Annotated in this window: 59 protein-coding genes and 4 pseudogenes; 20 read left to right on the forward strand and 43 right to left on the reverse strand. The window is 52.0% G+C overall.

The window, feature by feature from the left end; translation table 11 throughout:
• Nucleotides 1-61: 61 nt before the first annotated feature.
• Entirely contained in the window at nt 62-1090 is a 1029-nt protein-coding gene (locus RW092_RS02630; protein WP_316009434.1) for an FUSC family protein, read from the reverse strand.
• Nucleotides 1091-1231: 141 nt separating this feature from the next.
• Between RW092_RS02630 and RW092_RS02635 the strand changes: the two genes are divergently transcribed.
• The gene (locus RW092_RS02635) at nt 1232-1774 is read left to right on the forward strand and encodes a hypothetical protein (protein ID WP_316009435.1); all 543 of its coding nucleotides are present in this window, start codon (nt 1232-1234) and stop codon (nt 1772-1774) included.
• An 87-nt stretch (nt 1775-1861) separates the two neighbouring features.
• On the opposite strand, the gene RW092_RS02640 is transcribed toward RW092_RS02635, so the two are convergent.
• Nucleotides 1862-2938 (reverse strand): AI-2E family transporter, encoded by a 1077-nt coding sequence (locus RW092_RS02640; RefSeq protein WP_316009436.1) that lies wholly within the window; start codon nt 2936-2938, stop codon nt 1862-1864.
• Nucleotides 2939-3026: 88 nt separating this feature from the next.
• The gene (locus tag RW092_RS02645; protein WP_316009437.1) at nt 3027-4121 is read right to left on the reverse strand and encodes a lactonase family protein; all 1095 of its coding nucleotides are present in this window, start codon (nt 4119-4121) and stop codon (nt 3027-3029) included.
• 179 nt (nt 4122-4300) lie between these two features.
• Between RW092_RS02645 and RW092_RS02650 the strand changes: the two genes are divergently transcribed.
• Complete coding sequence (locus tag RW092_RS02650; protein WP_028537808.1) at nt 4301-4657, forward strand: LytTR family transcriptional regulator DNA-binding domain-containing protein; 357 nt, start codon at nt 4301-4303, stop codon at nt 4655-4657.
• 94 nt (nt 4658-4751) lie between these two features.
• Here the strand turns inward: RW092_RS02650 and RW092_RS02655 are convergent, their stop codons facing one another.
• Nucleotides 4752-5744: an aldose 1-epimerase gene (locus RW092_RS02655; protein WP_316009438.1), complete on the reverse strand. Its 993-nt coding sequence runs from the start codon at nt 5742-5744 to the stop codon at nt 4752-4754.
• A 122-nt stretch (nt 5745-5866) separates the two neighbouring features.
• On the reverse strand, nt 5867-7129 hold the full coding sequence (locus RW092_RS02660; RefSeq protein ID WP_016312500.1) for an MFS transporter: 1263 nt from the start codon (nt 7127-7129) through the stop codon (nt 5867-5869).
• Between the two features lie 272 nt (nt 7130-7401).
• On the opposite strand from RW092_RS02660, the gene RW092_RS02665 reads away from it, so the two are divergent.
• The 4 genes from RW092_RS02665 (at nt 7402) to RW092_RS02680 (ending at nt 12908) form a co-directional block, all read left to right on the forward strand.
• Nucleotides 7402-8121 (forward strand): C40 family peptidase, encoded by a 720-nt coding sequence (locus RW092_RS02665; RefSeq protein ID WP_316009439.1) that lies wholly within the window; start codon nt 7402-7404, stop codon nt 8119-8121.
• Between the two features lie 172 nt (nt 8122-8293).
• The gene (locus RW092_RS02670) at nt 8294-9211 is read left to right on the forward strand and encodes a type 2 periplasmic-binding domain-containing protein (protein ID WP_016312502.1); all 918 of its coding nucleotides are present in this window, start codon (nt 8294-8296) and stop codon (nt 9209-9211) included.
• A 100-nt stretch (nt 9212-9311) separates the two neighbouring features.
• Complete coding sequence (locus RW092_RS02675) at nt 9312-10364, forward strand: LacI family DNA-binding transcriptional regulator (RefSeq protein ID WP_016312503.1); 1053 nt, start codon at nt 9312-9314, stop codon at nt 10362-10364.
• 102 nt (nt 10365-10466) lie between these two features.
• Nucleotides 10467-12908: a glycoside hydrolase family 94 protein gene (locus RW092_RS02680; RefSeq protein ID WP_085169055.1), complete on the forward strand. Its 2442-nt coding sequence runs from the start codon at nt 10467-10469 to the stop codon at nt 12906-12908.
• Between the two features lie 63 nt (nt 12909-12971).
• Here the strand turns inward: RW092_RS02680 and RW092_RS02685 are convergent, their stop codons facing one another.
• Together RW092_RS02685 and RW092_RS02690 are read right to left on the reverse strand one after the other, a co-directional pair.
• Nucleotides 12972-14492: a DHA2 family efflux MFS transporter permease subunit gene (locus RW092_RS02685; RefSeq protein WP_016312505.1), complete on the reverse strand. Its 1521-nt coding sequence runs from the start codon at nt 14490-14492 to the stop codon at nt 12972-12974.
• Nucleotides 14482-14934: a MarR family winged helix-turn-helix transcriptional regulator gene (locus tag RW092_RS02690; RefSeq protein WP_016312506.1), complete on the reverse strand. Its 453-nt coding sequence runs from the start codon at nt 14932-14934 to the stop codon at nt 14482-14484. The genes RW092_RS02685 and RW092_RS02690 overlap by 11 nt, the downstream gene beginning before the upstream one ends.
• 248 nt (nt 14935-15182) lie before the next feature.
• On the opposite strand from RW092_RS02690, the gene RW092_RS02695 reads away from it, so the two are divergent.
• The 3 genes from RW092_RS02695 (at nt 15183) to RW092_RS02705 (ending at nt 17943) form a co-directional block, all read left to right on the forward strand.
• On the forward strand, nt 15183-16433 hold the full coding sequence (locus RW092_RS02695) for a methyl-accepting chemotaxis protein (protein WP_316009440.1): 1251 nt from the start codon (nt 15183-15185) through the stop codon (nt 16431-16433).
• Between the two features lie 106 nt (nt 16434-16539).
• On the forward strand, nt 16540-17439 hold the full coding sequence (locus RW092_RS02700; protein ID WP_316009441.1) for a sigma-70 family RNA polymerase sigma factor: 900 nt from the start codon (nt 16540-16542) through the stop codon (nt 17437-17439).
• A 57-nt stretch (nt 17440-17496) separates the two neighbouring features.
• Nucleotides 17497-17943 carry a carboxymuconolactone decarboxylase family protein gene (locus RW092_RS02705; protein WP_316009442.1) on the forward strand — a complete coding sequence of 149 codons (447 nt, stop codon included), beginning with the start codon at nt 17497-17499 and terminating at the stop codon, nt 17941-17943.
• 61 nt (nt 17944-18004) lie between these two features.
• Here the strand turns inward: RW092_RS02705 and RW092_RS02710 are convergent, their stop codons facing one another.
• Nucleotides 18005-20197, reverse strand: a complete 2193-nt coding sequence (locus RW092_RS02710; RefSeq protein ID WP_316009443.1) for an alpha-galactosidase — start codon at nt 20195-20197, stop codon at nt 18005-18007.
• A 121-nt stretch (nt 20198-20318) separates the two neighbouring features.
• Nucleotides 20319-21647, reverse strand: coding sequence for an MFS transporter (locus RW092_RS02715; RefSeq protein ID WP_316009444.1), 1329 nt, complete (start codon nt 21645-21647; stop codon nt 20319-20321).
• Between RW092_RS02715 and RW092_RS02720 the strand changes: the two genes are divergently transcribed.
• Both RW092_RS02720 and RW092_RS02725 read left to right on the forward strand, forming a co-directional pair.
• Nucleotides 21646-21783 carry a hypothetical protein gene (locus RW092_RS02720; protein ID WP_316009445.1) on the forward strand — a complete coding sequence of 46 codons (138 nt, stop codon included), beginning with the start codon at nt 21646-21648 and terminating at the stop codon, nt 21781-21783. The two genes, RW092_RS02715 and RW092_RS02720, sit on opposite strands and share 2 nt — an antisense overlap.
• Nucleotides 21784-21867: 84 nt before the next feature.
• A complete protein-coding gene (locus tag RW092_RS02725; RefSeq protein WP_085279051.1) occupies nt 21868-22764 on the forward strand; it encodes a LysR family transcriptional regulator in 897 nt (298 codons plus the stop codon).
• On the opposite strand, the gene RW092_RS02730 is transcribed toward RW092_RS02725, so the two are convergent.
• Together RW092_RS02730 and RW092_RS02735 are read right to left on the reverse strand one after the other, a co-directional pair.
• Entirely contained in the window at nt 22761-22967 is a 207-nt protein-coding gene (locus RW092_RS02730) for a DUF5957 family protein (protein ID WP_016312513.1), read from the reverse strand. The two genes, RW092_RS02725 and RW092_RS02730, sit on opposite strands and share 4 nt — an antisense overlap.
• A 40-nt stretch (nt 22968-23007) precedes the next feature.
• Nucleotides 23008-24294: a multicopper oxidase family protein gene (locus RW092_RS02735; RefSeq protein ID WP_316009446.1), complete on the reverse strand. Its 1287-nt coding sequence runs from the start codon at nt 24292-24294 to the stop codon at nt 23008-23010.
• Here RW092_RS02735 and RW092_RS02740 point away from each other — a divergent pair.
• A pseudogene (locus tag RW092_RS02740) lies at nt 24242-24751 on the forward strand (winged helix-turn-helix domain-containing protein); the annotation flags it as partial. The gene RW092_RS02735 and the pseudogene RW092_RS02740 sit on opposite strands and share 53 nt — an antisense overlap.
• Entirely contained in the window at nt 24748-26115 is a 1368-nt protein-coding gene (locus tag RW092_RS02745) for a sensor histidine kinase (RefSeq protein ID WP_316009447.1), read from the forward strand. The pseudogene RW092_RS02740 and the gene RW092_RS02745, both read left to right, overlap by 4 nt.
• Nucleotides 26116-26129: 14 nt before the next feature.
• Here the strand turns inward: RW092_RS02745 and RW092_RS02750 are convergent, their stop codons facing one another.
• From RW092_RS02750 to fabF, 3 genes are all read right to left on the reverse strand, one after another.
• Nucleotides 26130-27350 (reverse strand): VanZ family protein, encoded by a 1221-nt coding sequence (locus RW092_RS02750; RefSeq protein WP_016312517.1) that lies wholly within the window; start codon nt 27348-27350, stop codon nt 26130-26132.
• A 180-nt stretch (nt 27351-27530) separates the two neighbouring features.
• Nucleotides 27531-28646: a DUF4349 domain-containing protein gene (locus RW092_RS02755; protein WP_316009448.1), complete on the reverse strand. Its 1116-nt coding sequence runs from the start codon at nt 28644-28646 to the stop codon at nt 27531-27533.
• Between the two features lie 185 nt (nt 28647-28831).
• Nucleotides 28832-30070: a beta-ketoacyl-ACP synthase II gene (gene fabF, locus RW092_RS02760; protein WP_316009449.1), complete on the reverse strand. Its 1239-nt coding sequence runs from the start codon at nt 30068-30070 to the stop codon at nt 28832-28834.
• A gap of 145 nt (nt 30071-30215) precedes the next feature.
• Here fabF and RW092_RS02765 point away from each other — a divergent pair, with 145 nt between their 5' ends.
• The gene (locus RW092_RS02765) at nt 30216-31061 is read left to right on the forward strand and encodes a helix-turn-helix transcriptional regulator (protein ID WP_316009450.1); all 846 of its coding nucleotides are present in this window, start codon (nt 30216-30218) and stop codon (nt 31059-31061) included.
• A 93-nt stretch (nt 31062-31154) separates the two neighbouring features.
• On the forward strand, nt 31155-32138 hold the full coding sequence (locus RW092_RS02770) for an iron-hydroxamate ABC transporter substrate-binding protein (RefSeq protein ID WP_028537825.1): 984 nt from the start codon (nt 31155-31157) through the stop codon (nt 32136-32138).
• A 66-nt stretch (nt 32139-32204) separates the two neighbouring features.
• Here RW092_RS02770 and RW092_RS02775 read toward each other — a convergent pair whose 3' ends face one another.
• The 7 genes and pseudogenes from RW092_RS02775 to RW092_RS02795 all read right to left on the reverse strand — a co-directional run bounded on the left by RW092_RS02775 (nt 32205) and on the right by RW092_RS02795 (nt 37131).
• Nucleotides 32205-35003, reverse strand: coding sequence for a glycoside hydrolase family 3 protein (locus RW092_RS02775; RefSeq protein WP_085279044.1), 2799 nt, complete (start codon nt 35001-35003; stop codon nt 32205-32207).
• A gap of 124 nt (nt 35004-35127) precedes the next feature.
• On the reverse strand, nt 35128-35307 hold the full coding sequence (locus RW092_RS02780; protein ID WP_127575531.1) for a hypothetical protein: 180 nt from the start codon (nt 35305-35307) through the stop codon (nt 35128-35130).
• 170 nt (nt 35308-35477) lie between these two features.
• The gene (locus RW092_RS02785) at nt 35478-36104 is read right to left on the reverse strand and encodes an NUDIX hydrolase (protein ID WP_316009451.1); all 627 of its coding nucleotides are present in this window, start codon (nt 36102-36104) and stop codon (nt 35478-35480) included.
• 27 nt (nt 36105-36131) lie between these two features.
• Entirely contained in the window at nt 36132-36227 is a 96-nt protein-coding gene (locus RW092_RS23745; protein WP_127575530.1) for a DUF2837 family protein, read from the reverse strand.
• A gap of 17 nt (nt 36228-36244) precedes the next feature.
• A pseudogene (locus RW092_RS23750) lies at nt 36245-36349 on the reverse strand (DUF2837 domain-containing protein); the annotation flags it as partial.
• 27 nt (nt 36350-36376) lie between these two features.
• Nucleotides 36377-36604: a hypothetical protein gene (locus RW092_RS02790; protein ID WP_316009452.1), complete on the reverse strand. Its 228-nt coding sequence runs from the start codon at nt 36602-36604 to the stop codon at nt 36377-36379.
• Between the two features lie 20 nt (nt 36605-36624).
• On the reverse strand, nt 36625-37131 hold the full coding sequence (locus tag RW092_RS02795) for a GNAT family N-acetyltransferase (RefSeq protein WP_127575529.1): 507 nt from the start codon (nt 37129-37131) through the stop codon (nt 36625-36627).
• 396 nt (nt 37132-37527) lie between these two features.
• Here RW092_RS02795 and RW092_RS02800 point away from each other — a divergent pair, with 396 nt between their 5' ends.
• Nucleotides 37528-38232, forward strand: coding sequence for a hypothetical protein (locus RW092_RS02800; protein WP_316009484.1), 705 nt, complete (start codon nt 37528-37530; stop codon nt 38230-38232).
• Nucleotides 38233-38314: 82 nt separating this feature from the next.
• On the opposite strand, the gene RW092_RS02805 is transcribed toward RW092_RS02800, so the two are convergent.
• Nucleotides 38315-39790 carry an amino acid permease gene (locus RW092_RS02805; protein ID WP_316009453.1) on the reverse strand — a complete coding sequence of 492 codons (1476 nt, stop codon included), beginning with the start codon at nt 39788-39790 and terminating at the stop codon, nt 38315-38317.
• 87 nt (nt 39791-39877) lie between these two features.
• Nucleotides 39878-40132 carry a LysR substrate-binding domain-containing protein gene (locus RW092_RS02810; protein ID WP_232228279.1) on the reverse strand — a complete coding sequence of 85 codons (255 nt, stop codon included), beginning with the start codon at nt 40130-40132 and terminating at the stop codon, nt 39878-39880.
• Between the two features lie 14 nt (nt 40133-40146).
• Here RW092_RS02810 and RW092_RS02815 point away from each other — a divergent pair.
• A pseudogene (locus RW092_RS02815) lies at nt 40147-40458 on the forward strand (amino acid permease); the annotation flags it as partial.
• Nucleotides 40459-40520: 62 nt separating this feature from the next.
• On the opposite strand, the gene RW092_RS02820 reads toward RW092_RS02815, so the two are convergent.
• The 8 genes from RW092_RS02820 to RW092_RS02855 form a co-directional block, all read right to left on the reverse strand.
• Entirely contained in the window at nt 40521-40943 is a 423-nt protein-coding gene (locus RW092_RS02820) for an NUDIX hydrolase (RefSeq protein WP_016312531.1), read from the reverse strand.
• A gap of 3 nt (nt 40944-40946) precedes the next feature.
• A complete protein-coding gene (locus tag RW092_RS02825; RefSeq protein WP_016312532.1) occupies nt 40947-41342 on the reverse strand; it encodes a zinc ribbon domain-containing protein in 396 nt (131 codons plus the stop codon).
• A 20-nt stretch (nt 41343-41362) separates the two neighbouring features.
• The gene (locus RW092_RS02830) at nt 41363-41869 is read right to left on the reverse strand and encodes a GNAT family N-acetyltransferase (protein WP_316009454.1); all 507 of its coding nucleotides are present in this window, start codon (nt 41867-41869) and stop codon (nt 41363-41365) included.
• Nucleotides 41866-42396, reverse strand: coding sequence for a cupin domain-containing protein (locus RW092_RS02835; RefSeq protein ID WP_316009455.1), 531 nt, complete (start codon nt 42394-42396; stop codon nt 41866-41868). Before RW092_RS02835 ends, RW092_RS02830 begins: the two co-directional genes overlap by 4 nt.
• Before the next feature lie 116 nt (nt 42397-42512).
• Nucleotides 42513-43016 (reverse strand): GNAT family N-acetyltransferase, encoded by a 504-nt coding sequence (locus RW092_RS02840; RefSeq protein WP_016312535.1) that lies wholly within the window; start codon nt 43014-43016, stop codon nt 42513-42515.
• 226 nt (nt 43017-43242) lie between these two features.
• Nucleotides 43243-43968, reverse strand: a complete 726-nt coding sequence (locus RW092_RS02845) for a YjjG family noncanonical pyrimidine nucleotidase (RefSeq protein ID WP_016312537.1) — start codon at nt 43966-43968, stop codon at nt 43243-43245.
• Between the two features lie 76 nt (nt 43969-44044).
• Nucleotides 44045-44959 carry an AraC family transcriptional regulator gene (locus tag RW092_RS02850; RefSeq protein ID WP_016312538.1) on the reverse strand — a complete coding sequence of 305 codons (915 nt, stop codon included), beginning with the start codon at nt 44957-44959 and terminating at the stop codon, nt 44045-44047.
• Entirely contained in the window at nt 44956-45849 is an 894-nt protein-coding gene (locus RW092_RS02855; RefSeq protein ID WP_316009456.1) for a pentapeptide repeat-containing protein, read from the reverse strand. Before RW092_RS02855 ends, RW092_RS02850 begins: the two co-directional genes overlap by 4 nt.
• 179 nt (nt 45850-46028) lie before the next feature.
• Here RW092_RS02855 and pqqA point away from each other — a divergent pair.
• A pseudogene (gene pqqA / locus RW092_RS23755) lies at nt 46029-46073 on the forward strand (pyrroloquinoline quinone precursor peptide PqqA); the annotation flags it as partial.
• Nucleotides 46074-46193: 120 nt separating this feature from the next.
• On the opposite strand, the gene RW092_RS02860 reads toward pqqA, so the two are convergent.
• Complete coding sequence (locus RW092_RS02860; RefSeq protein ID WP_316009457.1) at nt 46194-46892, reverse strand: stalk domain-containing protein; 699 nt, start codon at nt 46890-46892, stop codon at nt 46194-46196.
• Between the two features lie 44 nt (nt 46893-46936).
• A complete protein-coding gene (locus tag RW092_RS02865) occupies nt 46937-48157 on the reverse strand; it encodes a TolB-like translocation protein (RefSeq protein WP_316009458.1) in 1221 nt (406 codons plus the stop codon).
• Nucleotides 48158-48503: 346 nt separating this feature from the next.
• Between RW092_RS02865 and RW092_RS02870 the strand changes: the two genes are divergently transcribed.
• Nucleotides 48504-48731 (forward strand): hypothetical protein, encoded by a 228-nt coding sequence (locus tag RW092_RS02870; protein WP_316009459.1) that lies wholly within the window; start codon nt 48504-48506, stop codon nt 48729-48731.
• On the opposite strand, the gene RW092_RS02875 is transcribed toward RW092_RS02870, so the two are convergent.
• The 10 genes from RW092_RS02875 to RW092_RS02920 all read right to left on the reverse strand — a co-directional run bounded on the left by RW092_RS02875 (nt 48708) and on the right by RW092_RS02920 (nt 55103).
• Nucleotides 48708-50222, reverse strand: coding sequence for a sensor histidine kinase (locus RW092_RS02875; RefSeq protein WP_316009460.1), 1515 nt, complete (start codon nt 50220-50222; stop codon nt 48708-48710). The two genes, RW092_RS02870 and RW092_RS02875, sit on opposite strands and share 24 nt — an antisense overlap.
• Nucleotides 50219-50914, reverse strand: a complete 696-nt coding sequence (locus tag RW092_RS02880; RefSeq protein WP_316009461.1) for a response regulator transcription factor — start codon at nt 50912-50914, stop codon at nt 50219-50221. The genes RW092_RS02875 and RW092_RS02880 overlap by 4 nt, the downstream gene beginning before the upstream one ends.
• 13 nt (nt 50915-50927) lie before the next feature.
• Entirely contained in the window at nt 50928-51392 is a 465-nt protein-coding gene (locus RW092_RS02885; protein WP_316009462.1) for a GNAT family N-acetyltransferase, read from the reverse strand.
• A gap of 143 nt (nt 51393-51535) precedes the next feature.
• Nucleotides 51536-51994, reverse strand: a complete 459-nt coding sequence (locus RW092_RS02890) for a putative immunity protein (protein WP_316009463.1) — start codon at nt 51992-51994, stop codon at nt 51536-51538.
• A 34-nt stretch (nt 51995-52028) separates the two neighbouring features.
• Nucleotides 52029-52283: a hypothetical protein gene (locus RW092_RS02895; RefSeq protein ID WP_085279581.1), complete on the reverse strand. Its 255-nt coding sequence runs from the start codon at nt 52281-52283 to the stop codon at nt 52029-52031.
• Nucleotides 52284-52387: 104 nt separating this feature from the next.
• Entirely contained in the window at nt 52388-53020 is a 633-nt protein-coding gene (locus RW092_RS02900) for an NUDIX hydrolase (RefSeq protein ID WP_316009464.1), read from the reverse strand.
• A gap of 35 nt (nt 53021-53055) precedes the next feature.
• Nucleotides 53056-53700, reverse strand: a complete 645-nt coding sequence (locus RW092_RS02905) for an alpha/beta hydrolase (protein ID WP_316009465.1) — start codon at nt 53698-53700, stop codon at nt 53056-53058.
• 143 nt (nt 53701-53843) lie between these two features.
• A complete protein-coding gene (locus RW092_RS02910; protein ID WP_316009466.1) occupies nt 53844-54413 on the reverse strand; it encodes a GNAT family N-acetyltransferase in 570 nt (189 codons plus the stop codon).
• A 6-nt stretch (nt 54414-54419) separates the two neighbouring features.
• Entirely contained in the window at nt 54420-54917 is a 498-nt protein-coding gene (locus RW092_RS02915; RefSeq protein ID WP_316009467.1) for an RDD family protein, read from the reverse strand.
• Nucleotides 54918-54941: 24 nt separating this feature from the next.
• Complete coding sequence (locus RW092_RS02920) at nt 54942-55103, reverse strand: hypothetical protein (protein WP_316009468.1); 162 nt, start codon at nt 55101-55103, stop codon at nt 54942-54944.
• Between the two features lie 210 nt (nt 55104-55313).
• Here RW092_RS02920 and RW092_RS02925 point away from each other — a divergent pair, with 210 nt between their 5' ends.
• Nucleotides 55314-56564 carry an RICIN domain-containing protein gene (locus RW092_RS02925; RefSeq protein WP_410055504.1) on the forward strand — a complete coding sequence of 417 codons (1251 nt, stop codon included), beginning with the start codon at nt 55314-55316 and terminating at the stop codon, nt 56562-56564.
• Nucleotides 56565-56619 lie beyond the last annotated feature (55 nt).

Genomic DNA, 56619 nt, shown 5'->3' on the forward strand with positions numbered 1-56619 from the left:
CAACAAGGGGTTATACCCCAAGAGCAAACCACCCGTTGGACGGGTGGTTATGATTTCTCCGCTACTCGTCGGTCGCTGCAGTGGAGTGATCTGCCAACCGGTTAAGCCGCTCCAATTGGTGACCGTATTCGTACATTTCAGCTGATACGATAGATAAACGCAACACACCGGTTCGCTCAGTCGCATATTGATCCAGCATCCGCCGCAGAAATTCGTCGTTTTCCGTTTCAAATTGCATCGATTCGCTATAGCTTGGCTTCAGCTTGTCATCAAACTTCAGCATAACATGTTCGTGGAACTTCGTAAGCTTCTCCAAATGCTCGTCGAATTCCTGATTTAATTCCGGCGTACGGGCGGCCTGGAAATAATGCTGCTCCACCGCATTCAGCACCTCAACTCCTTGACGAAGCGTGCGCAGCATTTGCTTATACACGACCAGCTGACGATGATCGCTAAATTTCGGTGCTTTGATTTTCTTCTGATCTTCTTCCATCAGCTTATACTTATCCGCTAATTGAGTGATCGTATCCTCAAGTTTACGCTTATCAGACCGGAATACTGCTTCTTTAATCTCATCGGAGATCGCCGTTCTTAGCAGCAACGACAGTTGATCAAACGTCTGCCGAACCTGTTGCTCGAACTGTACCTTCGGCTTAGGCGGGAACAAGACGATGTTAATGATAAACGCTGAAAAAATACCAATTAAGCTAAGCAAAAAACGGTTTAACGCAAATTCCCACTGGCCCGACGCTTCCATTACGGACACGACCGTAACCAGTGTAATACCGATCGTATCCCCCATTTTCAGCTGCAGACAGATCATGATCACTATAATGCAAACCAAACCTACGGCGATGGGTTCATTCGAGAAGACCATGCCGCCCAGCATCGCTAACACAGCCCCCAACGTATTCGTCTGCAGTTGATCGATCAAGTAACGCCAGGAACGATAAATGGTTGGTTGCATGGCAAAAATCGCAGCGATTGCCGCAATTACCGGCGAAGATAAGCCGAGTAAGGTACCGGCATATAAAGCCAGTGTTACCGCAACCCCCGTCTTTAGCATTCTCGCGCCAAATGTCACTTCCATTCCCCCTACGTCCCCCAGCACATTCCAATTATTTTAAGCAAAATTTTAACTAATATTAAGGTTCAACTCAGATATCCTGCCTGTTTTTGGTCAAAACTGATAAAGGCAAGGACCAAATAATTCTATACGAAGAGGTGAAAAATGTCCATGTTTATGGAGAACTTGAAACCGATAGCTGGCAAATTGACCCTTGCACTCCTGCTGGCTGCCAGTTCGGCTGCTTCGGCAGGAACCGCGTATGCGGAAGCCGGCGCTCCGGCGGATCAAACACCGCAGGTGAGCCCAAATCCGTCTCAGACGGAAAGCAAGCCGCTTAAGCATCATCCCCACGGCCATTTCCGCGGCGGGCACATCGTCAAAGATACCGCCGAAATGCTGGGAATGGATCCCAAGGCTCTGGTCGACCAACTGAAGCAAGGCAAAACATTGCTTCAGGTTGTGCAAGCCGAAAAAAGCTGGAGCGAAGAGGAGTATCTGAAGAAGCTGACCGAATCGGCGAACAAAAATATCGACAAAGCGCTGGCTGAAGGCAAAATCGATCAGGAAAAAGCGGACAAAATGAAGTCCAAGCTTCCGAACAAGCTGAAGAAAATCATCAACCGCAACTGGAAGGACCGGATCCCGGGACAGCCAGCAACAGATTACCAAAATAACAAGGTCAACTGGACCCATATGTATCATTGATGACGGACACCACGGATAAGACAACCGTGAAAAAACCGCTCGGCGGCCAAAAAGGCACGTTCAGCGGTTTTGCATTTATCGAATGAATTATTTCTCTTCCGACGCCCCTGTATCCACTGCAGCTTCCGTTGTTTGATGCGGAACCACCCCTACGGGAACCTCAACGATGTCCAGCAGGAAGATGAAGATCGGTACACCCACGATCAGTCCCCAGACCCCTAGGAAATGCTCAGAGACCAGCAGAATGAGGAAGGTGAAAAAGATCGGCAAGTGCGTTTTGTTGGACATAAATTTCGGGTTTAGGAAGTAGGTTTCAACGGCATGAACCAGTGCAATCATGATCAGGACATAAACGATTTTAATCAATCCGCCAATTTTAAAAGCAATCGCACACAATGGAATCAGCGAAATGATAACCCCCATGACCGGAACGAGCCCGAGCAAGAAGATCATTATCGCCAGAGCGATCAAATTCGGAAACCCTAGAATCCATAGGAAAATCGTCGATAACACTGCATTTACCGTTGCAATCAGAAATTGAACTTCAATCACTTTACCGAAGGACTGAACGAATTTACGTCCGAAGTACTCCAGTTCCTTGAACAATCCCCCGATTTTGCTTTCTCGAAACTGGACGGTAAAGTTCGTCACCTTCTCTTTCTCCAGCAGGAAGAACAAGCTGAGCACGATCGCGATGAACAGATTTAAGCTCCATTCGCCGATATCGGTTAACGTGCTGAGCAAGAAGGTAAACCCGTTGTTAATATATGCCGACAGATCGATATCCTTCAAATATTCCACGATGTAATTCAAGATCGGGTTATCCGGTAACATCGGTGGATTCGAATAGAACGAGATCACCTGGTTGACCAAGTCGGTCAGCTCGGTAAGCAGCACCGGCATATAATAGTAGACGGCCGAACCAAGCAAGGAAATGAGCAAGACGTAAATAAACAGCACGGTGATGGTTCGATTGATGCGAATCACCTTAGCTACGTTCCGGCTGATGAAGTTGTGCAGCCGATTGATTAAATACGTCAAAATAAACGTAATGAGCAGCATATTCAGCATACTGCGGGCGAAATACAAGACGAGGACGACAAACAGCAGGGCAAGCACCCTGCGGAATCCCGCCATTTGAAACAGTTCCTTAAAAAACGTCATGAGTCACAAACGGCCCCTTCACAGTTACTGGAGGATATTCCCCTGCGTTAATCTTAAGCGAGCCATTAAGACTTTGCAAATAAAATAGTTAGAACCATACCGGCTTAACGCAAACCGGTTTGGATACGGATGCGGTCTGGCCCGTAAACATTAAGCGACCGCTCTCGGAATCCACTGTAAAGACTGCCAACAAGTTGTTATCCCGGTTCGCCGCTATCAGATATTTACCGTCAGGAGTCAGCGCAAAATGACGTGGATGACCACCTTCACTAGAGACATGTTCAACCAAAGTGAGCCGTCCACTCTCAGGATCGATCGCATATTGTACGATGCTGTCATGACCGCGATTGGATCCGTATAGGTAACGGCCATTTGCCGAAATGGCGACCTCTGCGGTGGTGTTCTCTCCCGTGTAATCAGGCGGAAGCGTTGGGACGGTGTCCTGCAAGGCCAATTCACCCGTTGCTGCGTGATAAGTGAACAGAGAGAGCGAGGAGTTCACCTCATTGATGGAATAGAGCCACTGCCCGTTCGGATGGAAAGCAAGATGTCGCGGACCTGCTCCTGGCGGCGTAGACGCTTCACTCTGATATACCAACTTTCCGGACTCCGGTTCAAACGAGTATACGAAAATACGATCCAACCCCAAGTCGGCGACCAGCGCGTAACGGTTATCCGGGCTGAACGTAACGGAATGGGGATGCGGACGATCTTGGCGCACCGGATCAGCCCCGTGACCTTCATGCTGACGCTCGTCAACCAACTTGCCTGCTGTTCCGTCTGCCTGAAGCGCAACAAGGCCTACGTTCCCGCCGTGATACCCCGATACGGCGGCAAATTTGCCGCTGCGGTCCAGTTGAATGTGCGAGGAAGAAGGGCGAATCGTTACTCCCCGGTTTAATTCAGAAAGCTTGCCGCCTGAATCCACATCAAATGCAACAATCTCCCCGATCCGCTCCCCTTCCAGCGTCGTTTCGGAAATGGCGTACACCTTCCGGGAATCTTGCCGGATGCCTAGAAATGTAGGGTTCTTTAATCCCGACACTTGATCCAGCAAACGGAGCTCCCCTGTATCCAAATTCATTTCATATGTGTAAACTCCGGGATCGCTCGCTTCAGCATACGATCCCACAAAAATCAGCAATCGTTGTTGTGAGACTGACAAGTAAAATTCCTCCTTCATCGATGAAGCATGTTTAAATGATGTCCCCTATATTTTTCCGTAATTCATCTAAAAAGTCCAGTGTCTCACCCGGGATAAAATGAAATATTGAAACTCCAAATGAGGCCAGCTACCCAAAACAGTTAAAATATGATATACTGTAAGCGCTTCCGAAAGCATCTTCTAAAGGGGGATTTGGAATGATGAACGTCGGACTCGAAGAAAGAGGCGTTTATGAGGATTTTAATCCTTACGAGACGTATTTCTTCAAGATCGGAGCTCACGGACTGGTTTGCTTCCATGGACGGAATTACAGTATTAAACAGAGATTATCCGCCGAACAGACCTCGAAGTTGATCTCAGACCCTCGCTTTTTCCGCATCAGCACGAACTGCTATGTGAACCTGACCCAAGTCTCGGAAATTCGCGATAACGTTGTTTGGTTCCGGGATGAACGGCATGGGATTAAGACGATCTCGGTCCCCAGACGTAATCTGGAGCAATTGAAACGGCTTATCCCGTCTCAACGTGGCAAAGTCACTGCTGGAGTGAACTAACCCTCCGCTGACCTGCCCAGCCAACGGCAAAAAAGCAGCCTGACTCGCACCGTCGGAAGACGGCCGGGTCGGCTGCTTTTTCCGTTATTCCTGATTATTTCACGTAGAGACGGGCGCGTTCTTCCCAAATCTCACCGGGAAGCAAGCTAAACAGACCGATCTCCTCAGCCGGTAAATTCGACTTCGGTGCATTCACCAGATTGATCTGCGGCTCTGGACAGAAGAAGCCTTCCGTCGCCCCGTTATTCCAAATCATCCATTGCTTGTAGGAGGTCCCCACATCATACACAAGCGTCTTGCCCAGCTTCGTATCAGTCAGCTCCATCCGATTTCTGCCGTTTTGCGGCACCGCCGTATAATGGTTATCCATCGAAGCGAAGAACGGATAGACGCCCTCCCCTTTCATCTGCTCCTCTTCAGCCGTCAGCGGTTGGAAGGATCCGGTCGGGAGCATCCGCTCGCTCATTTGCCAACGCTGCCCGATCGTCAGTTTAACCTTGTAATCCTTCGCCGTACTTTCTGGTGCAAACGGTGCATTCACGGCAGTATGGAAGGCCAGTAAGCATGGCATCTCTTTGTCGCCTTCATTGCGAATGAACACTTGCTGAGCCAAGCCATCATCGCTCAACGAATATCTGAGTCGAATTGTAAATTTAAAAGGAAGGAACCGATACACCTCGTGGTTCTCGTCAACTGAGACTTTAACGGAAACATAGCTCTCCACCGGTGTCTGTCCGAAGTCCTCAACCTCCCAAGCCGTCGTATGTAGAAATCCGTGCAAATGGTTGTGGGTTGCAGCCTCGTTCACCGGGAATTGAAGAACTTCACCTTTCCAAGGGAATTGTCCGTCTTCATACCGGTTGGGCGGGAACAGCACCGGGATCCCGTGGACGCCGGGATTGCTCTTGAATGCGTCCATCTCCTGCTCGCCCGGCTCCCGCAAGAAACGGTAACCGCTTTCGACATCGCGGAAAGCGATCAAATTGCCGCCGATTTCCGGCAACAATACTGCCTCATAACGCCCGGATTTGAGCCAAACTGCCTTTTCTCCTTGATATGTTCCTTCATAAGCCGTTCTTTGTGCCATGGATGATAATCTCCCTTCATTGCTTAGCGCTCATCTTGTAATATACCTTAAAGCGCCTTCAAAAGTCACCCCTGTCCATCACACCATAGGCTGCAGATCATTCTGCCTCCATCTGCCATACATCATGCATCGCGCAAAATTTTGCGCCCGAAGCTTGCAGCCAAAACGATCATGGACGCTCCAACGATCAGTTGCATGCCAAAAATTTGCGTCCACAGCGGCCACGATTCAATCCATTCCAGCACCTGCCCGCCAATCAGTGGACCAAAGAATGAAGCTACCCCCGTGATCGCCGAATACATCGCCATATACATCGGACGCTCCGATTTGGGTGTGTCGCCAATCATAAAGTTAAAGGCCAGTTGGTTAAAGCCGCCGACACCAACCCCAAAGATCATATGAGCCAGGAAGAGCACGGGCAACACAGGCAGTATAGACAGTCCGCCCCAGCACAAAATCGCCAGTGCAATAATCGGCAGCGTCCAGAACAGCAAGCGACGATTGCTGTATCGCGCATTCAGATTTCCCCATACGTAAAAGCTTGCCATCATAAAGATCGTCTGCGTCACATTTAAGAGTGAAATGGTCTGATAATTAATGTTCAGCAGCTCCAGCATCACATACGAGTACAGCGGCACGACCAGGTTTTGCAGCAGCAGGAAGCCGGCCAGAAACAACGTAGCCTTCATAAAGGCTCCGTCCTGGAGCGGTTTGCGCAGCATCGGCATGAACTTGCTTTCCGCGGAACGCTCGAAAGCAGCATCGGGATAGAACATAAACACAATAATGTTGGCGATCGCACAAATCCAAATCACGATATACAAGTAGAAGAACCCTTGCGCCTCCGGATAATGGTCCAGCACCATCCCGCCCAAAAACATCACCAACGTGTTCAGCGCATTCAGAAACGTATTACGGATGCCAAAATATCTTCCCCGTACGCGCGCTGGCACGATATCGCTTATTAGCGAGTTCCACAACATCGCTCCAACCGTATTAAAAATAAACGCCGCGATATATAGAGCAATGAATCCGGTTACCCAATACTGATGCGGTAAAACAAACGGAACAAGGCCCGTTGCCCCCCACAGAATACGATGCAGACCAACGAACAGCACCAGAGCCCATTTGCGGCTGGTTAAACGCTGGATGAGATAAGCGACAGCGATCTGAGCAATATTCACGAACGTCGTGATCGCTAAAACAAAGCCAATTTGGGCTGAATTCGCCCCAAGGTACAGCAGGAATCCCGTCAGAAACTGACCGCCAAGCAACGTTTGGAAGATCGTGGAGGGAACACCCTCCCAGGTCGCGATCGCCAAGTTGCGGCGCTGGCGGGACGGCTTTCGCGATACCAACGATTTTTGCATGATACTGCTCTTCATGTTTGTTGGATACTCCTTTGGTTTCTCTCTCCGAATAGTTCTGTCTCTTTTTTTACATACTTCAAGTGATTCGTTAATCTGAAGGAATGGAGTGCTAATGAACGTATGCGGATACCCTTGAGGTTTGGGATGCTCCTTGTTAGTCTGACTCTGCCGCTGACCATGATCACTTCCTGCGGCCAGCAGGATCGAGTCCGAACAAATTCCGTCCCTCCGTCCGGCAATCCCCCGTAAAAACAGAAGCGATCACCGAATCCAACGGTACAACTTGGGTGCCGTTAAATCTGGTGGCTCAGAGCCTTGGCTTGCGACTGCAGGAGAACAGGGACAGCGCGAATCTCGGTTATAGCGATGTGATGTTTACCGTTCAGCCCAGCCAAAGGCATGCGATCTCCTTCGGACAGCCGATCGCACTGCCCCAAGCGCCGGTGCGTGAGAACGGCCAGCTCTATATGACGATGGATGCCGTATCCGCCTTGCTTCAAACGAAAGCAAAGATGGATACCCGCACAGGGAAGCTTAGCTTTGACCGCATCACCCCGGCGGGCAGCAACATGCCGCCGCAGACAGGAACGAGCCGATACGGAGTTCTAAGCGTCGCCGATCAACAGGATGAAATGGTCGCTTATGCCAAGCAATTTTTGGGCGTACCTTATGAATTTGGCGCCGCACCTTACGAACAGTCCAAAGCGTTCGATTGTTCGTCTTTCACTCGTCATGTCTTTAAGAAGTTTGGCCAAGATTTGCCGCGGCTGGCTCGAGATCAAGCCAAAGAAGGCGTACCGGTGACGCGGGATCAACTGCAAGTGGGAGATTTGATCTTCTTCACAGTCCCCGGTCGATTTCAATCCGACAAAATTCCAGGCCATGTCGGTATTTATATCGGCGACGGCAAGTTTATTCATACCTGGGGGGAACCCGGAGTTCAAATCAGCCCGCTGGACAGCGGGTACTGGAGCACGGTGATTCTTTCCATGCGCCGGGTTCGTTAATTCTGCCCCAGAGCCTAAAGCTAAGGTCGGGAAACCGTAAGGTTCACCCGGCTTTTTTCCTGCCAATCAGCGATTTCCCTTCGATACAAATACAAAGTATAATGAAAGTAGGCATCACTTTCCATATAATAATTTATACATTAAAACCTGATGGATTTAGAGGAGAAAGACGATGGACAACGACAATCTGAAACAGGCTTATGAGGTGCTTGGACTGCCCGAAAACGCTTCCCGCGAAGAACTGGAGAGAGAATTCGACATTTTGCTGCGCAGATCCCGTTCACGTAACCTCGATCCCGGCGAAGCCGAGGAAATTGAGCGTAAGATCCAGGCTTACAAGCAGATCGTGGAGACGGAGGAACAGCGCAAGCTCGCGGAGTTAACCCGCAGGCGTTATGAGAAGTGGGGCAAGTTTGCAGGGACCGCTGAGAAGGTTGACGATTTTTTCCGGCTTTATCGCAATTATGTGATTATTGGAATCATCGCTATCGCAGCAATTATTTGGGGGACTAACGCTTATCTTAATCATCTCGAGGAACAAAGACGGCTGGCCGCCCTGCCTCCGATCGATCTGTCGATCATCATGGCGGGCAATTATATGACCGATGACCAGAACGGCGGTGTCGACGCTCTAGAGCAAGCGATGACAGCACAAATCCCCGGATTCCAAAGGGTGGAAATTGAAATGCTGTACTTACCCATGCAAGGAGAAGCCCTGACGACTGCAGATATCGCTTATCAGCAAAAGGCGATGGCCGTGATCGCTTCTACAAGTCCGGATATTTATATTACCGATGAACCTACCTTTGAGTGGTTATCAAATGGCGGCGCCTTTCTCAGCCTTGACGATTTGGTTAATGGAGAACTAAAGGATTTTCTGACGGAGGACTCCCTTGTCAAGGATGTGTCCGATGAAGACAATACGGAGCATGTGTACGGCATTAAAGTTACCAACAGCCGTCTCGTCAAGGATCTGCCGTTAGGTTATACAGACTTAATTATTTCGCTCCGCGTTGACGCGAAGAACAAAGACAAAGCGATCACAATGATCAAGACTTACTTGGAAAATGTCCCGAAGGCGGCGGAATAGCCGCCTTTTTTTTCGTGCATTTTTCATAATTGATTAATTGCAGGGGATGCTATACAATAACCCTATAAACGCGCGTTTACGAAAGTGGGGACAAACCTTTATGCGCAGTGAAGACATCGCCAAACTGGCCGGGGTGTCCCGCAGCACCGTCTCACGGGTGATCAACAACTATCCGAACGTTCCGGAAGCAACGAGGGCTAAGGTGCTCCGCGTCATTGAGCAGCACCATTATGAACCGAACAGCTTTGCCCGGGCGCTCGCCGGCAAACGGACGGATACGATCGGCCTGTTCGCCATCAGCATGACAGAGAAAGAAGATACTAGCCGCATCTATCAGAACAGCTATTTTGCCCCAATCGTCGACATGGTCGTCGACACGGCCAATGCCCGCGGATTTTATGTACTGATTCATACCGTTTATTCGCCGGGCGACTTCCAAAAGGTGAAGCAAGCGTTCCTGCAGAAGCGGATTGATGGCGGAATTCTAGTCGGTACGCAGAAGGACATCGAGCTGGTTCGGGAAATGGTGGATCAGGAAGCGCCGTTAGTGCTCGTCGATTATGACATTGCAGAAATTATGACCGAACGCCTGAACAAAAATCATCTGGCAGTCATCAACTCCAATGATTACGAAGGTACGGTCCAAGCGATTGAATATTTGATCGAGCTCGGGCATCGTGACATCGGCATTTTGAAAGGCAGCATGAATACTTACTCGGGTCGTGAGCGATACTTAGCTTATGAGCACACGCTTAAGAAGCACGGATTGCCGCTGAATGAAGCGTATATCCTTGAAGGCGAATTTCTGAAGGATAGCGCCTACCGCGAGACTCATCGGCTGATCGAGCAAGGAAATTGGCCAACCGCCATATTCTGCGCTAACGACGATATGGCCATCGCAGCAATGGAAGCGTTTGCGGAAAAAGGGATCAGCGTTCCGGAGCATGTGTCGATCATCGGCTTTGACGATGTCGAAATCGCTTCCCGGGTAACGCCGAAGCTGACGACCATTCGGCTGCCCATCGATGAGATGGCCAAGGCTGCCGTTTTGAAAGTGATCGAGCTATGCGAAGCAGAGCAGCCCACCTTCAGCACCGTCAGCTTTCCAACTCGTCTGGTGATCCGGGATTCCTGTCAACCCCCGGCGAAATAACCAAACACCCTACCCTCCTCCCCGATCTTCAAGGGATCGCCGGAGGAACCTTTTCTCATGATAATAAACGCGCGTTCACAAACGAAGGGAGAGTTCCTGTTCATGAAATTTGGAGCATTTGACGATCAGCGTAAAGAGTATGTGATTCATACGCCGCAAACCCCTTACCCGTGGATTAACTACCTTGGAAATGAGCAATTTTTCGGTCTGATCTCCAATACGGCCGGCGGTTACACGTTCTATCGCGATGCCCGCCTGCGTCGTTTGACCCGCTATCGCTACAACAACATTCCGCTGGATACCGGTGGACGTTACTACTATCTCCGCGACCATGACAACGGCGATTTCTGGACACCGGGCTGGATGCCGGTCAAACGCGAGCTGGATTTCTACGAATGCCGACACGGTTTGGGCTATACGTCGATCACCGGAGAACGCGGCGGCATTTCGGTCACGCAATTGGCGTTTATTCCGCTGGGTTACAACGGTGAAGTACATCGTTTAACGGTGAAAAATACGAGTACCGAGACGAAGAAGGTCTCTCTCTTCTCTTTTGCCGAGTTCTGCCTGTGGAACGCTCAGGACGACATGACTAACTTCCAACGCAACCTGAGCACCGGCGAAGTCGAAGTGCTGGATTCCGTCATCTACCATAAAACGGAATACCGTGAGCGCCGGAATCACTATGCCTTCTATTCTGTGAACCGCGACATCGACGGCTTTGATACGGACCGCGAATCGTTTGTAGGACTGTATAATGGCTTGCACGAACCGCAGGTTGTTGTTGCCGGCAGAGCTTCCAACTCCATCGCCAGCGGCTGGTCCCCGATCGGCTCGCATGAAGTGACGCTGAAGCTTGCTCCAGGCGAAACGCAAAGCCTGATCTTTATTCTCGGTTACGTCGAAGTGCCGGAAGAAGAGAAATGGGAATCCCCTGGCGTCATCAACAAAAAACCAGCGCTCGAGATGATCGAGAAATTCGCAACAGACGCCGACGTTGACCGCGCTTTGGCTGATCTTGCTGCGTACTGGGACGGCTTGTTGTCCAAGTATCAAATCCAAAGCAGCGACGACAAACTGAACCGCATGGTCAACATTTGGAATCCGTATCAATGTATGGTGACGTTTAATATGTCCCGTTCGGCTTCCTATTTCGAATCCGGGATCGGCCGCGGGATGGGCTTCCGCGATTCCAACCAGGACTTGCTTGGCTTTGTGCATCAAATCCCGGAACGGGCTCGCGAGCGGATTCTCGACATCGCTGCTACGCAATTTGAGGACGGCAGCGCGTACCACCAATATCAACCGCTGACCAAGAAAGGAAATAACGAAATCGGCAGCGGCTTCAACGATGACCCATTGTGGCTCGTGCTGGGGACGGCGGCTTACATCAAGGAGACTGGCGACATCAGTATCCTGGATGAACAGGTACCGTTCGATAACAATCCAGACAATACCGCAACGCTGTTCGAGCATTTGAAACGTTCCTTCTACCATGTCGTACACAACCTGGGACCGCATGGCTTGCCGCTCATCGGCCGCGCAGACTGGAACGATTGCCTCAACCTGAACTGCTTCTCCAAGGAGCCGGGTGAGTCGTTCCAAACGACCGCGAACATCGAAGGCCGCGTAGCAGAGTCCGTATTTATCGCCGGCTTGTTCGTCTTCGTAGGCCCAGACTTCGCTGAAATCTGCCGGATCCGCGGGCTGGAATCCGAAGCGAAGGAAGCGCTGGATTGGACGGAGAAAATGCGTAAAACGACGTTGGAACACGGCTTTGACGGCGACTGGTTCCTGCGCGCTTACGATCATTACGGCGAGAAGGTCGGCAGCAAAGAAAACGCTGAAGGCCAAATCTTCATTGAGCCGCAAGGCATGTGCGTCATGGCAGGTATTGGCGTTGAAGAAGGCCTGGCCGCCAAAGCGCTTGCTTCGGTTGAGGAGCGCCTTGATACGAAATACGGGATCGTGCTGCAGCAGCCACCGTACTCGAAGTATTATCTGAACCTGGGCGAAATCTCCAGTTACCCGCCAGGATACAAAGAGAACGCCGGGATCTTCTGCCATAATAACCCGTGGATTATGATTGCGGAAACCGTATTGGGCCACGGTGATCGGGCGTTTGAAGTCTACAAAAAAATCGCCCCGGCCTACCTTGAGGACATCAGCGAAATCCACCGGATGGAGCCGTATGTATACTCGCAGATGATTGCCGGTAAAGACGCAGTACGTCACGGCGAAGCGAAGAACTCCTGGCTCACCGGGACGGCAGCCTGGAACTACGTAGCGATCACGCAAGCCATTCTTGGCGTGCAAGCGGACTTCAAGGGACTGAAAGTGGATCCTTGCATTCCATCGGCATGGGACGGATTCGAAATCACCCGCGTTTTCCGTGGAGACACGTACGTCATCCGCGTAAGCAATCCGAATCATGTGGAAAAAGGAGTGGCCAGCATTACGGTGGATGGCCAGCCAATTCAAGGCAACATCATTCCGCCGGCTGGCGATGGCGGCGTCCATCAAGTCGAAGTAGTACTTGGCTAAGTACAAAAATAAAAAAGGTACAACTGCTCTAATCGAGCGGTTGTACCTTTTCTCTTTATTGAGTTAAGCTTTAGCGGGCTTCATGCCGTTTTCCTCTTTCCCAGTACCCTGACCTTCTTTATTGACCTGCACTTTGCGGATAAAGAACGATAAGATGAGAGCCACCAGCGTAATTCCTGTCGCCACGACAAAGGCAAAATCAATCCCGTTGATAGTCGCATCCCGGGTGATCAATGCGACTTGTTGCGCATTAGCCGGGTCTTTCGGATTAATTCCAGCTGCGAGAATCATCTCAGCCACCTTATCCTTGGTACGCGAGGACATAATCGTTACGAGCAGTGCGGTTCCGAGCGCGCCGGAGATGGTCCGCAGCGTATTAGACATCGCGGTGCCATGGGCATTCAGCCGCGCTGGGAGTTGGTTGAGACCCGCCGTCTGAATCGGCATCATCAGCATGGACATCCCAAACATCCGGGCGGTGTACATCAAGATGAGATGAGTGTACGTCGTATCGACGGTCAAGTTGCTGAATTCCCAGGTTGTTACGGTGGTGATCGCCAAGCCGATGACCGCCAGCCAGCGGGCGCCTATCCGGTCAAAGATCATCCCGGTAATCGGCGACATAATCCCCATCAAGATCGCTCCCGGCATTAACAGCAGTCCGGATTCCACAGGGGAGAAGCCGCGAATGTTCTGCAGGTAAATCGGCACCAAGATCATCGCTGCATACAGCGCCATGGTGATCACCACATTGATGATCGTCGTCAGCGTAAACATATCGTAGCGGAAGACGCGGAACTCCAGCAACGGCTTATCGGATTTCAATTGACGCCACAGGAATAAGCCCAAGGCGATCACGCCGACAATTAGACTGACGACGACATCCGTCTCGCCCCAGCTGGTGCTGCCTGCTTCGCTAAACCCATACAGGATGCCGCCAAAGCCGAGCGTTGATAAGACAATCGACAGTACGTCCAGATTCGGACGACCCACCTGGGTTACGTTTTTCATAAAGAACACACCAAGAAGAATCGATAAAATCGCAAACGGGAAAATAATCCAGAATAATACGTTCCATGGATGATGCTCAATGATCCAACCAGAGAGCGTTGGCCCAACCGCAGGAGCGAAGATCATGGCGATCCCCATCATCCCCATCGCTTGACCGCGCTTCTCAATCGGGAAGATCGTTAAGAATACGACAGTCATCAGCGGCATCAGCACACCCGCGCCGGCTGCCTGCACCAATCTCCCGATTAGAACCATTTCAAAGCTAGAACCGATTGCGCAAATGAACGTCCCTGCGGAGAACAAGACCATCGCGGAAATAAACAGCATCCGTGTCGTAAATCGTTCCATCAAAAAGGCGCTGATCGGAATCAATACGCCGTTCACCAGCATAAATCCTGTCGTTAACCATTGGATGGTCGTCGGGCCAACCCCTAAGTCGTCCATCATTTTCGGCAAAGCAACGTTCATCAAGGTTTGGTTCAAGAGGGACACAAATGCCCCGATTAATAACGCCATGACAATCGGCCATCTTTTGAAATTTACAGCCGGTACAGCAGCAGTATTACTGTTCATAGGTTTCCTCTCTCACTTTCTCTAAGGATGCGATAATTTTCCGGTGGGTCTGCAGCATCTGGTCGATGTCTTCCCCCGCTGCCTCCAGAACCGTCGAAAACGCCCGGGTATATTCGAGGTCCGTCTTCCGATAAACCTCCATTCCCTTATCCGTGATTTGCAAAAATACGTTTCTCCGGTCATGGTCCACCCGTCCGCGCTCTACAAGCCCCGCTTTGACCAGACGATCAATCACGCCGCTGACCGTGCTGTTTCCCAATCGCATCTGTTCAGCAAGCTCCGTCACCCCGATATGCGGATGTTGATGAATTCGTTTCAAAGCCATGAACTGGATACCGGTGATGCCGAAAGGCTCAGCTTGTTTGGATAGCAATTGGTAAAAGGCTTTCTTCACTTCGCGAAAGGACTCCACGATCTCATGCATGCGTTGCTTCTGATCCAAACGGTGCTCATCCTTTAACTATTAGTTATACTCCTTAATATTTCGTATGCGAAATAATCCATTACTATATTTAACAAAGCATCAAGTTTATTGTCAATATGGAGATTTCAATGTCAGCGTTAGACAAAATCAGATCATTTTCAACCTTCGGATAGCTTTTCTCGGAAGATTTCATTCTATACCCCTGACGTATTGGATGATATAATCATGGTAGAATTCACCTATTACTTAAGGAGGATAAGAATCCCATGACATGGTTCAACCGACTTCCCTTATCAGGAAAGATCTCCGCCGCATGTTATCTTGTGGCCGCGCTCTTTGCCGTACCATCGCTGCTCGCCTTCATCCTGCTGGGACATATCATCATCGGTATCTTACTGATCGTCGTGTTGGCAGCGCTTACTTTCCCACTTTCGCGTTACCTTCAGAAAGCGCTTACGGATTCATTCGACGATATTACCAGCGCTTCGGCCAAAATCGCCAAAGGTGATTTTACCAGTCGAATTTCGGAATCCGGGGGCATGGACGATCTCAGCCGTTCCTTCAACAGTATGGTGGACAAGCTGCGCAAGATCCTCCAGGAGACTTCAGATATTACCCGCAAGGTAATGGACTCCAGCCGGAGGATTTCCGATCGCAACCAGGAACTGATTGAAGTCATGACCCAAGTCACCCACTCCTCCAACGAGCTGGCTCTGGGTGCCAACGCCATCTCCGAAGATGTCAGCGGCATGAAAGACGCGATTGGCGAGATTGAGCAGAAGGTCAGCAATTACACCGAAGCCTCCCGTGAGATGAATCAGCGTTCCGAAGAAATGATTCATCTGGTGGAGCGTGGACGTGAGTCCGTCTCGCGTCAAGCAAGCGGGATGCGGAAGAACATCGAAGCGACCGAGAAAGTAGCTGAGTCCATTGAGGCTTTGGCGAAGAACGCGCAGGGCATTACCAAAATTACAGCAACGATCTCTGAGATTGCCGAACAAACGAACCTGCTGTCGCTGAACGCTTCAATTGAAGCAGCGCGGGCGGGCGAGCACGGAGCAGGGTTTGCCGTCGTTGCCCACGAGGTTCGCAAGCTGGCGGAAGAATCCACCGCCTCAACCAAAGAGGTATTTAACCTGGTTCGCAGCATCGAACAAGACGTAAAACAAGCCGGACAGAACATTAAAATTAATGAAGAAGTGGTTCGGCAACAAAGCGAAATGATCCAAGAAGCAGAGCAAATCTTCCAAGAAATTGTACAGAGCGTGCAATATATTAGCGAAGAAATCGCCTCCTTCGCCAGAGAGAGCGAAGAGATGCTGGAAAGCGCACAGAACATTTCCTCTGCGATTCAGAACATTTCCGCGATTACCGAGGAATTGGCGGCGGGCACGGAACAGGTCTCGGCATCGATGAACGAGCAAATTACTTCGATTCGCGCGATGGCCGAAGAGGCCGAAGCGATGAAGAATGCCGTGTTCCAGTTGCAGAAGACGATACATATCTTCAAGTTTTAATCGATCTACCCTATCGCCCAGTCCCTTGTTTGCTAAGGGGCTGGGTTATTTTTTACTTTTTCGATAAGATAAGGAGAGTGAAATGAGAAAGGAGGGCTGGTTGCACATGCCCACAACCACCAATTTGACCCAGCTTTATCAGGAGTACCGACATGCGATGACCGCCCTCTCCTACCGGCTGATCGGCTCCTGGTCGGAAGCGGAGGATCTGGTGCAAGACGTGTTGGCCGAGCTCCAGCAGAACGAGCAACTGGACGACATTCGCCAACCCAAATCTTATTTAATGCGCGCGGTCGTGAATCGCAGTCTCAATGCGCTGAAATCGCCACGGCTGTCTCGGGAGACGTATACCGGGCCCTGGTTACCCGAGCCGGTCTTCGATCCGGGGCTGGAGACGCAACTTGACCGTGTGCTGCGGGAAGAACAGGTCTCTTATGCGTTTATGGTGTTGCTGGAGCGCCTGACTCCCGAGGAGAGGACCGTCTTCGTGCTAAGAGAATCGTTCGCCATAGAATACGAGGAAATCGCTGACCTCTTGGGAAAAAGCGTCGTCGCCTGCCGCAAACTACTGAGTCGGGCTCGGCAAAAGGTCAAATCGGAGCCCGCGATGGCCGCAGCCCCCGCTAACGATCAGATGGCGGAGACTTGGTCCCGCGAGTTTTTGAAAGCGGCAAAAACCGGGGACTTCGGCCCGCTGCTGGAATTGATCCGTGAGGATGCGGTGCTGATTTCTGATGGAGGCGGCAAAGTTCGGGCAGCGATCAATCCGATTCTCTCCAGAGCACGGGTTATTGCCTTTTGGCAAGGTATTCAAGCCAAAGGCACTCTGCAAGGCGACTGGGTACCGACACGGATCAACGGGGAAACAGGGTTGGTTCATTACCGTGATGGAAAGGTCGTGCACATCATCATGTTTGAAGGGGATGCGCAGGGACGAATCCGGCGGTTCTACTTGGTCAGCAATCCTGATAAATTAATTGGAGCTCCTCCACCCAGTCACAAATAACTCCCTTCCCTTGTCTTACTTATGTAAGCAAATCATTTTCCAATGGAGGGATTAGGGATGAAAGTCAGAATGGATCATTATCAAGCCAACCCCAGTGTGTACCAGGCGATGAGCCAAATGGAACGGCAAGTTACAGAGAGCGGCCTCGATCATGTCTTATATGAGCTGATCAAAATCCGCGCGTCTCAAATCAACGGTTGCGCGTTCTGCCTTGATATGCACACCACGAAAATGCGCGAGCTGGGCGAAAGCGAGCAACGCATTGCCTTGGTCAGCGTGTGGAGGGAATCCCCATGCTATACCGACCAAGAGCGTGCGGTACTTGAGCTTACGGAAGCCGTAACCCGGATCGCCGACAATGGCGTACCGCAGGAAGTGTATGACCGGGTTCGCAGCTTTTTTAGCGAGAAGGAAACGATGGATTTGATCTTGGCGATTAACGTCATCAACTGCTGGAACCGCATCGCTATTTCCACGGGAATGTTCCCCGGTTGCCGTGACTAGGTGAGAACAATCGGCAAAAAAAGACCTGAAGGAGATAACCTCCCTCAGGTCTTTGCGTTATTTATTGCTTTGCTTTCAGGTGAATCATCTTGCTGCTGAAATCGCCGCGCACCGAAGCCATGGACAAGCCGGCGTTCATCAACCGGTCGCCGCCATACACTTCGCTGCTTCCGGCCACTTCGTAATCCTTGGCCGGGTCAAGTCCTTGCAACTTGACGCTGCGCAGCGGTCCGTTAGGTTCTGCCAGGACGCGGAAATAGAACAGCAACGCCTCGTTCTGATCCGGGCTGACGAACATCCACGCCGTCTCATTGCCTTCGAACGGGCTTTGCAGACGATACAGATCCCCTTGCTGCACCAATCCGCGGATTTCTTTGTAAATGGCGATCTGACGTTTCGCCGTCTCCTTCTCTTCTTCCGTAAACCGAGTGAGATCTAGCTCATAACCAAAATTACCGGACATGGCTACATCCCCTCGGAACGTCAGCGGCGTTGTCCGCTCAACTTGATGGTTTGGCACCGCCGAGACGTGTGCGCCCATCGTCGACACCGGATATACGATGCTGGTGCCGTATTGAATTTTCAAGCGCTCCGCCGCATCGGTGTCATCACTCGTCCAAGTCTGCGGCATGTAGTACAGCATGCCAGGATCAAATCGGCCGCCGCCGCCGGAGCAGCTTTCGAACAATATATGCGGGAACTCGCTAGTCAGACGCTCGAGGAGCTCGTACAGCCCCAGCATATAACGGTGGGCAACCTCCCCTTGCCGCTCCGCCGGGCTGACTGCTGAACCAATCTCCGTCATGTTCCGGTTCATATCCCACTTCACATACGTAATCGGTACCGTCGAAAAAATGGTGCTTAAGCGCTCATACAGATACTGGCGCACATCGCTGCGCGACATATCCAGAATCAGCTGGTCGCGAGCTTCCGTACGCCGCCGATCCGGAACATGCAGACACCAGTCAGGATGCGCCCGGTACAGGTCGCTGTCCGGGGAGACCATCTCCGGCTCGAACCAGAGGCCAAACTGCAGCCCGGTGTCCTTCACGCGGCGAGCCAGATCCGCTAGTCCATCAGGCAGCTTGCGGCGGTCCTCGAACCAGTCGCCTAACGAGCTATTATCCCGGTCTCGCCGACCAAACCAGCCGTCGTCAAGCACAAACAGCTCGATGCCCAGTTCGCTGCCCGCCTTGGCAATCGCCTCAATTTTGTCCGCGTTGAAATCGAAATACGTCGCTTCCCAGTTGTTAACGAGAATTGGCCGTTCTTGGTCACGGAACTGCCCGCGGCAGAGTCGAGTCCGGTACAACCGGTGATAGGTGCGGGACATGCCTCCCAGCCCTTCGGCAGAATATACCAGCACGGCCTCCGGGGTTTGGAAGCTTTCGCCCGGCTCCAGCCTCCACGTGAAGTCGAAAGGATTGATCCCAATCTGAACCCGGGTTGTCCCAAACTGCTCCACCTCGGCCTCAGCGGTAAAGCTGCCGCTGTAAACCAAGCTGAAGCCATAGACCTCACCCTGCTGCTCTGTCGCATCCGGCCGCAACAGCGCCAGGAACGGGTTCTGCTGGTGGGAGCTCGAACCGCGGCGGCTGCTGATTCCGGTCACACCAGGAGCGAGCCGTCTGCGTTGGACATGGCGTTCGCGCGCCCAAGCGCCGGATAAATATAATGCGTCGTAAGCTGCATCCGGGAAATCTACCGAGGCGCTGAGCGCCCGCTCCAGTTGAAGCGGCTCGCTGCTTCCGTTCGTCAGCCGAGCGGAACGGGCGATGGCGTCAAACTCGGCAAACACGGTGTAGCTCAGCACAACGACGAGTCCAGAAACACGGTCTTCCAACTCCAACTCGAGCGTTTCCGCCTCATGGTCTTGCTCGACATACACGGCAGGCAGCCCCTCCAGCGCCGGTTTTCCCGGAACAATCCGGTGGGAGCGATACGTCAACTCCGTGGCCCGCGTACCGTTCGCCAGCCGCACCTGATAAGCCGGACTCCGGAAATCGCTTGTGCCGTACTGCGGATATTCCTGCGGAAGAGAATCCAGTGAAATGGACTTATCCTCAGGGATCGGGTTCGGACTAAATGAGGCGCGTTCCTGGAAGGTCAGCAGCTGATCGAGGTTGCTGCCATGGCGCAGCTTCGCCCCAAAATAAGCGTGGGCAGGATACCCGTGAACCAATTGAATGATGTAACTTGTATTGCGGGATTGCAAATGGAAGAGACCTTGCGCTTCATCGAAAAAGATAGGCATTCTCGATCCTCCTGGTAGGTTTCTTATCTGAATTGGAATGGCGTTCATCTTCTTCCATTCTACTATCAACCCCAGGAGGAGTAACGAGAATAAAGTGATCTTCTATATGGATATTTGTGATTTATTCTGGCTTCGCCAAACTCGTTCTGTCGCTCAGCAAAGACTTCGTCGCACTTCCAAATTGCCGAGCATAATAACGGTAGGACAGCAGGATGCCGATATGCAGCAAAGCCAATACCAAGGCGACATTGGAATACACGGCGGAACCCTCAAATGGATTTAGGGGATTCCAATGTGACGTCGCTCCGAAATCTACAGCTTTGCCGTAAAGGCTGATGGCCACCGTGCCGGACAGGAAGCTCAGCATCGACAACATCCCCATGCCAACCCCCGTCAGCTCTTTGGGCAAGGTGCGGGATATCGTGTTGGACAACGCTAACTGCATGAACATATGCCCCACATTCCCAAGAATGAGAATCGCGGCAACCCAACCCGCCGCTGCCCCGGACACCCCGGAGTAAAGCAAGAAGCAACTAATGAGCAACGACGACGCCAGATAAAACACAAAGGCATTGCCCTTGGCATCTGCCAGCTTGCCTCCCTTCCGTCCAAGGATGGCCGAAACAGCAGCCCCCGGCACCATCGCAAATCCGATCCAACCGGCAGGAAGCCGGTTGACTTCAGCCAACAGCTGCGGCGTAAGGAACGGCAGCGCATACCCAATCCCCATAACCATCGCTGACAACATGAGACCAAACGAATAGCTTACATTCCGAAAGAGCCGCGGGTTCACAAACGGTTGCCGGGCACGCACAATGCGCCATACAAACAGCAGAAACCCGATGAAGCTGCCGACATACAGCTCCCATCCTCCATAGGTCACCGCAAGCAATAACAATGTAACCGTACCGGCAAGCAAGCCTCCCCCAAGCCAGTCGACTTGGACGGATTGAAGCGGTTCATCGCTGAGGTATTTCCGGTAAAACGGCAACGTCACCAGCATCAGCATCGGCACGCAGAACAACCATCGCCAATCAACTACACTCACTAGCAGTGCAGATACAACAGGCCCAAGCACGCCGCCGATGGCAAGTCCTGTAGCGGTAATTCCGAGCGCGTATCCGCGGCGTTCCGCAGGGAAATACCGCACCGGTATAATCATCGCTGCAGCTGGTACGACAGAGGCTCCAGCGGATTGCAGCGTGCGGCCTAGCAAGACCATCCAATATGCCTGCGCCGATAGTCCGATTAATGAGCCAAGGCAGAACAGGATAAATCCAAAGGTCAGCAGTTTTTTCAATGGAAAAGCATCGGCCAATTTCCCATAGATCACCGAGCCGATGGCATAAATCAGCCCATAAATTGTGGTTACCCAGCTGACCTGAGCCACGGACAAGCCAAATTCCTCTTTTATATCCGGAAGTACAATATTAAAAAGCGTGGCGCCCATGGATGATAAAGTCATTGTAAACGCCAAGATGCGGATCAGTTTTTCACTCGCAGCAGATATGCCGGTAGAAACAGCATTTTTCATTGCAATCTCCCTTCCTATCGATCTCCTCACCACTTATTGTATGATTGAATAATAATAATGAAAAATATATATTAAATTATATATTCATACACTTGAGGTTATCGATTAAAGTAAACCAGAAGGAGTTGATGTCGAGATGGAGCTGTTGCAATTGGAATATTTTCGTACTGTTGCTCGTTTGGAGCATATGACCCGAGCCGCCCAAGAGCTGCATATCGCCCAGCCGGCGCTCAGTAAGACGATCTCCAGGCTTGAGGAGGATCTGGGGGTGCCGCTGTTTGATCGACAGAACCGTCAAATTCGGCTCAACGCTTTTGGTAAAGCTTTTCTGAAAAAAGTGGAGACTGCGCTGGATGTTTTGGAGGAAGGGCGCCGAGAGGTGGCAGATCTGGCGGGGATGGAGCGCGGCAGCATCCATTTTGCGACCAATGCGCTAGGGCGTATTACAGGGGCGCTGGGAGCCTTTCGCGAGGTTTATCCGGAGGTTAATTTCCGGATTCTCCAGACGTCTCCCGCATCCGATGAAGAGATGATCCAACTGCTTGAAAGCGGGGAGGTCGATCTCTGCTTCACCGCTTCCTCCCTGGATTATCCGGGGGTGTGCGAGCAACCGGTGCTAAATGCCGAAGTGTTCTTAGCGCTCCCCCCCGGTCACCGGCTGGCGGAACACGAAAGCATCCGCCTCGAAGATGTGGCGGATGAATCTTTTATTGAATATAAGACGGGGCATCCGTTTCGTAAAATCAACGAATCGTTCTGCCATGCTGCAGGCTTCCGTCCGCGCATCGTGTGCGAGGTCGATGAACCCAGCGCGCTGGGCAGCCTCGTTAAAGCGGGATTAGGCGTTGCGTTCATGCCAGCCTGTTGGAAGGATGAACGCCCTGGCTACCCGATGCTGCGCATCGAAAGCCCGGATTGCCGGCGCATTTACTCCGTTGCTTGGCTGGAACGGCGTTACTTGTCTGAAGCAGCACGGCGCTTCCGTCAGTTCCTCAACGAATATTTCAGCGAGGCTTTGCCTCTTGCGACTTAGCGATGACTGCCGCGCGGCGGCCGCTTCAGTACATAGAAGCCGGCCAACGCCGCAGTCACCAGCGGTAAGTACTTGATGCCTCTGAGCCAGGAGAGATCCCCGCGAAGCAAGGTAACCGCACTGATCGCAATGATTTCACTGAGTACCAACCCGCCTATTAAACCACCGATCAAGGCAACAACAAACCAAAGTGTTTTTTTCATCGTAAAGTTCCTCCTAAATTCTGTCGAAGATTTGATTTCATTAGTCCGGAAGATTCCCGGATTTCGTTCCCACGCGATACGGCGTCGTCAAGCCTTCATAATTCACCATCATTGTCATCCCGTTAGCTGCATGGCCCAGATTGTGACAATGTTCCATCCACAAGCCTGGATTATCTGCTTGGAAAGCGACTTCGTATTCCTCCCCGCTGAACAGGAGAACGCTGTCCGCATAAATGGGACTGCCGGTCAGCGGTTTGCCGTTCTTGGTCAAAATCTTAAAGACGTGGCCGTGCAAATGCATCGGGTGCGGACCGCCAAATGTATGCTTAAACCGGATTTTGATCCACTCCCCTTCCTTCACCAGGATCGGGGGGATCTCGTGAAATTTTTTGCCGTTAATATCAAGAATCCCGAGCTTCAGATCATAGACCCGGTCGAACTTCATCTCCGAACTAATCCCGTCATCCAGCGGAGTACCATAATTCGTAAAGTCAAAATCCGGCGCATCTTTGCTCAGTGCTTCCGGCGTCGGCCCGCTCCCCAGCCGAATGTTCCAAGCTTTGTGTTCTTTGCTGTATACCTTGACCTGCCCGCTTGCCGGCATCGTAAACAGCACATCATACCGCTGGCCCCCACCGATCGGAATCCATTGCTCCCGGAGCATCCCTGGGCCATTCAGGTCTTGCCCATCCATCGAGATGACCTGAAACTCGGCCCCGGCTACCCCGATCCATTGGACTTCACTATATGCGTTAATCAGCCGCAATCGAACCGTTTCTCCTGGTGCTGCATCAAGCTGCACCCCCTCGTTATGTCCATTGGTCAGCTTCCACTTCTCGTTCAGCAGCTGCAAGGTGACCGCATAATCACGATCGTATTTAAACGCCTGCTGTTTGGGCTCAACGATCAGTCGGCCGATCAGCCCTTTGCCTGCCTGCTCCGAGCTTTGCTGATGGGAATGATACCAGTAGGTCCCAGGATAACGCGCGATAAATTCATAAGTAAATTGCTCGCCGGGCCATACCGCGTCCTGCGTGACTCCCGCAACCCCGTCTTGGGAGCAAGGCAGAATCACCCCGTGCCAATGAATTGTCACCCCTTTGTCGATATCCTGGTTGGTCAAAGTGACTCTGACACGTTCCCCTTCCTGAACCCGTAGCTCCTGCCCCGGCGTCGTTCCGTTGAACGTCCAGGCCTCTGTCTGTTTTCCATTGTCCAAGGTCATGTTCGTCTTCGCTGCTGTTAACGCAAAGCCTCTCACCTGCTCTCCTGCGGCAGGTTGGGCCTCCTGCCGGGAGCTGCGAAAGTCAGGATCGGTTGGAGTCATAATGGTGACCGCACGCGTCGAGGAAACTGATAAAATAATCGGGCTGGAGGTAGGTGCTGACGACTACATGACCAAGCCGTTTTCATTGCGGGAACTGGCGGCCCGCATCCGTTCGGTACTGCGTCGAATTGAGGGGAATTCGAGCGCCGAGACGTTGCTGCAGCGAGGAGAACTAACGATTTCGGAAGCGCAGTGCCGCGTATGGAAGCGGAATGAGGAAATTGCTTTGACCCCCACGGAATTCAAGCTGCTGCTGACGCTCGCCGCCAAACCGGGGATCGTCTACAGCCGACTTCAGCTGCTGGCTGCCCTGGAAGATGACTTCGCCAACGACGAGCGAACCGCCGACGCTCACATCAGCCGCATCCGCAAAAAAATTGAGGATGATCCGGCCCATCCCGTATACATCAAGACGGTTTACGGGTTTGGTTACCGGTTTGAAGCACCGCAGTCATGACGGTTTCCCGCAAGCTGTTTCTCGTCATTGTCGCATTTATTTTTGGGGTTAGCCTGATGTTTATGTTCTTCATCTATTTCACGATTCGGGACTCGTTAGAAGTGATGCTGCAAACCTCGAGGACAGGGGAGCTGGATCAACTGGAGGAGGAACTCGAAGCCTATTATGAGCACCATGGAAGCTCTTGGGCGGCACTAACTCCTGGGGATTTGGCACGCCTCGCCCCTGAGGGCAGGTTAGAGCCAAGCATCGGCCTGATGGATGTCGACGGTCAAATGCTGGCGATCAGCAGCCCTATCGATGAGCGACTCTTAACGCGTTTAGGCATTCATCGTAAACTCACCCGCCATGACCAAGTTATTGGTTGGGTTTATTACTATGACTTGGATGTAGCCAATTTGTCCAAGCTCCGAATCGGGACACCGATCTCGGTCCTGTTTTTGGTTGGAGCCGGGGCGGTGATATTTATCCTGCTTTCACTGGGCATGGCTTATTTCGTCTCCCGCTGGCTCACTTCTCCCCTGCGGCGGCTGGTGCCCATTATCGACCGGCTGGGCCGCGGAGAATTTGGGATTCAAGCCCCGGTCAGCTCCAAGGACGAATATGGCAAGGTGGCCCAAGCGATCAACGACATGTCCGTGCAGCTGGCAAGGGCAGAGGAGGTGCGCCGCAATCTCGTTGCCGACGTCGCCCACGAGTTGCGTACACCGCTCACAATCGTGCGCGGCAAGCTCGATCTCCTGCAGCAAGGCGGCGGTGAGATTCGCCCGGAGAACTTGCTGCCGATTCAGGACGAGTTGATTCGTCTCACCCGGCTCGTCGGCGATCTGCATCAGCTGTCGCTAGCAGAAGCTGGCAAGCTGCCATTGGATCTTCGACCAACGGATATGGGCAACCTGCTGCGGGACGTTGTGGAGCGAGTCAGCTGGGAAGCCGAAGCCAAGAACATCGCTGTTTCCTTCGAGGAGTTAGTGCCTTGTGCGGCGGCCTACGCTAACAGAGAGCGGATAATGCAGGTATTCCTGAACCTGGTGCATAATGCGATCCGGTATACCCCGGAAGGCGGACAAGTCCAACTATCGATGCGGGAAGTGGAAAACATTCTGAAGGATTCACACGCTCCAGTCCGGATGCTCCAAATCCGGGTTCAGGACAACGGTCCAGGCATTGCGCCTGAGCATCTGCCTTATTTGTTTAACCGCTTCTATCGTACGGATGAGGCGCGGTCCCGTCATGCCGGAGGGATGGGGCTGGGGTTAGCCATTGCCAAGGAGTTCGTCACCAACCACCAAGGCACCCTGGAAGCGGAAAGCCGCCCCGGTGAAGGGACGGCTTTTATCGTCACATTGCCAATTGCGCAGTAAGGCATTGTGCGCTGTTATTTTTCGTGAATGCTTGACTTATTACGTGGACCAGGAACAGTTGCTTCGCGAGCTTTCTCTTTGAGTATGATGGTATGCCCGGTTCGGCTGATCTGTTCGTAGAACAGCAGCGGCTCTCTCCGGAAGAAACGCTTGGCAACATGAATGGCGAAGCCGACATTCGCGACGAGAATGATGATGGCTAACAGAATCCGGAATAAGCTTGGCACGTAGTTATCCGGAAAAACCAGCAGTCGGTTCAGGCCAAACACCCCCCAATAAAGCAGCCCATAACGGACCACCAAGGGCAGCAGTCCTGCGGGTTGCCGCTCGCCGCTGGCGGACAAGAAGTTGTATACGGCGGCGGCTACTCGACCGGTTGGCCTGCGCTCTCCTTGAACTGCAGGAAGACCAACGAGTTGAATTCGGACCAACCATTTGCCGGGGGTGCGTCCGCCGGTCAGGTATGGGATGAGCATGAAATAAATTCCCGTGGACACGAAGTACGCTTGGTTGATGCCGATCTCATGAATGAAGGTCATCAATATGCCCAATAGAATATAGTCAAACATTAAGGCCAACCCGCGCCGGGTATAGGATACGCGCTTCGTTGTCAGGTCCACTCCGCGGTCCAGATGCTCAATTCGCGGCAGATACCGGGACAGCCATTCGGCTAACAGGAATCCAAGCATGCCCCCAAGCGTGTTGGTCATCAGATCGTCGACATCGAAGACGCGGTAAGGGTGATCGTAGATCCCGTAGATACCAGTCAACTGCGTCACTTCAATGAACAAGGACAGCAGGAATGACAGGATCAGGCTCGCAATTGGACCGGAACGAAAATAATACCGAAGCATCATCCCAAACGGCACCGTCAAAGCCACGTTCAGGAGAACCTGCCAAACTGCCCGCTCCTGAAGCAACCGCCAATAGGTCGACGGCTCTCCGGGAACAATCGAGGTCTCCTTCATAATGTCATGGATAAAATGAAAAGGGATTAATTGCAACGCCCCGCCGCTGAGCGGTAGATTGTGCCGGCTGGCCGGAAGCGGCAGCATTACAAGGAAGATCGCATTCATCAAATAGAGCAGGAACAAATAGAGTACCAATGCCCGTACCTTGTTGACATAACCATGCCGCCTATATTGCACTACGAGGAACGGCAAAGTGAACAGCAGTGCCGCAATTGGAAATACGCCAAAAGCGAACGTAACAGGATATAAATAGCTTTTAAACATCACGCTTCAAACCTTTCAATTCCGGGGTTTTGTTCCGTTATCTTAACATAGAACGAAATTCATTTCGTTTAAGTTTAGTTTAAGATGAAGTAAATTTGTTCCACGTACGCAATCCGAAAAAAAGTAAGCCCTAAGGAAATTGGATTTCCTTGGGCTTACTTTTTTATTCATATGATCATTTTACCGCTCTTCCGGATGATCCACATTCTCTTGCTGCTCCTCTGTACTGGAGGTTGGATTCTCTTCCCTTTGTGGCGCGGGCGCTTGGGAAGCCTTCAGTTCCGCTCGGCGGCGTTCGCGCTCCTCCCGGTTCTTCCGGCGTTTGATCCAGATTGGGATGACGATAAGGGCAGCGATGGCAAGCGGCGGCAGGGCCCCTGCAGCAAATACAACAAGCCACTGGAAGAAGATCGACAAAATGTCGATGCTGCCTGTCAAGGCGTTTTTCATCCGCTCCAGCAAAGGTGTATCATTACCCGATGCCGCGGTCAGCTTAGTTGGATCCGGCTGGTAGAGGCGAATATCAATCGTTGAATACGACACATTGCTGTCAAGATACCGCATTCTCCCTTTAATTTGCTCGATCTCCGTTTGAATGCGCTCCAGCTCATTCACGTATTCAACCAGTTGCTTGGTCTGGGTCGCTTCCTCGACGAATTTCAAGTACCGTGCTTCCATCGCCTGCTTAACCTTTAACCGAGATTCCAGATCAACGTACTCCTCGGAGACGTCCTGTCCCTGGATGTTTCGCTGCAATGACTCCGGCTTTAGTGCCTCTAGCCGATCGAGGAACGAAGAGAAGCCCGACGCCGGAACTTTAATCACAAAGTTGCCGCCCAGCTCATGCTGCGATTGATTCTCGGAAAACTCAACAATGTAGCCGCCCGCCAGCGTCACCAGATTGCGGATCTCGGATTGCGCCTTGGCGTAGTCCTTCACTTCCATCACAACATGTGCCCGGTAGATCAGCTTGCGGTTGAGCCCATTATCAGTATTGGCTTGCTGAAATCCCGGCGCGGAGTTCGCCGCCGCGCTGTCGCTCCCTGTACTCCCGGCTGCCGCTGAATCCGGTGCAGCCGAACCAGAGGCAGGCACGGCGGCTGTATTGGCTGCTGTCTCAGCTACGCCTGCTCCATCCATTTCGCTGTCCGCCCAGTTGCTTTGATTCATCGCTTCTTTCGAAGCCGTCGAATCTGAAGCAGCGTTATTGCTCGCACTTCCGCAGCCGCTAAGCAGCAAAAGCAGAAGCATCGTAATAACGCCCCAAACCGTTAGCTTTATTCCCCTTTTCCCCATCGATATGACCCCCTGTGTGGATTAAGGTTTCAAGAGTTCCGCACGATGCCGGCTTTGTCGGATTCATCTGTATGTCACCCTGCGGCGTCTCTTACCTATCCTAACGTGAAAGGTCTACCAAAAGTTGCCTGTCCTGTGAAATAAAAAAACGTCCCGCAAAGGCGGAACGGTTGATTGGAGTAAACCTATTCTTCATATTTGCGAATGACGATGACAGCGTTATGTCCGCCGAATCCAAAGGAGTTGGATAACCCGATCTTCAGCTCAGCTCGGCGCGCTTCATTTGGCACGTAATCGAGATCGCATTCCGGGTCAGGGTTCTGCAGATTGATCGTTGGCGGGATGAGGCCTTCCTTCAACGTTTGGACCAGGGCAATCGCTTCTGCACCGCCAGCGGCACCAAACATATGACCTGTCATCGATTTATTCGCCGTAATCGGAATACGATAAGCGTATTCGCCAAACGCCTTCTTAATCCCCTTCGTCTCTCCAAGATCACCGACGGGGGTGCTTGTGGCATGGGCGCTGATCACATCAACCTGTTCCGGCGTGATCCCCGCCGAAGCAAGCGCCCGCTTCATCGCAAGGTAGGCCCCTGCACCTTCGGGATGCGAAGCAACCACGTGGTAGGCATCGGAGCTGGCGCCGTAGCCGATCAGCTCGCCATGGATGCGCGCTCCCCGACGTAGTGCGTGCGACAGCGACTCAAGCACCACGATCCCGGCGCCTTCGCCCATCACGAAGCCATCGCGTTCCGCGTCAAACGGCCGACTGGCTTGCTCCGGTGCGTCGTTCCGCTTGGAGAGCGCAGTCGCATTCCCGAAGCTGGCCAGCGCCAACGGATGCACTGCCGCTTCGGTTCCACCGGCGATCATCACATCGGCTTCACCGCTTCGGATCAGCCGGAACGCTTCGCCGATCGACGAATTGCCGATCGAGCAAGCCGTAACGGGAGACAACGTCTCACCTAACGCGCCGAACCGGATGCTGATCTGAGCTGCCGCCATATTGGAGATCATCATTGGCACCAGACTTGGGCTCACCCGATGAGGTCCGCGATTCTCGAGCACTTTCACGTTATCCGCCAACGTTTCAATCCCGCCGATGCCCGAGCCGACATATACACCAAAGCGCTCGCGGTCGATCAGCTCCGGATTGAGATCCGCATCCTGAATTGCTTGTTCAGCGGCAAACAACGCGTATTGACAGAAAAGGTCCATTTTGCGAGCTTCTTTCCGCCCGAAGATCCCCTCGCCGTCAAACCCTCGAACCTGCCCAGCGATCTTGGTGCTGAAATCTGCCACGTCAAAACGTTCGATCTGCGAGATCCCAGAGCGCCCTTCCTTTAACCCTTGCCAAAATGTATCTACATCATTGCCCAGCGGGGACACAATCCCCATTCCGGTAATAACCACTCGTTCCATAAAACATCCTCCTTCAGGCATTTCATACATAGGAAGTACAAACTTGTTATCTATTGTAGCTGCAAAGTATCCTATTACAAGTTTTTAGTTATCCTAGTATAATTGATAACATCATAAGCGCGTTTTTCCAGGAGGAACTCTGCCGATGAGCACAGAACCGAGATTAGAGGCTTTATCCAAATTTTTAAAAACGCAGCGCGCCAAGCTGCATCCCCATACCGTAGGCCTTCCAGCAGGCTCCCGCCGGCGAACGCCCGGCCTGCGCCGCGAGGAGGTCGCCCAGCTCGCCGGGGTGAGCACGACATGGTATACCTGGCTGGAACAAGGCCGGGATATTAAGGTATCTCCCTCCGTTCTGGACGCAATCGCCGGAGCGCTTAGACTCAACGCCGATGAACGCAAGTACTTGTTCGACTTGGCGTCCGACAGCGGCTTTCATCCCGATTGGGTTGAGAAGGAGCCGGTGATTACCCCATCGCTCCATAAAATTTTGCGAGAGCTGAAATATTGCCCGACGATCATCTCCGACCGCCACTGCCATATCGTAGGTTGGAATCCTGCTGCCGCCCAAGTGTTTGTCGACTTCGAACATATTCCAGAGCAGGATCGCAACCTAATTTATCTTCTGTTTGCCAAGAAAGAGCTGCGCAGCCTCGCCGTGAACTGGCCCGATTTCGTCCGGGGGTTCCTGGCTATCTTTCGCGCCTATTATGGACAATATGTCGCCGACCCTTGGTATTCGCAATTTATCGATCGGATGTCACAACAATTCCCGGACTTCCACGATCTTTGGAATCAAAGTGAAGTCAGTGCGGCTCCAGAGGTCATGATCGAATTCCGCCATGCCAAAGCCGGTAAAATGCTATACAATTTAACCTCACTTCAGGTTCAAGGAGATGCCGATTTACGCTGCAGTGTGTATACCCCAATCGAAGGAACCGCAACCGAATCGAAGCTAAAAAAATTGCTGGAAGATACCTTTGGCAATTGAGTATTGACAAACCAGGAAGAAATTCGTATTGTGATTCATAGTGATGATAGTGAGAATCATTATCATAAATATCTGAACAAGGAGAATCACTATATGAAGAAGCTGTTTATTCCCCTCATTTTAGCCTTCACGGTTTTGGCAGGTGCTTGCGGTAATGAAACAACACAGCAAAATTCAGCGGCTAATGCAGCGGCCAATACCTCATCGGAAGGGACGGCAAATCAGACGGGCGGAAACGACTCCGCAGGAACGGAGACGGCTTCCGGCACGGTTACATATCAATCGGAGAACGGTCCGATCGAAATTCCTGCCCAGCCGAAGCGCATCGTGGCTCTATCCTACGCTCCCAACGTTGTGGCTCTGGGTGGAACATTGGTGGGCGTTGACACCTGGACGATGAATAACCCTCTGTTTACCGAGAAATTAAAGGACGTCGCCATCGTGTCCGAAGACAATCCAGAGCAAATCTTCGCTTTGGAACCGGATTTGATCATCGCCGGATCGCATATGAAAAATCTCGATAAACTTAGCGATATCGCGCCAACGATCGTTTATACCTGGGGCAAACTGGACTATTTAGCCCAGCAAGTCGAAATCGGAAAAGTGCTTAACAAGGAAGCTGAAGCCAAAGCTTGGGTTGAGGATTTCACGAAGCGGGCCAAAGCTGCAGGTGAAGAGATTAAGGCAAAGATCGGCAAAGACGCCACCGTGTCTGTACTTGAATATGATACGAAGAACTTCTATGTATTTGGGGACAACTGGGCTCGCGGAACGGAACTGTTGTATCAGATGATGGAGCTGAACATGCCGGAGAAAGCCAAACAAGATGCGTTGGGCCCGGGCTACTACACCTTATCCAACGAAATCATTCCTGAGTACGCCGGAGATTACATCGTATTAAGTCAGAACAAAGAGGCTCAAAACGAGTTCTTGCAATCGAATACGTGGAAGAATATCCCGGCCGTCAAAAACGGCCATGTGATTGAGATCGATACCGCCGCTTCAACCTACAGCGATCCGATCACGCTGGAGTATTTGCTGGGAATCTTCAAAGAAGGATTCCTCTCATTGCCTTAACGCTGAAGTAGATCAAAATGAAAAAGGGATGTACCCCGCTATGGGGCACATCCCTTTGTTATCTGGTTAAATAAACTCGATCCACTCAATCTCCAGCCCTGGCTTGATATAATCAAACTTCAGCTCGTAATCGCCCTCCGTCAGCTCAATCCGAAGCTGCTTCTGCGTCACCCATCTGCCGAGCGTACCGTTCGTCTGTACGGTAGTCAAGAGCTCACCGTTCAGCAGCAGATTGCAAGCCGACTGCGACAAGTTCATCGCTTCGTATCGGATATGCGCAGTGACCGTGTACACCCCAGCCTCTTGAACCTTCACCACCGCAGTTTCAGCATTCGCCAAAACCTTGGCGCTTTGTGAACGAGACAGCGTATATACGTTCACTCCTGCGCTGGCAATCGGAAGATCGCCTTGAGCGGCCTGGATTAGGCGGACTTCGTGAACCGGTTTCGGTTCCCGCGCTAATGCTGGGGCGTTCAGTAAGAATCGGCAAATATTCATGGCGCACCGTTGCAATTCTCCCACCGTCAAGGTTCCGTTGGCTAACGCTTCCAGCGTATTATCCCCCAGCGAGTTGATTTCCGCCCCATCGTTGTTCACGACCATATACAGATCGTTCTGCGCGCGTACCATAAAGGACGTGTTCTTCAAATCAGCCGGTCCGCCTTCTACGCAGTCGTTCATGACCGCCCACCAGTCCGTCATGACAATGCCCTGATATCCCCATTCATTGCGGAGAATCGTCGTATTCAGATCATAGTTGGAGGCCGCCCAATGCCCGTTCACCGGGTTATAGGAAGTCATGATCGATGTGGCTTCCCCTTCTTTGACCGCCATTTCGAAGCCCTTCAAATAAATCTCGCGTAACGCGCGTTCAGAGACGACCGCATCCACTTTCGAACGCGCCTTCTCTTGGTTATTGCCGGCAAAATGCTTCACCGTTGCGGACGAACCGCCCTTCTTAATGCCCCGTGTTACCGCCGACGCAAAGCAACCTGTCAAATAAGGGTCCTCGGAAAAATACTCGAAGTTCCGTCCATTTAACGGATGGCGATGGATGTTAATCCCCGGACCAAGCAGGGTGTCGATTTCATTTTGCAGGAGCTCTTTGCCCTCCAGCACATACAACGATTCTACGAGGTCAACATCCCAGCTGGATGCCAATAACGTTCCGATTGGCAGCTGAGTTGCTTTCAAGCCGCTGTCCATACGGATGCCGGAAGGGCCATCGGCGGTACAGGCCACCGGGATTCCGTACTCCAACAGGTTCTCTCCCACTCCGCCAAAAGCGGAAGCTGTTCCAGGTGTCACCTTCGGACTGCTCATGCCCTCGCCGCGTACGATCGTAGCCAGGTCCTCATCGCTCAGTTGGGCAACGAACTCCTCTAGGCTTGCTTTACCGGCTTGAACGTCCTTTAATTTAATTCCGCGGTTCCCCGTTTGCGGATAGGCTTCCGGCAGTCTGCTTTCGATGCGTTCCTTCAGCGAAATAGTACGTTGAGGCACTTCCTCCCGGACGATCTCATACGTCCCATCTGGCTTCCGGCTACCTGGTTTCAACCGCGAGAAACGTTGCGTTGGCGCTGCAGCTTCCTCCAGTTGCTCCACAACCATCAGTTCTGCCAACTGGTAGGCTGCTTTCCCGTCCACTGTTACCCGCTCCGTATTTCGGATGCTGTTACCTACATGAAACTCATAGTCGCCAGCTTCCAACACATAACAGGATTTATGCCCGGTATAGCCGCCATCATCATAGGACGCCATCCGCCGTACCGGCAGTTGCAAGGTCAGCACATCGGACTCCCCGGGCTGAAGCAGCTTCGTTTTCGCGAACGCTCCAAGCGCCCGGGCCGGTTTGCCCAATACGCCCTGCGGGGCTTCATAGTATAGCTGAATAACTTCTTTCCCGCTAAACTCCGAGCCGGTATTCGTTACCTCCACTTGGACCTCCAGTTGGGCATCTGTACCTGCTCCTTCGAGCTTCACCCCTTGTACTTTCCAGGCAAAGGAGGTATAGGAGAGCCCATATCCAAACGGGAACAGCACCTTGTCCGGACAAAATGTTTCGAAGTAGCGATAACCTACATAAATATCTTCTTCATAGAGATTCCGCTCTTCGCTGCCAAAGTTGGCTGTGGATGGATAATCTTCAATGTGATGGGCAATGGTATCCGGCAGCTTACCGCTCGGCGTGACATCCCCCGAGAGCAGGTCAGCTACGGCGTGACCGCCAATCATCCCGCCCTGCCATACGAACATCACTGCCCGAATCCGACCTTGATGGACGGGATCGTTGATCCAGCTCATATCGATGACATTGGCTACGTTCATCAACACAGCCACTTGATCGAAATGCCGGGTAACCGTTTCCAGATTCAGGCGCTCTTGTTCCGTCAACCGGTAACTTCCCTCGGTATCGGCGTTATCCTTATCCTCACCGGCCGTCCGGCCGATGATAACGATTGCCTTGGATGATGCTTGCTTCGCTTGCGCTACGATTTCGTCGGTTAAAGGCATTTCCTTCTGACACCAAGGCTCCGCAGCCCAACCGCCTCCGCCGTTATCAAACGGATTCTCGGCAATCCACTGCTCATATTGCTTCGCCAGTTGTTCATTCACTTGGATGCGAGGATTCGCCCGTAGTCCGTCCAAAATGTTGACGACATAAGGGACGTTCACCGCACCGCCAGAGCCTGTCCCGCTGCGATAGTAATCAATTTGGCATCTGCCGAAAACGGATACAATTTCATGCGCTCGAATCGGAAGCATAGCGTTTTCATTTTTCAGCAGGACGCCGCCTTCCGCTGCCGCAATTCTGCTGTACTCGGCGAAACCTTCCAAAGGAACGCCTAACATCGATTTGCTCATCTCTCTCTTCTCTCCTATCCGTTAGTAGATCCCAGCTTGGGATACATCAATAATAGTCCTAGTTTTTACTATACCAAAACCAACGTGAGGTTGAATAGAATAACGTACATTGGGATTTTGAAATTTAAGCGAAAAAATTAGCATAAATAAAGATGCCCAGATAAGGAATCACCCATAATAGCGGCAGCAGATTCCACCAAACCGCCGGTTTGTACTTGCCTTTGGCGAAATAAGTCCAGCCCAGGATCAAAGCGAGCAGCAGACCACCAGGATACGCCTGAAGATACGCGAATAACGCTCGCATGCCTGGGTGGACCCCTCCTGAATCATGGAAGAGGTAGGCGGAAATGCCAAGCACAATCAACCATGCCACGGAAAAAAACGCATAAATGAGCTGCGACACAATTAGAAAAATGAAGGTTTTTCGTTTAGGAGACATGGGAGTCCCGCCTTCCGTTCAGGAATCGCCTCACGTTAGTCGAACCATACTTCGGTGCTGTGCCGCATCTCAAACAGGCGTTGAATCTGTTTGGGCGTATTTCGTTCAAGCGATAAAGGCGAAAGCTCGTCACGACCGAAAAATCCGACCTCCAAAGTTTCCATTCCAGCTTCTGCGTGACCTCCGCCGATCTCGCACAAAATAAAGATTTTGTAGATATGGTACGCCTCCGGGGGATGATCGTGGAATTTCTTGTCCAACACCGCCATTAACCGCACCGGAACGACGGTAAGACCGGCTTCCTCCTTCACTTCTTTAACCGCAACCTCTTTAGGCGATAGACCGATGTCGGCCCAACCTCCCGGCAATGACCACGCCCCATCAACTCGTTCTCGTACGAGCAAAATTCGGTCATCCTGAAACACTACGCCGCGCACATCCACCTTAGGGGTAGCATAGCCGGTTTCATTGGCGAACAGCGCTTTAACCTTCTCCGTCTCCACTTCGGTATAACGGCTGACAATTTCCACGCTCAGCTCACGCAACATCTGAAAGCGTTCAAGATCGTACATGTCTTTGGAATAGGCCAGCCCAGCCTGACTAATGGCCTGAATTTGCTTAGCCCACTCCAGCCATTGCAGCTGCGGAATCGAGTCCGACATCTGAATCGCAACCTTTCGGATAGAAGTCTAAATCCACTGTACCACCATAGAAATCATATATGCAGCAGGGAAGATGATCAGTTGCGCCGCTAATGTTCCGAGAAACCTCGCGCCCATCAACATATATAGATCCTCCCCAGCATTTTATTCAGCTTCACACCGGCATAGCGTATGGAATACGACAGCGTCTCCGCCGCATGAATAATCAACGTTAAGATGCATACGATTACCAGATAGGTGGTCACTTTACTTCCCTCTCCAATAAACTTCCGCTATTTTTCGTTGCCATGTTTAAAATGTCCCGTGGCTTTTGCCATGATCAGCTGGGCTTCTTTGGGTGTCGCCGCGCTTTGAATCCGCGTGATAAATTTCTCCGCTTCTTTCCCAGAGAGGGTGGTGACCATGCGCCCTTTCCAAGAAATGAACACCTTTCGATTTTTCATGATTTCATAAGTGAAAATCTCTTCATCCAGACGATTGCGTTTGTCAACGTTCCCCAAAATAAGCCTCCATGTATGAGTTAGATTTTTTTCACATATTTGGCCATCATGGTGCGATAATCGAACAGAACTTCTTCTTTTTCTTCGGTATATACAAATCCATTGGATTTATAAAAGAGCGTGCCGATGTCGTTCTCACGTTCACACCAGGCGTAAATTTCAGTGATTAATGGGTTCAGACGAATTAATTCATTCAGCAACTTTTTGCCAATGCCCTTGCGCTGATGCTCTTTTAAGATATAAAGTCGAGTCAGCTCACTAACCCCTTCATCATCCGCTTCCGACAGTTGGCCAAACCCAACGATCTCTCCTTCCCATTCCGCGACCAGGAACTTCCGCGCGGCTTGCGCTTCGTCCAGTGTGATGCTTTGCTCTAAGCTGCTCTTGGCATAGGCGTGGGTCAAATACGTGGCGATAAAATGCTCCGGATAAATCATTTCATAAGTGCTGTTCCAGGTTTCCACAGCTACCTCTCGAATGCCGTCGATGTCGTTCAGTGTTGCCGGACGGATCAGCAGTGAATCCATCAGCTTCAATCCTTTCTGTTTCGTAAATAACGGGACCCAGCTTCGGATATGGACCTATCTCCAGCCGGGTCGTATATCAATAACGTTTCACTATACAAATTACTTCTTACAAAAACTATGATACACTGACCTCAACCGAGAAAGCTACCCCTATTCATGAAATCGCTTTCTTTAATACCAATGTAGTCGGCAACGCCTTGTCTAATGCGTTTCCAAGCTAAATTTCATCTTCAGGATATCGACGAATGTTGTCAGTTTCACAAACCATATACATAAGAACAAAGGAACATGATCAAAAAGCTGGTATTCCCAACTTAATACAGAATTGAAGAACACGTGCTACGCTTATCTGGTCACGAATCCCATGAAAAATAACTGGAGGCGATGAACTTGCTGGTGAACAATGTGAATTGGCGGGAATTAGCCTTTCATCATATCCCGCGTATGCTCATTGATGAACACGAGCCGTTCCGTCCCATTCGGGTTGGCGTTACGGTGCTGACGGAAACCGGTCCGTCTCCTTCATTCAAACGAATGTTGTTAGTGGACGGGGAGCGTGTTGGATCGGTTATTGAATATGCCGTCTACTGGGACTACGATATTACACATCTTTACGATCTGGAGCATATGTGGATCTTCCTGTCTCCACAAGGTGCCGTTGTCGATTGTGAAGCCAGCTTTCATGGAAGATACCTCAAAGGTATCGCTCCCGGCAAAACGAACGTAGGGCCAGATGGACGTATCAGCTTATATTGCCAGCCGGGAAAACACGCCTTCTCTCCAATCCGCGATCTGTTCGAGCTGCTTCCCGACCTGCACCTGGCAACCGGAGCACATGCAGGAAAAGACGGCGTTCTGGAGCCCGACATGCTGCACGGCATGTATAAGACGCTGCCCGAGGCGGACGCACTCGCAACCGAGCATCTTCGCGGCTTCCAGTTTAATATTGCCGGCACCTACCTTCCTTTTGAGTGGTCCCTCGACATGCTCGTTACCTGGGAAGAGCTGAAGCGGGAAATCCCCATCCGGATGAGGGATTTGCTGAAGCGGCTACATGAGTTGAAGCAATCGGGATCGTCAGTCCAAGAAGCGATCCACTAAGCTAAAAAGCCTTCCTGTCCGTGGTAACCGCTTGGACTGGAAGGCTGTAACAACAATTCCATTGCTGCAAGGGCGGCCGAACCTATTCTTTTTTGTTCTTCGGCACGGTAGTCGAGTCCGGTACTTCATCCGCTGTCTCCCGATCATCGCGTATGCCCGTTATCTCCTCAGCAGCTTCCGTTAGCGGAGCAGGGATCGGTCGTTGGCTGGACGGAGCCGATACCCTTCCCCTTCTTTCTTTCACCCAATAGATCCCGGCAAGCAGTGCAGTTAATCCTAACCCCACCACCAACCCGGTCCCTTGTCCGGAAATAAAGGGCATGCTCACGATAATGGCGATCATCCCGATCAGACCAACCCAGGACGTATAGGGGTAACCTGGAAGCTGACATGCAGCTTCCGGAGAGCAGGGCGTTACCCGCCGCCAGCGATAATGGGAGGCCAAAATGATAAAGTAGGAGAACAAGAGCGAATATCCACCGCAGCTGACCAGAAAGAGGTACACCTGCTGAGGCAGCAGGTACCCCATCGCCAAACCGAGCAGCATAGCGGCTCCCGAGAACAGGATGCCCCTATACGGGATATCATGCCGGTCTTTCAGCCATGCCGGGGCATGGCCTTCCGCTGCCAACGAACGCAGCATCCGGGCAAGGCCAAATGTCGAAGCCAGCATCGTAGACAGAATCGCCGTAATCATCACAATATTAATCAGCGTCCCAGCCCATCCCATGCCCCAGCGGGTTAGAGCTAAAACTAACGGACTTTGGTCCGCGATCATCCCCTGTGTTGGATACAACATCAGAATCACTGCGATCGCAGCGATATACAAGGCGAGCAAACTGATCAGAGTCATATTAATGGCCCGAGGAATCGTCTTTTTCGGGTTCTCCACCTCTGAAGCGGCTAGGCCAATGACCTCAAATCCCGAATAGCTGAACATCACGATAAGCATACTGCCCGCTATCCCTGCAATCCCCCCGGGAAACCACGCTTCATTTTGCAGTTCGCCTCCCCCCGCTGCTGGAGTCCCCGGAATCCAGCCCGCTATCAAGGCCAGCCCGATGACGATGAACCCGACGATGGCCAGCAGCTTCACCGCTGCCAGACCGCTCTCCAGCTTGCTCAGATAATCGGCACCAAGCAAATTAAGCAGCGTGATTCCGACGATAATGAGCATGCCCATCGCAACCTCCGAAAAGCTCGGGAACCATTCCCTAAGAAAGGTGGACGCCGCGATCGATTCACTGGACATCGCCAGAATCAAGCCCACCCAATATACCCAACCGGTAATAAAGCCAACGCTGCGTCCCAAACTCCGCTCCGCATACGTACGAAACGAGCCTGGCACAGGGTCAGCCACCGTCATTTCCGAGAGGGCATAGAGAATGATGTAAACCAGCAATCCGCCAAGGATAAACGATAGCAAAATGCTGGGACCCGCTGCTTGAATCGCCACGCCGGAACCGAGAAAAAACGAACCCCCGACGATCGTCCCCAGCCCCAGCATCGTTAAATGAAACGTCGAGATTCCTTTTTCGCCAGTCTTGCCATTGCCCATAAGCCAAGCCTCCCTCAAGCTCTTCGTAAACTATAGGGAGTATTGGCGTAAATTAACGAAATTATGTTGAATAAGTTTAGATATGGACTACATAGCAGCTTCTTTCCGCCATCGTTCCGCTTGTTCCCGAACCATCAAGACGAATTGCTCCAATGCAGGGGATCGCCACTTCTTCCGGTGTAATGCCAACTGTGTCGCCACCCGCTGCGATTCGTCATTCCAGTTCAGCTTCACCAGCTTGCCTTCTTCAAGCTCGCTGCGCACGGTGACCCGCGGCAAGAAGGAGACTCCCAGCCCGGAGATCACACACTGCTTGATCGCTTCGATGCTCCAAAACTCCAAGTTCGAGTCGCTCGCTTTTGTTTCTGATGTTTTGCTTTATAGCCGTCATGCTGCTTTACGGAACCGGGACAATCTCACTCAGCACGCTGATCCAATTTCCGAACGCAACCTTTATTCTCACGTACATGGGCGGCTGCGCTGCCGGAATTCGGCTCCTCAAAGGCAGCCGTATCGGCGTTGTCCTCAGCTGGATTTCGTTTGCGGCTACAGCCATCGTATTTCCGTTCACCGGTTGGGCCATGCTCTACCCGCTGCTGATCGCGCTGTTATGCCTCGGGATCCAGCTGCGCTTCAGCCGGCGGAAAGCCACTTCTCTGGATATCTAATTTAAAACGGTCGGCGCGAGGCTGCGGCGAGACAGCATCTGGTTTGTCCATCGCAGCCTTGCTTAAATCCGTCCTTCATCAAAATAGGTGACTTCCACCCCTCTGGCCACGATGGAGCTAATCCCTTCCGGATAATAGGGCATCAGTTCGTCTGCGCGCTCCACGTCAACCCATGCAATATTCAATATCTCATCTGGACGGGTAATCTCCAGCGTGCCCCCCGTAATTTCCGCCCGGAACGTCAGCAGGATGACATGCTCCTCGTTTTTTATATGTACAAATTCATTGACGGCCACGATCCCGTGAACCTTCAAATCCAGTCCTGTCTCTTCTTTCCCTTCGCGGACCGCCGCGATCTGCAGCGTCTCGCCAGGCTCCACCGCGCCTCCAGGCAGCGTCCAGGCTTCGTTTTCATTTTGCACCATGAGCACTTTGGTTCTCGTCTCATCAGGAATTAGCAAATATACGACATCCGTTCGTTTCATCGGTTAGCCTCCAAATAATAAGTCCAATATCGTCGAAAATTTACCCGATGGCTGTCCCCGAAGCACATCTGGATCGTAGATTTCCACATGACCACAGTTCAGGCAGGAGACGAATAAATAATGGTTGTGCTGGATGTCCATCAGTTTACTCAAGCCGGTGCCGGTTATGGCCACTTCTTTCACCGCAGCTTCCCGTTTTCCGCACTTGCTGCATTTGAAACGACGCTCCAGCACCTCTTCCAGATCGAAGTAATCCCCAACCCGAGGAGGATCAACAGGGTCCCCCGATCCCGGCCCGGGGAATCCCTCCAGATGCTCAGGCAGCACTTCATGTTTGCATTCAGGACAAACGTCACCAACCAATATGACCTGTTCTCCGCACCAAGGACACTGAATCACGCTTCACGCCTCCTTCAGGATTAGGCCTCAAATATTTTGCCCATATAATACTCATCGACGTAATTTCCATCCACTCGAATCGAATATCGTTTGACACCCTCGACTTCAAAGCCAACTTTCTTGTACAGAGCAACGGCTCGTTCATTAGGGATCATCACCGTTAACTCGAACTTGGTGAGCTCCGTCTCCGCACGCCATGCCTCAGCAGCCTGAAATAAGCGAGTTCCGATCCCTTTGCCCGAGTAGGCTTGAGTGATGCCGACCACAATGTAACCGACGTGTTTCGTTCGGTTGGCTTGACCGCCAAACACGGCCAAATAACCAACCAACTTCCCTTGATCCTCCGCTACCAGAATCGTGGAGCCAGCTTCGGACAGAATCGATTGAATCCGCTCCCGCTGTTCTTCAGCCGTCGTGTTACGTTCTCCCGGTTCATAGAGCATAAATTTCGTTTCTTGGTCCAGTTGCAAGCATAGATTCAAAAAGCGCTCAGCGTCATCCACTCGAATTTCTCGAATCTCTATCATTTAGATCTCTCCATTGGTTCCTCATGCTCGTTCCCGTTCTCCTTCGCTGCCCACTTGGCGGCTACCTGATCCTCACCTTTGAAATAATCAACTTGGCCGGCGCTCTCGTAAACTTCTTGGTAGGGTAAAATATTGATCTTCCCTGAATCAGGATATTCACAAACGTCCAGCCCCATGTTCGTACGAATATCCAGGTACTTGCACGGCTTCTCCGTATGGTTAAATAGCTGGTGTGCCCCCGAGGGTCCCATTTCGAAGAACACGATATCCCCGGTATGTACTTCCTGATGCCCTTCCGGCGTCCGAAGCATCGCACTGCCTTCCAGAATGACGAAGAGTTCTTCTGCACTACGATGAAAATGATAAGGAAAAGAGTACTTCCCTGGATCCAGCGAACGGATATCAAACGTGAAATGCTTGGAGCCGGCCAGCTCTGCCAAGCGCTCGCTTGTATGCCAAGCGAACTCTGGAACGGGCGATTGCTTCTGATGATACTTCACACGGTCTGCATGATATAAATGTGCCATGTCTCTCCCCCTAATAAACAAATGCCCGGCCGCCGATCATTGCTTCCTGGGGCCGGGTCATACGTTGGTCTTCTCATTATACATAATTTCAGACCGATTCGAGTATTCGCTTTCGTTTACAACGAGAAAGTTTGAGCTAGAACCTCGTGAAGGCCGGGCAACCCTTCGATTTCCACGCGTTCGATCGTCTCAACGAAAGAGATGCCTTGCTTCCGGTAAATTTTCTTCCAGAAAGCTACGGCAACAGCGTTATTCTGCAGCTGCTCCACCCGGATTTGGCCCTTCAAGCGCCGCATAATTTCGAAGACGGCCGTCTCCGCCGTTTTACCTCCGCGATATTTATGAAGCACGAACATCTCCTGCACCGTAAAGTCGATCTCCTCGGGCACAAACGGTGGGGCGCAAACCAGAATGAAACCGGCTATTTTCCCCGAACAATAGATGAAATAAGGATGCAATTCTTCCCGCTCCAAGTAAAGGGAAGTGTTCGCCAGATCAAATCGCCCGTCTTCCCCCGGCTCCTCACCGGTAAACGCCGATAAATCATGCAAGTACAACTGAAACAAATTAAAAAACAGCGAGCTTTGAGACGGTAAAATAGGTGCGATTCGAACGTCCACGCACTAGCCCCCTTTCGAATTACCTTCCTCTTTTGTCCCTGAGATAGATATCTAGCGCTTCGATGCCCCGGCGGGCCAGCCTAATAAACAAGATCAAGGCATATAAAATTAAGCCAGCGATAACAAGATAAAACAAGAAAAGGAGAGCGGGTAGCACCCCAATCAATCCTACACCGGCCATACCTAGCAACACCTCACTTTAATCCATTTTGAACAGCTCGTGTTCTCAGAGGTCTACCGAAGGACTCCCCCCGACTCCGACCAACATCTTGACCTCCGCTAATTGGCGAATCTCGTAAGTCGGCTGTTGGTTCAATGTATTCGGGCGGCCATACGGGTTATACCAACAGGTATCGATCCCGTAGTTTAGACCACCCTTTATGTCAGAAGTCAACGAATCCCCAACAATTAACACCCGGCTTTTGTCCGCTGGCCGAAGCCCCAATGCTTCAAACGCATAGTCAAAAATCCCCGGATGCGGCTTCGAATACCCCGTGTCTTCAGAAACGATGATGGCCTCGAACATTTGCGCCAATGCCGATCCGGCAATTCGGCTCTCCTGTACTTTTTTGATGCCGTTGGTGATGATCGCCAGATGAAACCCGGCTTCCTGCAATTCGCGGCAGAGCTCAGTTGCTCCTTCCAGCAGGAAGGTCCCCTCCCCAAGCAGTTCCAAATAGCGCTCACTAATCTCTTCAACTTGAGAGCGGGGAGTTATGCCGAGCTCCTTCACCAGTCTGGCGAACCGTTCTGTCCGCAAAGTGGCCTGCGTCACCAGCCCCTGCTCCAAATCGCGCCACAGCTGCTGGTTAATGGTCTGGTATGCCTGCATCACGTCGTCGGTACAAGGAATGCCCGCCTCCGTAAGCGTTAGGCTCAAGGCGTGGTTTTCCGCCTTCGGGTAATCAAATAATGTGTCGTCCGCGTCGAATAAAAGATGCGTATAAGTCATGGGGCTCCTCCTGTTGCATTTTCTATCCTCAAAAAATATTTACTGGCATCTGTTCAGGATCGTTATTCACTTCCGCTTATGCCCTTGCTTTAATCGGAATGTATAAATCGACCTTTGCCTTGCCCTGCGGGTCCTGCGCCGGATCATTCATGCTGAACTCCAGACAGTACCGATCATCCGGGTCGTATCCGCTGTCCGGCAGCCAATTTCCGAATATGCTCTGGTACAGCAGCGCAAGCTTTTCCGATGTATCATAAAAATAAAACTTCGCATAAAGCCCGCCCGGCAGCGTTTGGAAGCCGATCTCCGGCGTGGCATCCGCACGGCTAAGCGTATTCGGCACGGTGACGCAGGCATCGTACCGGCATTCCTCCTCCTCGGTCACGGCTGGATCGTCCAAGGAAATCCCGATAAAAGATTGCTCCGGCGGAAATAGCTGATGCTGCGCCGCCCACTTACCTAACTTTGCCCAGGCCTGATAGGTTTCCAGATAACTTCCGACATGTCTTACATACGCAACTTCCATCATGGGAAGCTCTACAATGTTGGCTTGCATTTGCCAAACCCTCCTTAACAAACTGTTTTTTACAGTTTGATCATAAAGGTTTGGCGCGGCATCGGCTTCCTGCCGATTGCGGTCCGATTGCGAAATATTGCGATCTTGCCGAGCTTGCTCTCGCATCGCGGTTGGTGTACGACCAAAATGTTTCTTGAACGCTGCATTAAAGCTGGAAGCAGACTCAAACCCGCAGTTCAGCGCAATTTCCAGCACAGGTTGGTTGGTCTCCCGCAAGTAAGCCGCGGCCCGGGTTAGGCGCTGCTTCGTGATGTACGCAAACGGCGTCTCCCCCGTCACCGAGGCAAAGATCCGCGAGAAATGATACTTGGAGAAGTTAGACAATTCGGCCAATTGATCCAAGTTCAGCTTCTGATGCAAATGCGCATCGATATACTTACAGACCTGACCTACCCTTTCCTGGTAATCGTTCATCTCGCTTCCTGCCTCCCCAAAGTCCCTTCCCAATAGAAGGGCCGTTCGAGGAGAGGAGGCAGCTTGGTGTCACGGTCTCCTTTGGCAGCATTGATCTGGGCTTGCGTCAAGAACAAGCTCTCCGATAGATCGGCTCCCCTTACATCGGCATCTCGCAGATCCGCCCCAATCATATCGGCACCGCGCAGGTCCGCTCCCCGCAGATCCGCAGCGATCAGGTAAGCGCCTCTTAAAAATGCGCCTCGCAAATCCTCGCCCCGCAGCTTGGCACCAACCAGATCAGCCCCACGCCCAAAGCTTCTGTGCCGTCCAGAAGATGTACCAGCCTTCCGCAGCGCTTCAGCGCGAACGCGCTCACTCACCTCGAGCAACAACTCGTTGACCTTCGCGCGATGTGCTGCCACATCCAAGCGGATTAAGTCGTCCAGTTTGGCGGATGTCAACCGTTCCGTCTCGTCATAACTCATCCGCAAACGTTCATGTAAATGGCTGACCTGAGGCAGACTTAACGCTTCATCCAAGTACCAGAGCAATTCATGCAGCTGCCACATGATCGGAAACACATCAAACATCAGCTTGGATGATCCAGGCGCCTGGCGCCAACTCACTCCCGCGAAAGTGACCTGTGACACCCGTTGTCCTGCGCCAAAGCAATCGTAAACGGTGCACCCTCGGTACCCCTGTTCCCGAAGATTGCCGTGAATGCCGCAGCGGAAGTCATCCTGCAAATGACCGCAGGGCTGTCCAGCTGCTTTGTTCACAGCGAAGTCCACCGAAGCCGCAAAAGGCAGGGCCGTACAACACAAGCCAAAGCAATGCTCGCAGTCGGCCTGCAACTCGAAACGACGTCGGCCATCTGCCGGCTCCTTGGTTGTTCTATTGTCAGACATCGTCAAATTCCCTCACTTTTTGCCTATCGTCGTGTCTCTAATATAAACAAGGAACCGGGAAATGCATAGAGTTTCTTAACGATTCGGATCGCTGATTTGCGCTAAATGATGACGTGCATGCCGAATATAATCTTCATACAATTCCTCAAGAGTCATCCCCAACAATCCCATCTTAGTCTAGAACAGGGATGGAAGTAAATGCCTATTTCCTAACTTTTGACTAATCCAAAAAAGCCTGCCGAAGCAATACAGACACCTGCTCCGACAGACTTTTAGCGATTGTTAGGAGTTAACCTTTTTCATATCGTATTCATTCATTTTGCTACTCTCTCACTGCTCTCTCTTTATTTCAACTTCGCAACAGTAACGGCGACCTGCTCCAGTTGTGTCGAACTTAACTTCCCGTCCGGCGAACTCAGTGTAACGAACCGGTCGTCCAGCTGGAAGGACAGCATCGGCGTTTCGGATGGCGTGTACCATTTCGCTTGCGTGCCGTTGGATAAGGTGACTGTTTTCCCTTCGTAGCCATAGGCGTAGTCCCGCGGGGAAATCGTAACCGTCATATGATCAAAGATCAGATTTACGCCATCACCGGATTCGCCAACCATTTTGAAGGCATCCCCTTGGACCATTTGCTGAGGCGCGTAAGGCGTCTCAAAGGATTCGAATTGGGCGAACGCTTTTTTGATTTTTTCCATTTGAGCATTCGTATAGTTCACAGGAGTTAAGCTGGTGTCCGAATCCGGAGTTCCCGAAGATGGGCTGCCAATCTGCACCAGGTGCTGGCTCGCATCATAGTTCACCGAGACCTTAAGCACGTCTCCCAAAGCCCGTACTGGCAAATACGTCGTGCCATTATAGGTAATCGGCGCTAAAGGACGGCCTTGCCCGTCAACTGGAGCATAGGTTTTGCCATCGACCTGGATGCTGATTTGATTGTTCAGATAGGCGTTGATTTTCTGCAATTTTGACCCGGCATAAACTCCGGCAGCTCCGGATAAGGTCATGCCTGCTACAGCGAAAGCTAAAATGGATTTTTTCATGTTGTTGTTCATGTCGTTAGTTCCTCTCCCTAAATGAATTTGTTTTACTTAAAATCGATCACTTGAGTAACGAGCAGCGATTTCGGATCGTCCACCGTAATGCCCAGCCGTTGGCCCGATGGGCTCCAGCTTAACGGATAGATCGCATGAGGAGGCGGATCGATCGATGCGTAATAAGGAGCGAGCGGAGACACCTGCCCGGAGCTGGTGTCAAAAATATACACTCCATTCATCCCCGGCTTATTCTCGGAATACACATCAAAGGCTAGCTTAGTGGAATCTGGAGACCACGTTACGTAAGAGATGACGTCGCCTTTGCCAATTAGTGTCCCTTGAAGGCTGCCCGCGGAGTCGTAGATCAACAGCTCACTTCCCTGAAAAACACCCGATTGGGTCAAAGTAGATACCGCGATATAGCGGCTGTCCGGGGAAATTTGAAACTCCCAGACATCGCGGATTAAGCTGACCGGCTTCGATTGACCCGGATCAAATACCTTCAAAACGATATGATTATCGGTATAGTAGATCCTGCCGTGACTGACGCCAAAATGGATAAACACATCGATGTCGGGATCGTCTAACGTAAGCAGCGTCACCTTCCCGTCTGCTGCGGAAATTTGCCGGATTTCTCCTCGGCCTTCCATCGAGCCGGCAGCTAAAATGTACGTTTCCTCGTTTAGCCACCCGCCCAGTTCCAGGTAGTTCTCTCCCGGGATGTGCAGGATTTCCCCCGTTTGATGATTCTCTACAAAGTTGTCGGCCGTGTACTTATTCTTCCATTTCTGAATGAAACGGTACCGTCCATCTGGAGACGGGAACTCCTTCACAAGCATGTAGCCGTCCATCTGCTGTCCCTCCTCTCCCGCAGGCTCACGTGTCTGGCCGGTCACCAGGTTCACAATCGAGACCTCATAGGCGTATTGCGGTTCCTCCGTCGCTGTCCCGGGTTTGACCAGTCGGGTCTTTTCCACCTTCACCTCGTCCTCCGAAATCCAGGACTGGATGCTCAAATCTTCAATGGCATGCGTCCTGACGACGCGGACTTCCCGGCCAGGCGATTGTGGCTGTGCGTCTACAACCGTCAGTTGCCGCTTGGCTTCCGCTGGCTTACCCCCAGTTTGGGCGGGTTGTTGCTGCCCGTTTTGATGCGTCTTAGGGTCAACGACCGTAAGCCGTTTCTCATTTGGTTGGCAAGCCGTTACGGTGCCCAACAAGAGCGCTGCTGCCATAAGTTGAAGGGCAAAGGTGCCCATAGGGTGCTTCATTCCAGGTACCTCCTGCGTTTTTGCCACAGGTGTCACCGTCATCGCCGCTCAGCTTTGCTGCTATGGGGCGGCTCATTCGGTTCCCCCCTGCTGACTTCAGTATAGGGAAGACTTTTCACATAAAAATATCCGACTTGTAACGTTCTTGTAACATTGAAAGGGATTGTGACGGCGGTCGCCTTAGTTACGACATTGCTGCTCACTGTCACGTCGGCCGAGGTGATGACGTCATAACTGCGATTGGAGCGTCATTACTGCGATTGGAGCGTCATTACTGCGATTGGAGCGTTGGTCGCAGCGATAGGCGTCCTCCGCAACTGCAAAAGTGCAGTTCATATCCCGCTGTATGCTGAAAAATGGCCATTTAGATGTAAAAGTGCAGTTCACCAAGGCCCAAATCACCCTCTTGGAGCGAAATCGCTCTATGTCAGATGCACTTTTACATTTCACCGGCCCGAAACCAGCGGTTACGCAGGAAATCAAATGCACTTTTGCATTTGAATGCAAAAAAAGCCCTGACTTCTTCAAGTCTGGGCTGAAATTTGCTGGCTTAGCCGCCGCTTCCGGCAGGTAGCGGGCGTTCAAGCGGCAGCTCGATTACAAAGGTGGACCCTTCGGGACCAGAAGCCGCCAGCTTCACCGAGCCATGCTGCTTCTCCGCCAGGCTGCGCACCAGCGATAGCCCTAAGCCTGTCCCGCCATGGGCTCTGGACCGGTCGCTGCTGACGGTGTAGAACGGGTCAAAGATGCGAGCCTGCGCCTCCGGTGGAATGCCGATCCCGGTATCTCTCACCTTAATTTGCATCCGGTCGCTGCCATCCACTACCGAGACGGCCTCATTGGACAAAAACACTTTTCCTCCGGGCTTATTGTATTTCACGGCGTTATCTAGCAGATTCATTACCATGTGCATCACGTTATCCGCATCGGCCCATACCTTGCCGTCCTGCAGGTCAGTGACGATCTGGATGCCTTGCTGCTCTGCTTTCGCCTGCAGGCGTGAGGCCGCGTCCTCCAGCAAGGGCTTCAGGTCCACCAAAGCCGTGTTCGTCTCGAAGTCATAGACGTCCATGGAGGAGAGCTTCAACGCTTTCTCAACCAGCGCATACAATCGCCCCGCCTCCATGCCGATCTGGCGGCACGCCTCGTCAAGCAACACCGGATCATCCCGATACATATTCAACAGGTCCGTATAGGCGAGGATCGAGGTCAGCGGTGTCTTCAGCTCATGGCTGATGTTCCCGATAAACAGCTTCTGTTGCTGCTCCAGCTCCTGCAACCGGGTTACGGCCTCGATCAGTTTGCTTTTCTCATCGGTTAGTTGGGCATGGGTTGTGGCGATTTTTCCGCTCATTTCATAGATTCCCAACGCCAATTCACCCAGCTCATCCTTCCGTCGAACCGTGGGCTCACGAAGGTACTCCCCTTCCCCGATGCGCATGGCGGCGCGGTTGAGCCGCGTAATCACATTGGCCTGTCGCCAGACGTAGAGGTAGCCGAGCAGAAATCCCCCAACCAGTACGGCCGCGCCAACCAGCCAGAACAGACGCTGAATTCTTTCGTAAAAAGCGTGCTGTTCTGCAAGGGACACATGAAACTGGACCGTCCCCGCCGGCTGCTGATCCATCGTATAAAGCGGTGCCAGATACAACAGCTGATCGCCTTGCGTGATATACGCGGACTGTCCTTTGGCTGTATAAGCCAGCGCGTCCTGAACGTCCGCCTTGGGCTGGAACGGCAACGAGGTGCCGGCAAGCGAGCCGTCCAGCTTATATAGTGTGACCGGAAGTCCGCTTTCGGCACCTAAATTGACGGCAAGGTCTTGCCCGCTGAGCTCCATAAACGCGTCTGGATCCGGCAAGCCGCTCGTCAACGCTTCTTGGCGGACCCGAAGGTTCGCGGTTTCCGCCTCTGCAGCCAGCATTTGCTCCAAGCGCTGGCGCTGATCCTCGCGGATCCCGGCCAATACCAGCAGGCTAAGTACAGCAATCACCGCAGTTATCAGGAAAGCCAGCAGCAGCGCGGCTCTCCATTTCAGGCCAAACCGTAAACTCCGCTGTATCATGATGAAGGCTCCACGCTTTTATAACCGATACCGTAGACGGTTTGAATGCAATCGTTCCACGGGCCCAGCTTCTTGCGCAGCCGTTGCACGTGCATGTCCACCGTTCGCGTGCCGCCCGCGAAATCCATGTCCCACACCTGCTCCAAGAGCGCTTCCCGCGAATACACCCGTCCCGGATGCCCGGCGAGGAGTGCCAGGATATCGAATTCCTTTGGCGTTAAATCGATCAGGGTGTCTCCGGCATGAACCGTCCGATTGAGCAGATGGATCGTGAGTCCCCCCAGCCGTATACGTTCCTGCGCCTCGCCGGAATTGGCCGGGATCGCCCGCTGGCCGCGACGGCTCAGCGCCTTCACCCGAGCGACAAGCTCTCGCATATCAAACGGCTTGGTCATGTAATCGTCGGCTCCGAGCTCCAATCCCAGCACTTTATCCACGATGTCGTTTTTGACGGTTAGCAGCAGGATCGCTGGCCGCGACGGCCGCCCCTCCAGCTTGCGGCAAACCTCGTATCCGCTTAGCTTTGGCATCATCACGTCAAGCACCATCACATCCGGTTTGAACACCTCAACCTGGTCCAAAGCTTCTTGCCCGTCCGCTGCCGTCTCCACCGTATACCCTTCCCGCCGAAGCGCGTACGACACGGCTCCAGAAATACTCGCTTCATCATCTACTACAAGCACCTTGGTCATACTATAACTCCCTTTACATCAAGCTCAAAAAGTAATGATAAAACTCCGTATCCCGTTCATACCCGCTCGTTTCATACAATCTTTGGGCCCGGACATTCGTCATCGCCGTCGACAGCTCCAAGCCTTTCGCGTTCGTCCGCTGAGCGTGGGATTTGGCTGCTTCCAAGAGCAGCTTCGCCGCGCCCTGGTTCCGATATTCCTCCCGCACGTATAAATCGTTTAAAATCCATACCCGTTTCATCGAGATGGAGGAAAAGGACGGGTACAGCTGCGTAAACCCAACGGCGGTCCCGCTGACCGAATCGATGGCCAGAAAGACGACGGATTCACGCCGGCTTGCCCTTTCTGCCAGAAAGCGCCGGGCTCCTTCGAGATCTGAAGCTTGTTCATAAAATTGGCGATACTCGTCAAACAGCCGTGCCAAGGGCTCCAGGTCACCCGACTGTGCTTCACGGACAATTAATGATGTAGAATTCATCGGCTTAGCTCCTTATGGCAAATATTCAACTACCCTATGTTCACACCGCCGGCAACCAACGAAAGATCGTGTAATCCCCCGGATTTGCATTTGCTCATACATCGCTTTGGTAAAATACTTCAACTCAACGCCTCCATCACCGCTTACGTGCTCAATTCCAACAACCTGCGGAGCTGCCACTGCCGCTCCTGTTCGGTCTTTGCTTTGGCCGCTACCGCATTGTCCGCAGCATAGGCGAGCGCCTTGGCGGCGTAGGTGGCGCTATGCGCCGCGTGACCCGCCACATGCGCGGTAGCCGCCGCGTGACCCGCCGCACGCGCCGCAGCGCTGGCGGAGGCATGGCCGGCATCATGCGCCGCGTTATGCGCGGCAACTGCTGCTTCGCGGGCCGCGGCCATGCTGACTTCACCGCGCACCCAAGCGCGTGCCGCTTCGATCGCTTGCCGCGGCCGCAGGTCCTCCGGCCGTGCCGCCTCGAAGCAAGGCAGTACGCGTTCCGCGCATTCCGACGCCCATAACGCCAGCGTTCGCTGGTCCGTCCGCTCCGCTTGGTCTGCGATGGCTCGTTTGATGTTCACATCAACAAACTTCCTGGATTCCAATGTGGATTTTCCCCTTTCCCCGATAAGAAGCTAGTTAGAACAATCCCCAGTAGAAAATAAGAACGAGCGCCAGAATCACAGCGGCTGCTATGGCCAGGTTTTGGATCAAACTTCCGTAGAAGCCTTTGAGGTGAGTATAGATTTCCGTTAAGAGTAAGATCCCGGCAAAGATCGTGACAATCATGCCCAGGCTGCGAATAAAAATGAAAATGACTTGGATGAGAAAGAAGCCCGACGTCGGGAATGGAACCAAGCTAAAACCGACGCCGACCAAAAAAGCATATAACAAGCTCTTTTCCTTGTTCAGCTGAAGTCACCTCCTAGCTTCTCGTTCATGCCGCACACGTCTATACCTTTTATATATGCTGGCGCCCAGCAGAAAACCCGCCGCGTTCAGAATAAGGAGGTGATCCGGTCAAATAACATTTGATAATACTCGTCCGAATTGGGCGTAAAATCCGCGAGCCGCCACGTGGCCTGTTCTTCTCGCAGTCCTCCATTGTCTTCATCTACGTAAACTCCCTCTGACGACAGTTCATCACGAGTCCCGCAGCGCAGCTCCTGTAGAGCCTGCAAGCTCACCCAATACAGCCCTGTCAACTCTTCGGTCTGGATATGATAATCGAGCAAGGACTGTTCATTTTCGTAGATGAAGACATGGTTGACCTCACGGTCAATCACATCGGGTGAAGGAAAATGCTCTTGAGCTACCTTGCCGAGATACGTCAGGTCCTCAACCGGGATCGCTAACCCAAGCTCCTCCTTCAGTTCACGGATTCCGTCCTTTACGTCTTCTCCGGCTTGGAGATGCCCTGCACAAGAGGTATCCAATAACAACGGGAACACATCTTTGTTGGGATGCCGACGTTGAAATAACAAATAAATTTCACCCTGGGCATCCCGTTTTATAATCCAGCAATGAAAGGTCTGGTGCCACAGCCCTTTGGCATGAACCTCTCGTCTTGGAGCCGTACCCAGCTTCTTCATATCCTTCGTGTAGATGTCAAACAATTCAGTTTCGCTCATGTTGTCCTCCAAGTGGTTCATATCAGCCCATTGTTTTACGCCTGATGCTTCACTCCACCAAGCAATACTTCCTTATATATAACGGTGAGCTCTCGCAAAATGTCCAAGCTCTCTTCCACCCGTCCCGTTTCCAATCCATGGTTAGCCCCGGGGATGGGCACAATTTTCAGTCGGTCTGATGCCTTCAGTCGACTTGCCAATCCGGGAGGAAACACATCATCCTTCGTCCCGTAAACGACAACCGCTTGAGTTTCATGGATATACGGAAGCGTATCGGAAATTGGCGTCAAATAAATATGCCGGATTTCCTCGGCTCTAACTCCCAATCTGCGATGGACTTCACCGGCCACCACCGTCCCCAGGCTTTTGCTGATGAACACGATTTCCTCATAACTGCCAATGACCTGCCGTATCGCCTGTTCACAATCCTGAATCACCTGCGGAATTTCCCGATACTCGAGCTCCTTACGAGCGGCTTGGTAACCGTACTCGAGCGCCAGAATATCATATCCGCACTCCCGGGCTGCAAGCGCGGCATAATGCAGGGTGGGGCGATCGCAAGAGTAGTTTTTGCCGGGAAACAAAACCACCAGCTTTCGATTGGAGTCCGTGACTTGGATATATTTCACGCTAATCTCGGTCTTCCAATAGGAAGGAAACCTCAGAGTGGACGCTTTCATCTTTGATCCTCTCCTCTCGATATTAGAGTAACTCCAGATTACCTATAGCTGAAACCGCTCCTGAATGATTTGAGTCGTCTCCCTTTCGCATAAAATACAACCCGGCTCTCGTATACGTTTAGCCGGGTCATGCAGCATATGTTCTATTCGCGGCGGGGCAGCTTCGCATCCAGAAAATTCGTCTGGCAATTGTCCCGCAGCAGTTCCATGTAGATTTCGTCGAAGTAAGTATTGTTCACATAGTAGCTTTGCGATCTGCGGCCAAACTCGCGGAACCCCGCTTTTTCGTAGCATCGGATGGCCGGTTGGTTGAACTCAAAAACGCGCAGCATGATGTTGTTGAGATTCAAGATCTTAAATCCATATTCGCATAGGAGTTGCAGCGCCTCGGTGCCGTATCCTTGCCCCCGCTGCCCCTCATCTCCCAAGAAGATCCCCGCCTCAGCCACTCTGCGGACATGATCGATAGCAAATAACGAACAATTGCCTAGCAACTGATCTCCATCCAGTCGAACAATGGCATAATTTTGACCTTCCTTGGCCAAGTCTTCCAGAAATCTCTGCTCCCGTTGCAACCCGATCACGTCACGGGATGTCCCTAACCGGACGGAAACGGTAAGATCGTTGATCCAATCAGCATACGTCTCCGCATCCTCTGGATTTACCGGGGACAAGTACAGTCTGGCCCCCACCAGCTTCTTAAAATACTTCATCGGTTATCACCCTCTCTCTCGTGCGCTTGGATTCACCTTCGTGCCAGCCACCAGATCGTGGCAAGTCCGGCTTCCCTTAGTGGAAAATAATATCACAAGATAAACGATCATTAAACCGTTCGGCAGGTAAATCCAGCCTGGATGCGCCGGCGTATCCACGCTCCACCAGGGTTCGGGCACCAAGATGATGGTATGGGCCATCTCCCACGGCAACAAGCGTACCGCCGTTCTAGCCAACGCTTGCCCGATTTGGATCGGATCACCTTGGCGATTGGTGACGCACAGGTTAAGCCACTTTTTCCCGAACGTCTGTCCATGACGCAGCTCCATCACAATAAAATAACTCCATACCGGCAACGACATCGTAGCCAGCACCCATAATTCAATTTCAATCCCCTTGTCAAATTCGCTAAAGGGGAAGCCGGAAGCGGCGAAATTCACCAGCCATTGTACTGCGACCAAAACAACTGCCAGCATCGTGAAATCGATCCAATAGGCCAACAACCTCTTCAGGGCGAGTCTCATATCTCACCCGCCGATTCTTTGGGATATACAAGGATGATCATATTCGCTCCAGGCCACTTCCCGCTCAAAGGTCGAACCGAAGGCATCCGGATATTCCTGCAATCCTTGCAATCGCAGGCTTTGATAAACTTGCGCATCGCCCTCTTTTAATATTCGCAGATTCATAGCTTTCCCCCGTTCCATCTTGAATTGATACCAGAATACCAGAACCCCATCAATTTGAAAAACCTGTAAAAAAGTTGTTGTAAAACAAACCTTTAAATGGTAATCTATTTAATGATAGCGCTATCATAACAAGATCGAAATCGGTTTAGTATGAATTTCGCATTTGGACTGTCAGCCCAATCCATTCAATTTTGAAAGGAGCGATTGTTCATGATGCTAAAACGCGGTAAACCGATTCTCCTCTTCCTGGTGCTTACCCTCCTGGTCGTCTTTATTCCCGTCCCCAACACAACAAGCGCGGCTCCCAACTGGCAGTTGGTCTGGAGCGATGAATTTAACGGTTCCTCGTTAAATCGAGGCGTATGGACCCCCGAAATTGGCACCGGCTATAACGGATGGGGGAACAACGAACTTCAGTATTATACCGACAGGCCGCAAAACGTACAGGTTACAGGCGGCAATCTGGTCATCACCGCTCAGCGAGAAAATTATGAAGGAAGAAACTATACCTCCGCACGAATCAAAACCCAAGGCTTAAAGAGCTTCAAGTACGGCAAGATCGAAGCCCGCATAAAGATTCTTACTGGACAAGGCATATGGCCGGCATTCTGGATGCTGGGCGAAAGCTTCAGAGATGTCGGTTGGCCTTACTGTGGAGAAATCGATATTATGGAACATGTCAACAATGAATCGGTTGTCCACGGAACCGTCCATTGGGACGCCAATGGATATGCCTCTTACGGCCGGGCTTCGGGCAATTTGGATTTCTCGCAATTCCACACGTACTCGATCGAATGGGATCCGAGCTATATCCGCTGGTTCGCTGACGGCGTTCAGTACAACGAGATCTATATCGCCAACGGAACCGGAAATACAGAAGAATTCCAGAAGCCGTTCTTCATTCTGCTGAACCTCGCCGTTGGCGGTAACTGGCCGGGCAGCCCGAACGGCTCGACCCCGTTCCCGGCACAAATGCTTGTGGATTATGTTCGCGTCTATCAGGATCAAGGGGGATCCTCTCCCGCGCTTGAGAACGGTGCGGTATACACCATCGCCTCCAAAGTCAGCGGCAAGGTACTGGATGTCACGGATGTCTCCACTGCGGACGGCGCTAAAATTCAGCAATGGACCAACTATTCCGCCAGCAACCAACGTTTCCGTCTGGAATCTACCGGCGACGGCTATTATAAGCTGACCGCCATTCATAGCGGCAAGGTGTTGGACGTGCCTAGTGCAAGCACAGCCGCTGGCGTACAGCTACAGCAATGGACGGATAACGGTACGGACGCGCAGCGGTGGCGGATCGTGGATGCCGGCGGCGGATACTTCAAGCTGATCTCCAAAGCCAGCGGTTTGGTCATGGATGTATCTGGCGCTTCAACAGCGGACGGAGCGGCGGTACAGCAGTGGACCGATAACGGCACAGATGCGCAGAAGTGGATGTTTACGAAGGTAAACTAAGCTAAAACTTCAGAGCAAAGGGGCGGAATTTCACTTTCGCCCCTTGTAGTGTGCT

It is taken from the genome of Paenibacillus sp. 3LSP (assembly GCF_032465655.1).
Classification (GTDB): domain Bacteria; phylum Bacillota; class Bacilli; order Paenibacillales; family Paenibacillaceae; genus Fontibacillus; species Fontibacillus barengoltzii.

Coding starts and splice junctions, on each gene's coding strand:
- RW092_RS02830 (WP_316009454.1), bottom strand. CDS start 41,869: ATGATAGAGATTCGAGAAATTCGAGTGGATGACGCTGAGCGCTTTTTG.
- RW092_RS02670 (WP_016312502.1), top strand. CDS start 8,294: ATGGACAACGACAATCTGAAACAGGCTTATGAGGTGCTTGGACTGCCC.
- RW092_RS02775 (WP_085279044.1), bottom strand. CDS start 35,003: ATGAGCAAATCGATGTTAGGCGTTCCTTTGGAAGGTTTCGCCGAGTAC.
- RW092_RS02750 (WP_016312517.1), bottom strand. CDS start 27,350: ATGTTTAAAAGCTATTTATATCCTGTTACGTTCGCTTTTGGCGTATTT.
- RW092_RS02650 (WP_028537808.1), top strand. CDS start 4,301: ATGATGAACGTCGGACTCGAAGAAAGAGGCGTTTATGAGGATTTTAAT.
- RW092_RS02725 (WP_085279051.1), top strand. CDS start 21,868: ATGGAGCTGTTGCAATTGGAATATTTTCGTACTGTTGCTCGTTTGGAG.
- RW092_RS02675 (WP_016312503.1), top strand. CDS start 9,312: ATGCGCAGTGAAGACATCGCCAAACTGGCCGGGGTGTCCCGCAGCACC.
- RW092_RS02660 (WP_016312500.1), bottom strand. CDS start 7,129: ATGAAGAGCAGTATCATGCAAAAATCGTTGGTATCGCGAAAGCCGTCC.
- RW092_RS02850 (WP_016312538.1), bottom strand. CDS start 44,959: ATGAACGATTACCAGGAAAGGGTAGGTCAGGTCTGTAAGTATATCGAT.
- RW092_RS02900 (WP_316009464.1), bottom strand. CDS start 53,020: ATGAGCGAAACTGAATTGTTTGACATCTACACGAAGGATATGAAGAAG.
- RW092_RS02860 (WP_316009457.1), bottom strand. CDS start 46,892: ATGAAAAAATCCATTTTAGCTTTCGCTGTAGCAGGCATGACCTTATCC.
- RW092_RS02855 (WP_316009456.1), bottom strand. CDS start 45,849: ATGTCTGACAATAGAACAACCAAGGAGCCGGCAGATGGCCGACGTCGT.
- RW092_RS02695 (WP_316009440.1), top strand. CDS start 15,183: ATGACATGGTTCAACCGACTTCCCTTATCAGGAAAGATCTCCGCCGCA.
- RW092_RS02770 (WP_028537825.1), top strand. CDS start 31,155: ATGAAGAAGCTGTTTATTCCCCTCATTTTAGCCTTCACGGTTTTGGCA.
- RW092_RS02880 (WP_316009461.1), bottom strand. CDS start 50,914: ATGACCAAGGTGCTTGTAGTAGATGATGAAGCGAGTATTTCTGGAGCC.
- RW092_RS02845 (WP_016312537.1), bottom strand. CDS start 43,968: ATGACTTATACGCATCTTTTATTCGACGCGGACGACACATTATTTGAT.
- fabF (WP_316009449.1), bottom strand. CDS start 30,070: ATGGAACGAGTGGTTATTACCGGAATGGGGATTGTGTCCCCGCTGGGC.
- RW092_RS02715 (WP_316009444.1), bottom strand. CDS start 21,647: ATGGGCGCCACGCTTTTTAATATTGTACTTCCGGATATAAAAGAGGAA.
- RW092_RS02820 (WP_016312531.1), bottom strand. CDS start 40,943: ATGAAACGAACGGATGTCGTATATTTGCTAATTCCTGATGAGACGAGA.
- RW092_RS02745 (WP_316009447.1), top strand. CDS start 24,748: ATGACGGTTTCCCGCAAGCTGTTTCTCGTCATTGTCGCATTTATTTTT.
- RW092_RS02925 (WP_410055504.1), top strand. CDS start 55,314: ATGATGCTAAAACGCGGTAAACCGATTCTCCTCTTCCTGGTGCTTACC.
- RW092_RS02635 (WP_316009435.1), top strand. CDS start 1,232: ATGTCCATGTTTATGGAGAACTTGAAACCGATAGCTGGCAAATTGACC.
- RW092_RS02640 (WP_316009436.1), bottom strand. CDS start 2,938: ATGACGTTTTTTAAGGAACTGTTTCAAATGGCGGGATTCCGCAGGGTG.
- RW092_RS02865 (WP_316009458.1), bottom strand. CDS start 48,157: ATGAAGCACCCTATGGGCACCTTTGCCCTTCAACTTATGGCAGCAGCG.
- RW092_RS02870 (WP_316009459.1), top strand. CDS start 48,504: ATGCTGAAAAATGGCCATTTAGATGTAAAAGTGCAGTTCACCAAGGCC.
- RW092_RS02735 (WP_316009446.1), bottom strand. CDS start 24,294: ATGACTCCAACCGATCCTGACTTTCGCAGCTCCCGGCAGGAGGCCCAA.
- RW092_RS02885 (WP_316009462.1), bottom strand. CDS start 51,392: ATGAATTCTACATCATTAATTGTCCGTGAAGCACAGTCGGGTGACCTG.
- RW092_RS02910 (WP_316009466.1), bottom strand. CDS start 54,413: ATGAAGTATTTTAAGAAGCTGGTGGGGGCCAGACTGTACTTGTCCCCG.
- RW092_RS02655 (WP_316009438.1), bottom strand. CDS start 5,744: ATGGCACAAAGAACGGCTTATGAAGGAACATATCAAGGAGAAAAGGCA.
- RW092_RS02785 (WP_316009451.1), bottom strand. CDS start 36,104: ATGTCGGACTCGATTCCGCAGCTGCAATGGCTGGAGTGGGCTAAGCAA.
- RW092_RS02755 (WP_316009448.1), bottom strand. CDS start 28,646: ATGGGGAAAAGGGGAATAAAGCTAACGGTTTGGGGCGTTATTACGATG.
- RW092_RS02905 (WP_316009465.1), bottom strand. CDS start 53,700: ATGAAAGCGTCCACTCTGAGGTTTCCTTCCTATTGGAAGACCGAGATT.
- RW092_RS02630 (WP_316009434.1), bottom strand. CDS start 1,090: ATGGAAGTGACATTTGGCGCGAGAATGCTAAAGACGGGGGTTGCGGTA.
- RW092_RS02875 (WP_316009460.1), bottom strand. CDS start 50,222: ATGATACAGCGGAGTTTACGGTTTGGCCTGAAATGGAGAGCCGCGCTG.
- RW092_RS02680 (WP_085169055.1), top strand. CDS start 10,467: ATGAAATTTGGAGCATTTGACGATCAGCGTAAAGAGTATGTGATTCAT.
- RW092_RS02645 (WP_316009437.1), bottom strand. CDS start 4,121: ATGAAGGAGGAATTTTACTTGTCAGTCTCACAACAACGATTGCTGATT.
- RW092_RS02805 (WP_316009453.1), bottom strand. CDS start 39,790: ATGGGCAATGGCAAGACTGGCGAAAAAGGAATCTCGACGTTTCATTTA.
- RW092_RS02795 (WP_127575529.1), bottom strand. CDS start 37,131: ATGGATTCACTGCTGATCCGTCCGGCAACACTGAACGACATCGACGGC.
- RW092_RS02835 (WP_316009455.1), bottom strand. CDS start 42,396: ATGGCACATTTATATCATGCAGACCGTGTGAAGTATCATCAGAAGCAA.
- RW092_RS02780 (WP_127575531.1), bottom strand. CDS start 35,307: ATGCGAGCGTTATTCGCGTATCTTCAGGCGTATCCTGGTGGTCTGCTG.
- RW092_RS02700 (WP_316009441.1), top strand. CDS start 16,540: ATGCCCACAACCACCAATTTGACCCAGCTTTATCAGGAGTACCGACAT.
- RW092_RS02720 (WP_316009445.1), top strand. CDS start 21,646: ATGGATGATAAAGTCATTGTAAACGCCAAGATGCGGATCAGTTTTTCA.
- RW092_RS02730 (WP_016312513.1), bottom strand. CDS start 22,967: ATGAAAAAAACACTTTGGTTTGTTGTTGCCTTGATCGGTGGTTTAATA.
- RW092_RS23745 (WP_127575530.1), bottom strand. CDS start 36,227: ATGTTGATGGGCGCGAGGTTTCTCGGAACATTAGCGGCGCAACTGATC.
- RW092_RS02685 (WP_016312505.1), bottom strand. CDS start 14,492: ATGAACAGTAATACTGCTGCTGTACCGGCTGTAAATTTCAAAAGATGG.
- RW092_RS02765 (WP_316009450.1), top strand. CDS start 30,216: ATGAGCACAGAACCGAGATTAGAGGCTTTATCCAAATTTTTAAAAACG.
- RW092_RS02920 (WP_316009468.1), bottom strand. CDS start 55,103: ATGAATCTGCGAATATTAAAAGAGGGCGATGCGCAAGTTTATCAAAGC.
- RW092_RS02705 (WP_316009442.1), top strand. CDS start 17,497: ATGAAAGTCAGAATGGATCATTATCAAGCCAACCCCAGTGTGTACCAG.
- RW092_RS02710 (WP_316009443.1), bottom strand. CDS start 20,197: ATGCCTATCTTTTTCGATGAAGCGCAAGGTCTCTTCCATTTGCAATCC.